Origin of the sequence: Streptomyces sp. NPDC060031 (assembly GCF_042736805.1) — a bacterium.
Classification (GTDB): Bacteria; Actinomycetota; Actinomycetes; order Streptomycetales; family Streptomycetaceae; genus Streptomyces.
On the sequence record NZ_JBHWVM010000006.1, the window covers coordinates 34,962 to 92,632 of the forward strand.

Sequence of the window (57,671 nt, forward strand, 5' to 3'; positions counted from 1 at the left end):
CCGTTCCGAGACTCCGTGCCACCCGCCGGCTCCGCAGGCCTCCGCTTCGTCCCGGGCCGCTGGGCTCCCCGCAGGCCCGTCTCCGGGGTCTGCGGGCACCCGTAGGGCCCGGGGTTCCGTGCCGCCGGGCTCCCCGTAGGGCCCGTCGGGGCCTCCGTAGGACCGGGGTTCCGGGTCGCGGGGCTTCAGCATGCCTGCGGCCCGCTCCGGGTTGTCGGCCTCCGGCCGTTCCGAGACTCCGTGCCACCCGCCGGCTCCGCAGGCCTCCGCTTCGTCCCGGGCCGCTGGGCTCCCCGCAGGCCCGTCTCCGGGGTCTGCGGGTTCCCGTAGGGCCTGGGTTCCGGGTCGCCGCGCTCCCGTAGGGCCCGTCGGGGCCTCCGATCCTCCGTAGGGCCCGGGGTTCCGGGCCGCGGGGCTTCCGCGCGCCTCCGGCCCGTTCCGAGTCTCCGGGCTGCCGGGCTTCCGCACACCCCCGGCCCGTTCCGGGCCTTCCGCCCTCCGGGCCCGTACGTCTCCGGCCGGGTTCAGCAGGGCGCCGCGGCCGGCGCGCCGTCCGCTTCCGGTCCGGCGGACACCGCCGCGCGCGCGGGCCGTCGTATCTTCCGATCTTTATTCCGGCCCTGCTGAGCAGGGCTTTTTTGTGCCCGCGCGCAAATTCCTAGATCAATGATCAGGCGTCAATGCTTTTGCCCCATTACCCCTTTCGGGGGTAATGGAGTGACGCGATCTATTGCTGAGGAGCAAGAGCAGGCCAATTCCGTTTCCCGTGCACTGTTTTGATCAGGGCGCGCTCCCTACAATCCGTCCACATCTTGAGCTCATCACGTCAAGGAGGACGAATGACGGGGCTCTTCACCCCTATCGCGCCCGATCGCACCACTGATCTGGCATCCGCAGTACTCACCGATGACAATCGGCTCATCGTGATCGTCATTGCGGCCGTGGCACTCGCCGCGCTCGTCGTCGCGCAGATCCTGGTCCGCCAGGTCCTCGCCGCCGACGAGGGAACCGACAGCATGAAGGAGATCGCCGCGGCCGTCCAGGAAGGCGCCAACGCCTACCTCGGCCGCCAGTTGCGCACCCTCGGCGTCTTCGCCGTCGTGGTCTTCTTCCTGCTCTTCCTGCTGCCCGCCGACGACTGGACGCAGCGGGCGGGACGTTCCGCCTTCTTCCTCGTCGGCGCCCTCTTCTCGGCGGCCACCGGCTACATCGGCATGCGCCTCGCGGTCCGTGCCAACGTCCGCGTCGCCGCCGCCGCGCGCGAGGCCACCCCCGCCGAGGGCGAGCCCGCCAAGGACCTCACCGAGGTCTCCCACAAGGCCATGCGGATCGCCTTCCGCACCGGCGGCGTGGTGGGCATGTTCACCGTCGGCCTCGGCCTTTTCGGCGCCTCCTGCGTCGTCCTGGTCTACGCCGCCGACGCCCCCAAGGTCCTGGAGGGCTTCGGCCTCGGAGCCGCCCTGATCGCGATGTTCATGCGCGTGGGCGGCGGCATCTTCACCAAGGCCGCCGACGTCGGCGCCGACCTGGTCGGCAAGGTGGAGCAGGGCATTCCGGAGGACGACCCGCGCAATGCCGCGACCATCGCCGACAACGTGGGCGACAACGTCGGAGACTGTGCCGGAATGGCCGCCGACCTCTTCGAGTCGTACGCCGTCACCCTGGTGGCCGCGCTCATCCTCGGCAAGGCCGCCTTCGGCGACCTGGGCCTCGCCTTCCCGCTGATCGTCCCCGCCATCGGCGTCGTCACCGCGATGATCGGCATCTTCGCGGTCTCCCCGCGCCGCAGCGACCGCAGCGGAATGACCGCCATCAACCGCGGCTTCTTCATCTCCGCGGTGATCTCCCTGGTGCTGGTCGCGATCGCCGTCTACGCCTACCTGCCGGCCACCTACAAGGAGCTCGTCGGCGTCGAGAACCCCGCGATCACCAACCACTCCGGCGACCCGCGCATCCTGGCCGTCGTCGCCGTCGCGATCGGCATCGTGCTCGCGGCGCTGATCCAGCAGCTCACCGGCTACTTCACCGAGACCAACCGCCGTCCCGTCCGGGACATCGGCAAGTCCTCCCTCACCGGCGCGGCCACCGTGGTCCTCGCGGGCATCTCCGTCGGCCTGGAGTCCGCCGTCTACACGGCGCTGCTCATCGGCCTCGGGGTCTACGGGGCGTTCCTGCTCGGCGGCACCTCGATCATGCTGGCGCTCTTCGCGGTGGCCCTGGCCGGAACCGGCCTGCTCACCACGGTCGGCGTCATCGTCGCCATGGACACCTTCGGCCCCGTCTCCGACAACGCCCAGGGCATCGCGGAGATGTCCGGCGACGTCGAGGGCGCCGGCGCGCAGGTGCTGACCGACCTGGACGCGGTGGGCAACACCACCAAGGCCATCACCAAGGGCATCGCCATCGCCACCGCCGTGCTCGCCGCGGCCGCGCTCTTCGGCTCGTACAACGACGCCATCGCCACCGCGGTCAAGGAGGTCGGCGCCAAGGCCGGGGAGATGAACCTCAGCCTGGACATCGCGCAGCCCAACAACCTGGTCGGCCTGATCCTGGGGGCGGCGGTCGTGTTCCTGTTCTCCGGCCTCGCGATCAACGCCGTCTCCCGTTCCGCGGGCGCCGTCGTCTACGAGGTGCGCCGCCAGTTCCGCGAGCACCCCGGGATCATGGACTACACCGAGAAGCCCGAGTACGGGCGCGTCGTGGACATCTGCACCAAGGACGCGCTGCGCGAACTCGCCACGCCCGGGCTGCTCGCCGTCCTCACGCCGATCGCGGTCGGGTTCTCGCTCGGCGTCGGCGCGCTCGGTTCCTTCCTGGCCGGCGCCATCGGCACCGGCACCCTGATGGCGGTCTTCCTCGCCAACTCGGGCGGGGCGTGGGACAACGCGAAGAAGCTCGTCGAGGACGGGCACCACGGCGGCAAGGGCAGTGCGGCGCACGAGGCGGTCGTCATCGGCGACACGGTCGGCGACCCGTTCAAGGACACCGCCGGTCCGGCCATCAACCCGCTGCTCAAGGTCATGAACCTGGTGGCGCTGCTGATCGCCCCCGCCGTCGTGCAGTTCAGCTACGGCGAGGACGCCAACGCGACCGTGCGGGCCGTCGTCGCGGTCCTCGCGATCGGCGTCATCGTCGGCGCGGTGTACATCTCCAAGCGGCGCGGCATCACGGTCGGCGAAGAGGGCGAGGGCGCGTCCGCCGAGCGGGTGACCCAGCCGGCCGATCCCGCGGTGGTCTCTTCCTGAGCCGGGCGCGACGCCAGGTCTGAACGGGGACCGGGCAGGCTCGATCGTACGCCCGAACGGCGGACAGGCGGTGCGGACTGACGCGCCGCCTGTCCGCCTTTGCGCGTCCCCGGATGGTGGGCGTGTATCTTCCGGGCCGAGAGCCTTCGAAGGGACCAATCCGGTGAACAAGAAGCTTGCGGCCGCAGTGTCAGGCGGTGCGGTACTGATGCTCGTCCTGTCCGGCTGCGGCGGGGACGACGGCGACAAGAAGGCCGACGCCTGGGCCAAGAAGGTCTGTGACAGCTGGCAGCCCGAACTGAAGAAGATCGAGCAGGCCAACGCCGACATCAAGCGGGTGGCGACCGAGAGCAGCAAGCCCGAGGAGGTCCAGTCGACCGACTCGGCGGCCTTCGGGACCATGTCCGCGTCGTACAAAGCGATGGGCACCGCCCTGCAGGGGGCGGGAGTTCCGCCGGTCAAGAGCGGTGAGGACACCCAGACGGCGGCGGTCAAGGGGTTCGAGTCGACCTCCCAGGGCTACGCCGCCCTGAAGACGAAGATGGACGCCCTCGACCCCAAGGACCAGGGCAAGTTCGCCGAGGGACTCAAGGACGTCGCGGCCGGCCTGGAGGACGCGACCAAGGGCGGCAAGGACGCGCTCGACAAGCTCAAGGCGGGCGGCCTGGACAAGGCGATGAACAGTCAGAAGGGTTGTCAGGTCACGACGCCGTCGCCGAAGTGACGCGGACGACCGCCACACGGCTGGTACGCCGACCAGGGCGGCCGGGATCCCGAGGGGATCGCGGCCGCCCTGGCGCGTGTCCGGGCCCCGCGACGCGGGGATTGTCGGCGCCAGCGGCCACAATGGACGGGTGAGTACCACCAGCCTTCCCTCGCCCGACCGCGCCGCCGAGCTGCGCACCGCCCTGCTCGACGCCGGCTTCACCGCCGACGGACTGCTCGAGCTGCTCGGCGCCCCCGCCTACGCCGCGCTGGCCCGCAGCGAGACGGTGCCCGCCCTGCGCGCCACCCGGGGGCGCAAAGACGGCCCGCTCGCCAGCCTGATCCGGCTGTTCCTGCTCCAGCAGCCGGAGCCGTACGTGCGCGCCGCGGCCGCGCTGCCGGTCGAGGAGGCGCTGGCCGACGGCTGGCTGCGGCGCGAGGGTGACGAGGTGCACGCCACCGTCGACGTGCGCCCGTTCGGGGGCCCGGACGGCGAGGACTGGTTCATCGTGTCCGACCTGGGCTGCGCGGTCGGCGGGGCCGGCGGTATCGGCAGCCGGGAGGAAGGCGTGGTCCTCGGGGTCGGCGGCGCCTCCACCACCCTGGCCGGGATCACCGTCCGCATCCCCGTCGACAGTGCCCTGGACCTGGGCACCGGGTCCGGCATCCAGGCGCTGCACGCCGCGCAGCACGCGACCCGGGTCACGGCCACCGACGTCAACCCCCGGGCCCTGGAGTTCACCCGGTTGACGCTGGCGCTCTCCGGTGCGCCGCAGGCCGAGCTGCTCACCGGGTCGCTGTTCGAGCCCGTCGGGGACGCGACGTACGACCTGATCGTGTCGAATCCGCCCTTCGTGATCTCCCCCGGCGCCCGGCTGACGTACCGGGACGGCGGGATGGGCGGCGACGACCTGTGCCGGACCCTGGTGCAGGAGGCGGGGGCCCATCTCAATCCGGGCGGGTACGCGCAGTTCCTCGGCAACTGGCAGCACGTGGAGGGCGAGGACTGGCACGACCGGCTCCGCTCCTGGGTGCCGCGCGGCTGCGACGCGTGGATCGTGCAGCGTGACGTGCAGGACGTGACCCAGTACGCGGAGCTGTGGCTGCGCGACGCGGGTGACCACCGCACCGACCCCGCCGAGTACGCGCGGCGGTACGAGGACTGGCTCGACGAGTTCGAGACCCGCAAGACCAAGGCGGTCGGCTTCGGCTGGATCACCCTGCGCCGCAGCGATGCGGCCGAGCCCTCGATCGTGGTCGAGGAGTGGCCGCACTCGGTGGAGCAGCCGCTCGGGGAGACCGTCCTGGCGCACTTCGCCCGACAGGACTACCTGCGGGAACACGATGACGCGGCCCTGCTGGAGGGCCACTTCACCCTGGCCCTGGAGGTGGTCCAGGAGCAGGTCGGCGCGCCCGGCGCGGAGGACCCGGAGCACGTCGTGCTCCGGCAGAACCGTGGCATGCGGCGTGCCACCAAGGTCGACACGGTCGGGGCGGGCTTCGCCGGAGTGTGTGACGGCTCACTCAGCGCGGGCCGGATCCTGGACGCGATCGCGCAGCTGATGCAGGAGGACCCGGTCGTCCTGCGCGACCGGACCCCGGACGCCATCCGGATGCTGGTGGAGCAGGGCTTCCTGGACCCCGGGACGGGTCCCGCGCAGTAGGCGCGGCGGGGGTGGCCGGGGGCGTCCGGGGCGGGGCGCGCCCGCACGCGGACGTGTGAAGTCGGCTGAAACCGCGCGTGGCCACGCCGGGCGGCGCGCGCCCTCAGGAACCCGTACCGAGGGCCCGGCGAGCCGCCAAAAACCACGACAGGCCAGGTGGGGCCCGGTGGGGCCGGGAAAAAGGGGAGCGGCGCCGGCGGGGCCAGACGGCCCTTCGGCCACTCCCCGTGGTGATCGGCAAGGGTCCGGCGCGGCATCCGGGCGGCAGAAATGGCACTTGTCGGGTTACCGTTCGAGTGGCCGTTGCGGGCTTCTGCCGTTTGACACGGGGGCGGGTTGTACCGTCACACTCCGCAGCGTCGCCGTACCGCGACCGAGTGCCGACCGGAGAGAAGAGCCAAGTTGTCCCCGACTAGCGAGACCGCAAAGGGCGGCCGCCGACTCGTCATTGTCGAGTCCCCTGCCAAGGCGAAGACGATCAAGGGCTACCTCGGCCCGGGATACGTCGTCGAGGCGAGCGTCGGGCACATCCGCGACCTCCCGAACGGCGCGGCCGAGGTTCCCGACAAGTACACCGGCGAGGTCCGCCGCCTCGGCGTGGACGTCGAGCACGACTTCCAGCCGATCTACGTCGTCAATGCGGACAAGAAGGCGCAGGTCAGGAAGCTCAAGGACCTGCTCGCCGAGTCCGACGAACTCTTCCTCGCCACCGATGAGGACCGCGAGGGCGAAGCCATCGCGTGGCACCTGCAGGAAGTCCTCAAGCCCAAGGTCCCCGTCCACCGGATGGTCTTCCACGAGATCACCAAGGACGCGATCCGCGACGCCGTCGCCAACCCGCGCGAGCTGAACCAGCGCATGGTCGACGCCCAGGAGACCCGCCGCATCCTCGACCGCCTCTACGGCTACGAGGTCTCGCCGGTCCTGTGGAAGAAGGTCATGCCGCGGCTGTCGGCCGGCCGCGTCCAGTCGGTGGCCACCCGCATGGTCGTCGAGCGGGAGCGCGAGCGCATCGCCTTCCGTTCCGCCGAGTACTGGGACCTGACCGGAACCTTCTCCACCGGCCGCGCCGGTGACGCCTCCGACCCCTCCACGCTCGTCGCCCGCCTGAACGCGGTGGACGGCAAGCGCATCGCGCAGGGCCGCGATTTCGGTTCCACCGGGCAGCTCAAGAGCGAGGTGCTGCACCTCGACGAGGCGAACGCCCGGGCGCTCGCCGCCGCGCTGGAGCAGACCTCGTTCGCCGTCCGCTCGGTCGAGTCCAAGCCGTACCGCCGCTCCCCGTACGCGCCGTTCCGTACGACGACGCTCCAGCAGGAGGCCTCGCGCAAGCTCGGCTTCGGTGCGAAGGCGACGATGCAGGTGGCGCAGAAGCTGTACGAGAACGGCTTCATCACCTACATGCGTACGGACTCCACGACGCTCTCCGACACCGCCGTGTCGGCGGCGCGGGCGCAGGTCACGCAGCTCTACGGCGCCGACTACCTGCCGGAGAAGCCGCGCGTCTACGCCGGGAAGGTCAAGAACGCCCAGGAGGCGCACGAGGCCATCCGTCCTTCGGGTGATCGTTTCCGCACTCCCGCCGAGACGGGTCTGACCGGCGACCAGTTCCGCCTGTACGAGCTCATCTGGAAGCGGACCGTCGCTTCCCAGATGAAGGACGCGGTCGGCAACTCCGTCACCGTGAAGATCGGTGGCACGGCGTCGGACGGCCGGGACGCGGAGTTCAGCGCCAGCGGCAAGACGATCACCTTCCACGGCTTCATGAAGGCGTACGTCGAAGGCGCGGACGACCCGAACGCCGAGCTCGACGACCGCGAGAAGCGTCTGCCGCAGGTCGCGGAGGGCGACGCGCTGTCGGCCGAGGAGATCACGGCGGACGGCCACTCGACCAAGCCGCCGGCCCGCTACACCGAGGCCTCGCTGGTCAAGGAGCTCGAAGAGCGCGAGATCGGCCGCCCGTCGACGTACGCGTCGATCATCGGCACGATCCTGGACCGCGGGTACGTCTTCAAGAAGGGCACGGCGCTCGTGCCGTCCTTCCTGTCGTTCGCCGTGGTGAACCTTCTGGAGACGCACTTCGGGCGGCTCGTCGACTACGACTTCACGGCCAAGATGGAGGACGACCTCGACCGCATCGCGCGGGGCGAGGCCCAGTCCGTGCCGTGGCTGAAGCGGTTCTACTTCGGCTCGGAGGACGCGACCGAGGTCGTACCGGCCGACGGTGACGCCCTCGGTGGTCTGAAGGAGCTGGTCACGGACCTGGGCGCGATCGACGCCCGGGAGATCTCCTCCTTCCCCGTCGGCGAGGGGATCGTGCTGCGGGTCGGCCGTTACGGGCCGTACGTGGAGCGCGGTGAGAAGGACGCGGAGGGCCACCAGCGGGCCGACGTACCGGACGACATGGCTCCGGACGAGCTGACGGTGGAGTACGCGGAGGAGCTGTTCGCGAAGCCGAGCGGCGAGTTCGAGCTGGGCAAGGACCCCGTCAGCGGGAACGAGATCGTCGCCAAGGACGGCCGCTACGGGCCGTACGTGACGGAGATCCTCCCCGAGGGCACGCCGAAGACCGGCAAGAACGCGGTCAAGCCGCGCACGGCCTCGCTGTTCAATTCGATGTCCCTGGACACGGTCACGCTGGACGACGCCCTCAAGCTGATGTCCCTGCCGCGGGTCGTCGGCGTGGACGCGGAGGGCGTGGAGATCACGGCCCAGAACGGCCGCTACGGCCCGTACCTGAAGAAGGGCACGGACTCGCGGTCGCTGGAGACCGAGGACCAGCTGTTCTCGATCACGCTCGACGAGGCGCTCGCGATCTACGCACAGCCCAAGCAGCGGGGCCGGGCGGCGGCCAAGCCGCCGCTGAAGGAGCTGGGCACGGACCCGGTCAGCGAGAAGCCGGTCGTGGTCAAGGACGGCCGCTTCGGCCCGTACGTGACGGACGGCGAGACGAACGCGACGCTGCGGCGGGACGACGACGTCGAGACGATCACTCCGGAGCGCGGGTACGAGCTGCTGGCGGAGAAGCGCGCGAAGGCTCCGGCCAAGAAGACGGCCAAGAAGGCCCCCGCGAAGAAGGCCCCGGCGAAGAAGGCCCCCGCGAAGAAGGCGACGGCTACCGCGACCAAGACCGCGGCGGCGAAGAAGACGACGGCCGCCAAGACGACGGCCGCCAAGAAGACGACGGCGAAGAAGGCGACCGCGAAGAAGACCGCGGCCGCCGCCCCGGCGGACGAGTAACCCGCTGGGGGCTGGATTCGCCCTCCGGTGGATCCAGCCCCTGGGGGCCTGCCGGAGGGGTCGGGCCCGGACAGGGCCCGGAAGGTGGGTCCGGGGTCACACCCGGGCTCGTCCACAGGCTTCCGCACCGGCCGAGCGCAGCGGATAGGCTGGGCGGATGACGCGAGCCGAGCAGCCAACGGTCGTGACCGCCCCCACAACCCCCACCTACGACGAAGCCCTGGCCGCGGACTCCCGCGAGCGAGCGGTGCGTGCCCTGCTGCGCACGCCCAGGCTCCGCCGGCTGTGGAGTGCCCAGCTGGTGAGCGGCATCGGTGATGCCCTCGCCCTGCTGGTCCTGGTGCTGCTGGCCTTCCAGGCGGCCGTTTCCCAGGACGCCTTCGGCGGCGGCTACACAGGCTGGGCCCTCGCCGTCGCCGCCGTCTTCGGCGTCCGGATCCTCGCCACCGTCCTGTTCGGTGCCGTGCTGCTGGGCCCGCTGGCCCAGCTCACCGCCCCACGGGAGGCCGGCGGCAAGCTGGACCGCCGCTGGACGATGATCGGCGCCGACGGGGTCCGCCTCGGCCTCTTCGTCGTCGCCCCGCTGTGGCTCGACTGGATCCCGGCGCACGCGCTCACCGCGCTGCTCGCCACCGTCTTCGTGTCCGGAGCCGCCGAGCGGCTCTGGAGCGTGGCCAAGGACAGCGCCGCCCCCGCCCTGCTGCCGGCGCCGCCGCCGGAGGGGGCGACCGTACGGCCGCTGCCGGACCACCTCGACGCGCTGCGCCGGCTGAATCTGCGTACCGCCTTCGCGGCGATGCCTGCCGCCGCGGCCGCGCTGCTCGCCGCGACCCTGGTCGGCAAGGCGCTGGGCCTCGGAGTGGGCTGGTTCGCCGAGAACCAGGCCGCGCTGGGTTCGTACGTGGCCTCCGGCCTGTTCGCGGCCTCCGTGTCGCTGCTGCTCCCGCTGGTGCTGCCCGCCGCGAAGACCCCGCGTCCCCGCTCCCCGCTGGAGGGCCTGCGCACCCCCAAGGCGGGCGACCGGCCCGAGAAGGGCCGTACGGGCGCCATCCCGCTGCTCGTGCTCGCCTGCGCGGCCGTCGCCGGAGCGGTGGCCGGTGCCGCCGCCGTCGCCGTACTGCACGCCTTCGACCTGGGCGGCGGCCCGGCCTCCTTCGCGCTCCTCGTACTGGCCCTCGTCGGCGGCACCGGCCTCGGCATCCGCGCCAGTCAGGCCGGCAAGGTGCTCCCGGCGCTGTCCCGGCGCCGGCTGCTGGCCCTGGCCATAGGCGTCACCGGGCTCGCGCTGCTGCTCACCGGACTGGTCCCGGACACCGCGACCGTGCTGTTCCTGTCGCTGCTCGCCGGTACTTCCGCGGGTGTCGCCGCCAACACCGGCCACACGCTGCTCGACCAGGAGACCGAGGAGTTCCGCCGGGCCCGGGTCACCGAGCACCTGCAGGCCGTCGTACGGGTGGCCGTGGCCGTGGGTGCCGTCGCCGCCCCCGCCCTCGCCGCGGGGATCGGCCCGCACCGCCTCGCCGCCGGTGACGTCGTCTTCGCGCACGACGGCGCCGCGTTCACGCTGATGCTGGTCGGCGCGCTGCTGCTGCCCGTCGCCGTCGTGGTGCTCGCCAAGGTCGACGACCGCGGCGGCGTACCGCTGCGCCGCGACCTGCGCGAGGCGCTGCGCGGCGGGGAGCCCGTACAGGCGGCGTCCGCCACCGGCTTCTTCATCGCCCTGGAGGGCGGCGACGGCGCCGGCAAGTCCACCCAGGTGGAGGCGATGGCCGACTGGATACGCGGCAAGGGCCACGAGGTCGTCGTGACGCGCGAGCCCGGGGCCACCCCGGTCGGCAAGCGGCTGCGTTCGATCCTGCTCGACGTGTCCTCGGCCGGGCTGTCGAACCGCGCCGAGGCCCTGCTCTACGCGGCCGACCGCGCCGAGCACGTGGACACCGTCGTCCGGCCCGCCCTGGAGCGCGGTGCGGTCGTTATCTCCGATCGCTACATCGACTCCTCGGTGGCCTACCAGGGCGCCGGCCGCGACCTCTCCCCGACCGAGATCGCCCGTATCTCGCGCTGGGCCACCGACGGCCTCGTACCGAACCTGACCGTGCTGCTCGACGTGTCGCCGGAGGCGGCGCGCGAGCGGTTCACGGAGGCGCCGGACCGGCTGGAGTCGGAGCCGGCGGAGTTCCACCAGCGGGTGCGGGCCGGGTTCCTGACGCTCGCCGCGTCCGACCCGGGGCGCTACCTGGTGGTGGACGCGGGCCAGGACCCGCAGTCCGTCAGCACCGTCGTGCGGCACCGGCTGGACCGGGTGCTCCCGCTCTCCGAGGCCGAGGTGGCCGCGCAGATCGAGGCGCGGCGCCTCGCCGAGGCGGAGGCCAAGCGCAAGGCCGAGGAAGAGGCGGCGCGCAAGGCGGAGGAAGAGCGGCTGCGCGCCGAGGAGGAGGCCCGCAAGGCCCGCGAGGCCGAGGAGGCCCGGATCAGGGCCGAGGCCGAAGCCGCCCGCAAGGCGGCCGAGGAGCGGCAGCGCGCCGAGGAGGAGGCCCGGGCGCGGGCCGAGGCCGAGCGGCTGCGTGCGGAGGCCGAGGAGAAGGCCCGCGCGGCGGAGCAGGAGCGGCTGCGGCTGCAGGCGGCGAAGGAGGCCCGGCTGCGGGCCGAGGCCGAGGAGCGGCGGCTGGAGAAGCAGCGGCGTGCGGAGGAGGCCCTGCTGAAGGCCGAGGAGGCGCGCCGGCTGGCGGCGGCTTCGGCGGCCGAGGCGGCGGCGAAGGCGGCTGCCGCCGCGGCGGCGTCCGCGGCGGCCTCTGCTGCGGCGGCTCCGGCTGCGGTTACGCCTCCGGCTTCGGCTTCGGCCGCGGATGCGCCGGCGCAGGCGCCCAGGGTCGGCATGCGCAAGGAGCCGCACCCGGGCGAGGCCGTGACCGTCGAGACCCCGGTGGTCAAGCGGGTGCTGCAGCCCGACGACGTGACCGAGACGGTGCCGGTGCCGAAGATCGACCCGGCGGCGGAGACTTCGGTGCTGCCGCCGGTCCGGCCCACGGGTCCGGCCGACGAGACGGCCGTCCTGCCCCCCGTGCGTCCCGCCGGGGCGGCCCCCGCGCGTCAGGCGCAGTCCGGGCAGTCCGGGCGCGCCGGGCAGTCCGCCTCGCGGCCCACGGCCCGGCGTCCCGAGGAGAACCCGGCCGACCGGGTGCCGCCGGGCATCTTCCGGGACTCCGGTAACGCCTCCGGCAATGGCTCCGGCAATGACGCGACCCGGGAGCTTCCGGTCCTCGGCACCGACGGCCGGCCGCGCCGGCCCCGCTCGGACTGGGCCGAGGAGACCCCGCTGGACGATCTGCCGACGCTGGCGGACGAACTGCTGGGGCGCCGCCGGAACGACGACGAAGACGACGAGCGCCGTCCGCGCCGCCGCTGAGCGGGATTGTCAGTGGCGCGCGCCACACTGTGAACAGGTACGGCACGGACGGTAAGTGAAAGGCGGTGGGCGGGATGCCCGTATGGGACGACCTGGTGGGACAGGAGCGCGTCCAGACGCAGCTGGCCGCCGCCGCCCGCGATGCCGACGCCCTGGTCACCGCCGTCTCGGGCGGGACCGCGCAGCCCGCCGCGTCCAAGATGACCCACGCCTGGCTCTTCACCGGCCCGCCCGGCTCCGGGCGGGCCACCGTGGCCCGAGCCTTCGCGGCAGCGCTCCAGTGCACCAGCCCCGACCGCGCCCTCGGGGGTGAGCCGGGCTGCGGCTTCTGCGAGGGCTGCCACACCACCCTGATCGGCACGCATGCCGATGTGGAGATCGTCCGCACCGACCTGCTGTCCATCGGTGTGAAGGAGACCCGCAACCTGGTCCGCCGGGCGCAGCTCTCCCCGGCCGTGGGCCGCTGGCAGGTCATCGTCCTGGAGGACGCCGACCGGCTGACCGAGGGCGCGGGCAACGTGCTGCTCAAGGCCGTGGAGGAGCCCGCTCCGCGCACGGTCTGGCTGCTGTGCGCGCCCTCGCTGGAGGACGTGCTGCCCACCATCCGCTCCCGCTGCCGGCACCTGACGCTGCGCACCCCGGCCGTGGCCGCCGTCGCGGACGTGCTGGTCCGGCGGGACGGCATCGAGCCCGCCGTCGCCGCGGCCGCCGCGCGCGCGACCCAGGGGCACATCGGCCGGGCCCGCCGGCTCGCCACCGACGAGGCGGCCCGCTCGCGCCGGGCATCCGTACTGAAGCTCCCGCTCCGCGTGGACGACGTGGGCGGCTGCCTCAAGGCCGCGCAGGAGCTCGTGGACGCCGCCGCCGAGGATGCCAAGCAGGTCGCGGAGGAGGTCGACGGCAAGGAGACCGAGGACCTGCGCGCCGCGCTCGGCGCCGGGGCCGGCACCGGCGGCCGGATGCCGCGTGGCACGGCGGGCGTGATGAAGGAGCTGGAGGACCGGCAGAAGCGCCGCCGCACCCGCACCCAGCGCGACAGCCTCGACCTGGCGCTGACCGACCTGACGGGCTTCTACCGGGACGTGCTGGCCCTGCAGCTCGGCTCCTCGGTGGCCATCGCCAATGAGGAGATACGGCCCGACCTCGACCGGATCGCCCGCGCGTCGGGTCCCGAGCGGACCCTGCGCCGGATCGAGGCGATCATCGCCTGCCGGGACGCCCTGGACCGCAATGTCGCCCCGCTCCTCGCGGTCGAGGCGATGACGATGTCGCTGCGCGCGGGCTGACCCGGCCGCCGCGGCCGACGGGACCCGAACCGCCCGGGGCGGCCCGCCTCGCCTGACGGGACCCGGCCGGCTGGAGCGTCCGGCCGGAGCCGGGTCGCGCGGTGGGCGTCCGGTTGACGGCTTCACCCGTACGAGCGGGACGGGCTGCGGGGCCGGAGGGGGCCCGGTCGGTGCGGGGCGCTGCCGGGTGCCCTGGCGGCGGGTCGGCCGCGCGGTGCGTGGACGGCCCGTACCGGGAGGACTGCCACGCCGTACCGGCAGGGTTCCCAGGACGTAGGCTCCGGGAATGGACACCAGTCGCCTGCTGCGCACCACCGGGACCGTGATCGCAGCCGCCGGGCTGCTGCTCTCCGGGTGCACCTCGGGCGGTTCGGGAGGACCCCGGGCCGTCGCGTCCTCCCCCGGGGAGGCCGGGGCGAAGTCGGCCGTCGCGACCGCGATCCCGGCCGCGCTGCGCCCGTACTACGAGCAGAAGCTGAGCTGGCGCGACTGCGGTGTCCCCGGCTTCCAGTGCTCCACGATGAAGGCCCCGCTCGACTACGCCCGCCCCGAGGCCGGCGACGTCGAGATCGCGGTGGCCCGCCGCCCCGCCACCAGCCCCGGCAAGCGGCTCGGCTCCCTGGTGGTCAACCCCGGCGGCCCGGGCGGCTCCGGGATCGGGTACCTGCAGGCGTACGCGGGCATCGGCTACCCGGCGCAGGTCCGCGCGGCGTACGACATGGTCTCCTTCGACCCGCGCGGCGTGGACCGCAGCAGCCCCGTCGAGTGCCTCACCGGCCCGGCCATGGACAAGTTCACGCAGGTGGACCAGACCCCGGACGACGCGGCGGAGCGGGCGCTGCTGGTGGCCGCGTTCAAGGACTTCGCGGCCGGCTGCAAGGCGCGCTCGTCGCGAATCCTGCCGCACGTCTCCACCGTCGACGCGGCCCGGGACATGGACCTGCTGCGCGGGGTGCTGGGCGACGAGAAGCTGACGTACGTCGGAGCCTCGTACGGCACCTTCCTCGGGGCGACGTACGCGGAGCTCTTCCCGGGCCGCGTCGGCCGGCTCGTCCTGGACGGCGCGATGGACCCCTCCCGGCCCGCGCTCGAACTGAACCGGGACCAGACCGCGGGTTTCGAGACAGCCTTCACCGCCTTCGCCAAGGACTGCGCGAAGCAGCCGGACTGCCCACTGGGCCGGGGCGGCCCGGACGCGGTGGCGGCGCGCCTGAAGGAGTTCTTCCGCAAGGTCGACGCCCAGCCGGTGCCCAGCGGCGATCCCGGCCGCCCGCTCGGCGAGTCCCTGGCGACGACTGGGGTGATCGCGGCGCTGTACGACGAGAACGCCTGGCCGCAGCTGCGCGAGTCGCTCGCGGCGGCGCTGGGCGGCGACGGCTCCGGGCTGCTGGGCCTGGCCGACAGCTACTACGAGCGCGAGCCGGACGGCAAGTACGCCAACCTGATGTTCGCGAACGCCGCCGTCAACTGCCTCGACCAGCCCCCGGCCTTCGCGGGACCGGAGGCGGTCTATGCGGCCCTGCCCTCCTTCGAGAAGGCCTCCCCCGTCTTCGGGGCGGGCCTCGCCTGGGCCTCGCTGAACTGCGCGTACTGGCCGGTGAAGGCCACGGGTTCGGCCGCCCCGCTGAGCGCGAAGGGCGCCGCGCCGATCGTGGTGGTCGGCACCACCCGCGACCCGGCGACCCCGTACAAGTGGGCCCAGGCGCTGGCCGGGCAGCTCGACTCGGGGGTGCTGCTCACCTACGACGGCGACGGGCACACGGCGTACGGCCGCGGCAGCGCCTGCATCGACACGGCGGTCAACACCTACCTGCTGGAGGGCAAGGCCCCGCAGGACGGCAAGAAGTGCTGAGTCCGCGACCCCGCTAAAGGACTTGCCCGCGGCGGGCCGTGAACGATCACATGGCGCCATGAGCAGAATGGCGCAGGTCCTCGTGCTGGCCCGGTACGAGGACGCGGCGATGGAGCCGCTGACGCGGTACGACGAATCGCGCAGTTGGCGCGGCCGGTTCGAGCAGATACCCGACTGGTTCATCGGCGGTTGGTACCTGGAGTTCTACCGGGAGAGCCAGCGCACCGGGCTCCTGAAGGACCTGGAGGCGCTGCCGTGGGACCAGCCCGAGTGCGTGCAGGTCATGCTCCACGACGAGGAGGACGACTGCTTCGGGCTGTGGATGTTCCGTGAGGGGCGGCTGGTGGAGCTGCCGGTTCCGGGTACCGGGCGGTTCCACAAGCCGGCGCCGCCCACGCAGGAGTACGCGCCGAGCCCCGGGTTCCTGTGGCGCACGGACGTCGGGCACACCTGGCTGCCCGAGCAGACCCCGGAGGAGCTGCGGGACCCGCGCCCGGCCTGGTAGGCGTCCTCCCGTCCTCCTGAGGACCCGGCTACCGCACCAGCTAGTGCCCCGACCCGGTGGTCGTGAAGCCGCGGGGGACCATCCGCACCACGAGCAGCAGGACCACGGCCGCGATGCCGATCGACACGTACGAGGTCGTGGTCAGCGCGTCGTCGAAGGCGCTCCGGGCGCGTTCCAGGAGGCCGGCGCCCTCGGCGGCCGGGAGGGTTTCGGCGTACTCCTTCGCCCCGCCGATCGACTCGGGCGGCCTGGGCGGGGCTGCCGCTCATGTGGCGGGCGTAAGCGGCGGTGTGGATGGAGCCGAGCAGGGCCACGCCGAGGCCGACGCCGAGCTCGTACGAGGTCTCGGACACGGCGCCGGCCTGCCCGGCCCGCTCAGCCGGGACGGCGGAGACGAGCACGGCGGCGGCGGTGGTGACGGCGAGGCCGTCGCTGAACCCGAGGGTGAGGAGGAAGACGGCGACGTACGCGTACGAGGTCGGCTGCGGGGCCAAGGCCAGCAGGGTGAACCCGGCGACCAGCCCGGCCAGGCCGAGCGCCATGCAGGCCCGTACGCCGATCCGGTGCATCAGCGTCGGCGCCAGGAGGGAGCTGACCAGCATCGCGAGGGCGGTGGGGAGGGTGCGCAGACCGGCCTCGAAGGGGGAGTAGCCGTGCACGTACTGGAGCCACAGGGACACCAGGAACAGCGCGGCTCCGGCGGCGAGCATGGCCATCAGGGTGACGAGGGCGGCGGCGGTGAAGGGCCGGTTCAGGAAGAGCCGTACGTCGAGCAGCGGGTCGGGCAGCCGTAGCTGGCGGCGGGCGAACCAGGTGAGCAGGCCGATCCCGAGGACGAGGATCAGCAGGTCCAGGATGCCGGGGCTGCCCTTGGCGACGTGCTTGATGCCCCAGGCGAGGGCGACGATGCCGACGACGGAGAGCAGGGCGCTCACCCAGTCGAGCGGGTGGCTGCCGGCGGACTTGTACTCGGGCAGCAGCCAGAGGCCGGCGAGGACGGTCACGACGACGACGGGGACGTTGACCCAGAAGGCGGCGGACCAGCCGTAGCGCTCGACGAGCAGCCCGCCGACGAGCGGCCCGATGGCCGCGCCGACGCCGGCGACGGCGGCCCAGATGCCGATGGCGAGGGCGCGCTCGCGGGGGTCGGTGAAGATGTTGCGGATCAGCGAGAGCGTGGACGGCATGACCATCGCCCCGCCGATGCCGAGCAGCACGCGGCCGGCGATCAGCTGGGTGGAGCTGGTGGCGGTGGCGGCGACCACGGAGGCCACGCCGAAGAGCACGAAGCCGATGAGGAACAGCTTGCGGCGGCCGAAGCGGTCGCTGACGGCGCCGGTGGTGACGAGCAGTCCGCCGAGGACCAGCCCGTAGATGTCGATGATCCACAGCTGCTGCAGTGCGCTGGGGCTCAGCTCGTCGATGAGGGAGGGGAGCGCGACGTTCAGGATGGTGGCGTCCATCGCCACCAGCAGCAGACTGGCGCACAGCACAGCGAGCATCGCCCACCGCCCGGAACCGGACGCCGAACGGCTTTCCGCGGCGGGGCCGGTGGGGTTCACGGCTCGGGCCACGGGATATCGCATCCCTTCGGGGGAGTGCACAACGGAACGATGCGCCGGACATTGGCGCATCTGTCCAAGTATGTGACGCACGTCCCACCCTTCCGCAACCCGGTTCGGGGCACCCCGTTTAACCCTGTAGACTTGGCGCCGCTGCTGATGAGAGCCTCCCACCAGGGAAATTCTCGTCACCCAGCGGTGCCGCCTTAGCTCAGTTGGCCAGAGCAACGCACTCGTAATGCGTAGGTCTCGGGTTCGAATCCCGAAGGCGGCTCTGTAGAACCCCCAGGACTCACTCGCCGTGACCTGGGGGTTTTGCTATTTCCGGGGGCCGTGAGTGCGCGCGGCGGCTGGAGCGCGGGGCCCGTGGGGGTACGCCGTGGCGGCGGCCCGCCAGTGGCCCTTTGTGACGAAGCGGAGACGGCGGCGCGTGCCGAAGGTGCGGCGGTGCTCCGGGCCGGCTGTGGCGAGCGGGGTCGCCGGCAGGGCGTGGGTGGCACCGGCGTCGGTGAGTTGAGCCTGGCGCGGGAGCATCGCTGCGCAAGGATCGGGCCTCCTCGACGCCCTGACGTGGCGTTGACCTCGGTTCTGGGTCGGTCGATGCGCGGTTCGGGGGGTGTTTTCTCGGGGCTCGTAGGATTCTGCCCGCACCTTCAAGATCACCCCGAGAAGAAGTGGCTGGCGGACTATGGACTCCGATCGACTCGCTCGACATCTCGCGGCCGTGGTGGGGGACGCCCATGTGCTGAGCGATCCCGCCCTGCGGGCCTCGTACGAGACCGACTTCACCGGCCGCTACACCGGACCGGCCCGGCTCGTGGTCCGGCCCGCCGATACCGCCCAGGTCGCCGAGACGGTGCGGCTCTGCCGCGACGCCGGGGTGGCGGTCGTCCCGCAGGGCGGCAACACCGGGCTGGTGGGCGCCTCGGTGCCGAGTCCGGCCGGCGGTGAAGTCCTGCTGTCGCTGCGCCGGCTCACCGGCATCGGCCCGATCGACCCCGGCGCCCGCCAGGTGACGGTCGGCGCGGGCCTGCCGCTGGCCGAGCTGCAGCGCCATGTCAGGCCGAACGGCTGGGAGTTCGGCGTCGACCTGGCCTCCCGGGACTCCGCCACCCTGGGCGGCATGATCGCGACCAACGCGGGTGGCGAGCGCGTGGTGAAGTACGGCACCACCCGCGCCAACGTGGCCGGCGTCGAGGCGGTCATGGCCGATGGCAGCGTCCTGGACCGGCTGGCCGGACTGCCCAAGGACAACACCGGCTACGACCTGACCAACCTCCTGGTCGGCAGCGAGGGAACCCTGGCCGTCCTCACCCGGGCCCGGCTGCGCCTGGTCCCGCACCTGCCCCGGCGGACCACCGCCCTGCTGGCGCTGGACTCGCTGGAGGCCGCCCTCGCCGTCCTGGCGGAGCTGCGCCTGCTGGAGTCGCTGGAGCTGGCCGAGTTCTTCACGGCCGACGGCCTGGCCCTCGTCATGGAGAAGAGCGGGCTCCCCGCCCCCTTCCGCGCGCCGCACCCGGTCTATCTCCTGGTCGAGTGCGCGGGCCGCCGGGACCCGGCCGAGGAGCTCGCCGAGGTGCTGGACCAGGCCGACGTACGGGACGTGGCCGTCGCCCTCCAGGCCGCCGACGGCCGCCGCCTGGCCGCCTACCGGGAGCGGCACACCGAGTCGATCAACGCCGCCGGGATCCCGCTGAAGCTCGACGTCACCGTCCCGCTCGCCGAGCTGCCCGGCTTCGTCGCCGAACTGCCCGGGCTGCTGGCCGGCCGGGCCAGGCCGTACGTCTTCGGGCACCTGGCCGAGGGCAACCTCCACGTGAACCTCCTGGAGGTCGCGCCCGCCGACGAGGACGCGGTCACCGAGGCGGTGCTCGCCCGGGTCGCGGCCGTCGGCGGCAGCATCAGTGCCGAGCACGGGGTCGGGCGGGCCAAGGCCCGCCACCTCCACCTGACCCGCTCCGCCGCCGACATCGCCGTCATGCGCGCCGTCAAGGAGGCCCTGGACCCGGCGGGCCTGCTCAGCCCGGGCACCCTGCTGCCCCCGGTCGCCCGGCCCGGGGCCCGGCGTTAGGTTGGACGGGTGACGAAGAGACGGTTGCGCGGCGCGGCGGTGAGCGCCACCGCGGTCGGGCTCGTCGTGGTGCCCCTGGGCATCGGCGCGGGGTACGCGTGGGACGCGCCGCCGTCCGCGGCAGTCATGTCCGCGCCGCCCGCGTCGGAGGCGTTCCCACGGCTCACACCCGCCGTGGCCCGGCAGTTGGACGAGGCCGTCCGCACGGTCATGGCCGAGGCGCAGGTGCCCGGCGTCCTGGTGTCGCTGTCGGCCCCGGGCAAGGGCGAGTACGTACGGGCCTTCGGCACGGCCGACAAGGCGACCGGCAGGCCCATGGCGACCGACCTGAACATGCGCATCGGCAGCGAGACCAAGACCTTCACGGTGACGGCCCTGCTGGAGCTGGTGGACCAGGGCAAGGCCGGGCTGGACGACCCGATCGGCGAGTACGTCGACGGCGTCCCGAACGGCGACCGGATCACCCTGCGCGAGCTGGCGGGGATGCGCAGCGGGCTCTTCAACTACTCCGCCGACGAAGGGTTCTTCAAGGCCCTGACGGCCGACCCGCGGCGCCCCTTCACCCCGCAGGAGCTGCTCGCGTTCTCCTTCGAGCACCCGGTGCAGTTCGAGCCCGGCGCGAAGTTCGAGTACTGCAACACCAACCTCATCCTGCTCGGGCTCGTCGTCGAGAAGGCGAGCGGCGAGAAGCTCGCCGACTACATCAACCACCACGTCGTGGAGCCGGCCGGCCTGCGCCACACGCTCTTCCCCACCGGCGCGGAGTTCCCCTCCCCGCACGCCCAGGGCTACACGCGGCAGACGGCCTCCGGGAAGACGCAGGACGCCGCCGACTGGGACCCCTCGTGGGGCTGGGCCGCCGGCGCGATGATCTCCGACCTCCGCGACATGCGGAAATGGGCCGAGGTGCTGGCCACCGGAACCCTGCTCACGCCGGCCACCCAGGCCCAGCGGCTGAAGGTCACCCCGGCCGGCGACCTGCCGGACACCGGCTACGGGCTGGGCATCTTCAACGTCGAGGGCTGGATCGGGCACAACGGCTCGCTGCCCGGCTACCAGTCCCTGACCGTGTACCTGCCGGAGTCGAAGGCCACGCTGGTGGTGCTGCTCAACACCGACATCTCGTACCGGGGCTCCGAGCCCAGCTCCCTGTTCGGCAAGGCCATCACCGGGACGGTGACGCCGCAGCACCTCTTCGCACTGCCCGCCGCGCCGGTCACCGGGACGCACTGACCTCCCCCGGGCCCGGCCCCGCGCGCACAATGGGTCGCGGCGCGCGGGGTGGACGAGGGAGAAGAGCGACATGAACGATCAGCCGACGCAGTACGAGGCGCGGGCGCGGGCGCAGGCGCGGGAACAGGCGCGGGAACAGCCCCAAACCCAGGCCCAGGCCCAGGCGGTCGTCCTGCGCGTCGCCGCGGAGGCCGACCTCGACATCGCGGCCGAACTGTTCCGCGGCTACCTGGACTTCTACGGCGTGGACATCGACCAGGACCCGCAGCGCCCGCGCGCCTTCCTCGCGGAGCGGATCCGGGACGGCGGGTCGCTGGTCCTGCTCGCCGAGGTCCCGGGCGCCGGCACGATCGGCTTCGCCCAGGTCTACCGGACCTTCTCCTCGCTCTCGATGCGCTCCGCGTGGGTCCTGGGTGACCTGTACGTCGCTCCGTCCGGCCGCCGCAGCGGCGCGGCCCGGACGCTGCTGCGCGAGGTCCTGCGCCGGGCGGCGCAGGCCGGGGCGGCCGGCGTGCAGCTGGAGACGGCGTACGACAACCACATCGCGCAGGGGCTCTACGAGGCGGAGGGCTTCGTCCGCGAGGAGTTCCACCTGTACTTCCACGACCTCGGCTGCGACGGTCCCGGGGGCGGGTGAAACATTTCGGTGCCGCCATCGCGTCATCCGGGTGGGACGGATGCGAGGGGGAGTAGATGCGGCAGGGTCGCAGAGATGGGTTCCGCGAGTTCGCGGCGGGCAGGTCGGGGCACTTGTACCGGTCGGCGTGTCTGCTGGCGAGCGGGGACACCCACCTCGCGGAGGACCTGGTCCAGGAGACCCTGGGCCGGATGTACCTGCTGTGGGGGCGGATCTCCCGTATCGACAATCCGGCCGCGTACGCGCAGACCGTGCTGGTACGGGTCTTCCTGACGCACCAGCGCCGCCGCTCGGCGGGGGAGCGCCCGGTGGGGGAGTTCCCCGAGGCGGGTGCTCCGGCCGTCGGCGGCACCGACCCGACGCTGCGGCTGACGCTGCTGGAGGCGCTGGGCCGGCTGGCGCCGAAGGACCGGGCGGTGCTGGTGCTGCGGTACTGGGAGGACCGCAGTGTCGAGGAGACCGCCGACGCGATGAACGTCAGCTCGGCGGCGGTGCGTACCCGCACCTCCCGGGCGCTGGCCCGGCTGCGGGACCAACTGGGCGGCTCGCTCGCCGAGTTCGCCCGGCTCTGAACCGGCGCGGCCGCCGACTGCCCTCCTTTCCCCGCTTCGTTGGCCCCTCACGACACCCCTGGACGGAAGGTCTGATTCCGCATGCCTTTTGAAGACGAGCTGGGCGAAGCCCTCCGGCGCACGGGGGACGGCTTCACGGCCGACCGGACCGCCCTCGTGGACGCCGGCGAACGGCGCGGGCGGCGCCTCGTGGCCCGCCGCCGTGCCGCCGTGGTCGGCGGATCGGTGCTGGCCCTCGCCGCGATCGGCACCGCCGGCGCCTACACCGGCGGCCTGTTCGGCGCCGGCGCCGGCGCCGGCGCCGGCTCTGGCTCCGGCTCTGGCTCCGGCCCGGCGAACGTCGCGGCGCCGCCGGCCCTGCAGACGGAATCACCGGGGCAGGCCCGCGAGCGGGCGGCGAAGGAGCGCGCCGGCACGGGTGCCGTCTCCGCCGCGCAGATGGTCAACGTACTCAAGGAGCTCCTGCCGGCCGGGCAGTTGACGGGCACCCAGGCGCGGGGCACCGGCGACGAGAGCGGTCCGATGGTCTCCGGAGTCTTCGACGACGGCAAGGGCAAGGGGAGCGTCAGCCTCTCCCTGTCCCGGGTGGACGCCAAGGGCGCGATGGCCGCGGACATGGTGAAGTGCCCCGACAGGAACCTGCTGGAGTACGACGGCTGCACTTCCGAGACGCTCGCGGACGGCTCGAAGCTCCTGCTCTTCCAGGGCTACGAGTACGCCGACCGCCGGGTGGACACCAAGAACTGGCGGGCCACGCTGGTGACCCCGCAGGGGTTCCTGGTCGACGTGCAGGAGCACAACGCGGCGGCCCAGAAGGACAAGCCGATCACCCGGCCCACGCCGCCGCTGACCCTGGCCCAGCTCCGGGCGCTCGCCGTCTCGCCGCTGTGGCACCTGGCGCTGAACGACCTGCCGGCCGCCGGGCCGGAAAAGGCCCCGCCGCCCCCGGCCTCGTCGGTGTCGGCGCCGGACAGGCTGGTGGAACTGTCGCAGAAGTACGGGGTCCCGGTCGTCGACAAGGGCGGCGAGGGCGAATACGGGTACGTCGTACTCGACGAAGGCAAGGGCAGGTCGCTCGTCCAGGTCAACGTGCAGGCGCACATGGGCGACGCGGCGTTCAGGGCGACGTTCACCGGCCCCGACACCACCACCCTTCCCGACGGCACCCTGGTGAAGACGGAGGACAAGCCCGGTGAGAAGGGCGGCGCGAACGTGGTCTGGTGGAGCGTCGACACGCTGAGGCCCGACGGCAAGCGGGTGGTGGTCTCCGGCTTCAACACCGGCAAGCAGACCAAGCCGGCGACCCGGGACAAGCCCGCCCTGACCCAGCAGCAGCTCAGGGAGATCGCGCTGGACCCGAAGTGGTTCGGCTGAGCGGGCGGCCGGGGGCCGTCGCCACCCGGGGTCACTTCGCGTCGGCGTAGCACTCCACGATCGCCGTCGTGAAGGGGAAACGGACCGGGGTGTCACCGAAAGCGATCCGGCCGGCCAGGTCACCGGCGGCGCGGATGGCCTCGGCGACGGCTTCGGCCTCCTCCCGGGGGCAGTGCACGATCACCTCGTCGTGCTGGAAGAACACCAGCTCGGCCCGCATCGCGGCGGTGGCCTGGCGCAGGGCCGCGAGCAGCAGCAGGGCCCAGTCGGCCGCGCTGCCCTGGACCACGAAGTTACGGGTGAACCGGCCCCGGGCGCGGGTGTTGGCCGAGGCGTAGCCCGGGGTGTAGCCCCCGTCCCGTTCCTGCGGGATGCCCGCCTCGCCCTCCTCGGGGGCGTCGGCCGGCGGCGGGCAGGTCCGGCCCAGCCAGGTGCGTACGAGACGGCCCTCCTCGCCCGCCCTGGCCGCGTCGTCCACGTACGCGACGGCGAGCGGGAAGCGGCGGCGCAGCGCGGCCAGGTTCTTCAGGCCGTCGCCGGAGGTCTGCCCGTACACGGCGCCGAGCACGGCGAGCTTCGCCATGTCCCGGTCGCCGGAGAAGCCCTGGCGGGAGATGGCGGTGTACAGGTCCTCCGGGCGCCCGGCCACCTGCATGAACGCCGGGTCGCGGGAGATCGCGGCGAGGACCCGGGGCTCCATCTGGTCGGCGTCGGCGACGACGAGCCGCCAGCCGGGGTCGGCGACGACGGCCCGGCGGATCACCTTGGGGATCTGCAGGGCCCCGCCGCCGTTGGTGACCCAGCGGCCGGTGAGGGTGCCGCCGGGGATGAACTCGGGGCGGAAGCGGCCCTCGTGGACCCAGTCCGCCAGCCAGGCCCAGCCGTGGGCGGTGTGGATGCGGTACAGCTTCTTGAACTCCAGGAGGGGTTCCACGGCCGGGTGGTCCAGGTCCTGGATCTCCCAGCGGCGGGTGGACTTCAGCTTGATGCCGGCCTCGGCGAACGCCTTGACGACGTCGGCGGGGAGCTCGGGGCGCACCCGGCGCCCGAAGGCGTCGGAGATCCGGTCGGCCAGCTCCGCGAGCCGGCGGGGCTGCCCGCCTCCCGCGTACCGCTCCCCGAGCAGGTCGGTGAGCAGGGAGCGGTGTACGTCGGCCCGCCAGGGGAGGCCGGCGCGGTTCATCTCGGCCGCGACGAGGAAGGCGGCGGACTCGGCGGCGGTGAGCAGCCGCATCCGGTCGGGGTGCGCGGTGGCGGCGAGCCGCGTCGCCTGGTCGGCGTGGACGGCGAGCAGTGCGTCGAGCGGTACCGGGGCGGGCTGGGGGTCGAACAGCGAGTCCTGGGTCCCGGGCGTGGCCGCGCGCTGCGGCGGATCGGGAGGTACGGGCGCGCCGGTGAGCCGGGCCCAGGCGGCGGCGGCCGAGCGGGGCTCGCCGAAGCGGCCCTCGTGGCCGAGGAGCAGCAGCTCGGCGTCCTCGACGTCGTAGCACCGCTCGACGCGGGCGCCGGCGGCGAGCAGGCGGGGGTACACGGCGGCGGTGGACCGCCACACCCACCGCGTCCCGCCGGGTGCGGCGCGCACCGCTTCGGCGGGGTCCCGCACGCTGACGCGCGGCCCCGCGCCGTCCGCACCCAGGGGTGCGGCGTGCCAGGTCCCGTCGCCGTCCTCGGCGAGGGCCCACCGGGGGGTGTGCTCGCTCATGAGGGCGAGTCTCCCACCGGGGTACGACAGCCACCTTCGAGGCGCGAGGCGCATGCTCACCCTCACCGTCCACCGCCCGCAGACCGACGCCGCCCGCCGCGCGTGGGACGCGAAGGCGAACATGCCAAGCTGAGAGGCGTGACAGATCTTGCCGACATCGTCGACCGTGCGTGCGAAGCCGCCCTCTACAGCCAGGACGACTCCGCGCTGGATGCCGGGGCCTCGCTGCTCGCCGCCGACACCGGGCGGTGGGCCGGCGTCGGGCGGGTGCTGCTCGCGCGCGGGGAGGGTTACGTACGGCAGGCCTGGGAGCGGGGGTGGCAGCCGGCCGACGTGCTGCGGCTCGTGCGGCGGGACCTCGGGCAGATCCACCTGGACATCACCGGCGACCTGGTCGCCGGCGAGGCGCGGGCGTACGCCCGGCTGCCCGAGCGGTGGACCGATGCCGAGGTGTGGTGGGGGGACGACGAGCGGTACGGGGAGCGGCTCGCGGCCCGTGCGCGCGTCGACCGGTTCACGCTGGCGACCGCCGTCCTGGAGGTGTTCCGGCTGCTGATCCGGCTGCCCTCCATCGAGCCCGTCGGCCCGCTGCCGGGCGATCCCGTCCTCGCCCACGCCGCGCTGGAGCACACGCACGCGCACATCGAGCCGCGCATGCTCGGGCGGATCCGCGCGCTGCTCGCGAAGGCCGAGGCGACGACCTTCCCGGAGGAGGCGGAGGCGCTCAGCGCCAAGGCGCAGGAGCTGATGGCCCGGCACACCGTCGACGAAGCGCTGCTCGCCGCGAGCGGCAGGGGCCCGGTCCAGGTGCCCGGCGCATGCCGGATCGGGGTCGAGCCGCCGTACGAGGAGGCCAAGGCGGTACTGCTCGACGCGGTGGCCGGCGCGAACCGCTGCCGGGCCGTGTGGAACAGCGGTTTCGAGTTCTCCACGGTGGTCGGCTTCGAGAGCGACCTGGAGGCGGTCGAGCTGCTGTACACCTCGCTGCTGGTGCAGGGCACGGCCGCGATGACGCGCGCCGAGGCCGGGCAGCGGGCGGGCGGGCGCAAGCGGACGAAGACGTTCCGGCAGTCGTTCCTGCTGGCGTACGCGAGCCGGCTCGGCCAGCGCCTCACCGAGACGGCCGAACACACCGCGGCCGAGGCCCCGGACAACCTGCCGGCGCTGGTGGCCCGGGACGTGGCCGTCACCTCGCGGGCGGAGGAGATGTTCCCGCGGACGACCACGACCCGGCTGCGCGGGGCGACCGACCTCGCGGGCTGGGAGGACGGCACGGCGGCCGCCGACCGCGCGCACGTGGGCGGAAAGGGAAGCGCGAACCGGCGTCCGCTGCCGGGGAGTTAGTCAGCCGGTTGCGCAGTTGGCCGGTCAGTTGGTCAGGGCTGGTTGTCCTCGCCCCGCAGCGCGCGGGACTCCGCCTTCAGGATGCGCGCCGACTTGCCGAGGGAGCGGGCCATGTCGGGCAGCTTCTTCGAGCCGAAGACGATGAGGCAGACGACGAGGAGCACGACCAGGTGCCAGGGCTGAAGGGCGTTGCGGAGCATGTGCGTACCCACCTTTTCGGGTGACCGTGGTGATCACCGTCCGATGATCGGCCTTATCGAAGCGCTTGTCACCAGACCTGTACAAATCTGAAGAAGTCCTGAAAACGGCTAGGCTCGTCGCCATGAGCTGGCTGCGGGCGCTGAAGGACACCGCCCGCAGCGGCATGACCGTCGAGCGGGCCCGCCTGGAGCCCCTCACCGCCCTGCGCGCCGCCGTCGGGCTCGCCATCGTGATCGCCGCCGGGCTGGCGTTCCTGGGGCCCGGGTCGGCGGCCAGTTCCGCCTTCGGGGCCTTCATGGCCGCCATCGCCACCTTCCAGAAGAGCTGGCGGCCGCGTCCCGTCCTGGCCCTGGCCGCCGGGCTGACGCTGGCCGTCTCCACCTTCATCGGCTACCTCGTCGGGTCCTCCGCCACCGGCCTGTTCCTCGTCCTGCTCGCGGTCTGGTCCTTCGCCGCGAGCCTGATGTGGGCGGCGGGCCCCACCGCCGGGATGATCGCCTCCGGCAACGTCGCGATCATGCTCGTCACCGTCACCCTGCCGACCTCCGTGCCGCAGGCCGCCGGGCACGCCGCGATGATCGCCGCCGGCGGGGTGGTCCAGGCGCTGCTGATCGTCCTGTTCCCCGTCCGGCGCTGGGGCGCCCAGCGCGACGCCCTGGCCGACGCCCTCGCCGCCGAGGCCGACTACGCCCGGCGGCTGCGCCACGACCCCGTCGCGCACTTCGACCCGGAGCCGCTGATGCGGGCGCGGGCCGCCGCCACCGTCACCCGCCGCCAGGCCCGGCGGCGCCCGGCCGAGCTGCACGGGGCGCGCGGGCTCGCGGAGCGGATCCGCCCGGTGCTCGCCTCGCTCGCGGACCCGGCGGTCGGGGCCCCCGCCGAGGGGCCGGCGCGCGACCGGGTACGGGAACTGCTCGCGGCGGCCGGGTCGGTGCTGGACGCCGCCGAGCGGGCGATCCGGCACGGGGAGCCCGTACGCCTGCCCGCCCCGGACCTCGCGGTGCTGAAGTCCCCCGACACGGCGGACCTCCTCGACGGGGCGCCGCTGCGGGCCGCGCGCCGGCTCGCCGCGCTGCTGGACGACGTACTGGAGACGGCCGAGCCGGGCTCCGGGCGCACGGCCGACCCCGGCGAGTCGATGCTGCGGCCCACGCTGCTCGCGCTGGTGCCGGTGGTGCTGAAGGCCGTACGGGCCGAACTGCGGCCCGGCTCGCCCATCCTGCGGCACGCCCTGCGCGTCACCGCCGTGACCTGCGCGGGCTACGTCATCGGCCAGGCGCTGCCGCTGGGGCACGCCTACTGGGCCCCGATGGCCTCCGTCATGGTGATGCGGCCCGACTTCACCCAGACGTACTCCCGGGCCGTCGCCCGCTTCTGCGGCACCCTGGTCGGGGTGGCCGTGGCGACCGCCGTCGTGCAGCTCGTGCAGCCGGGGATGTACCTGTCGGGCTTCCTCGCCGTGGTCAGCGCGGGCCTGATGTACGTACTGATGCGCACCGGGTACGCGGTCGCGCAGCTCTTCGTCTCCGCGTACGTCGTCTTCCTGCTCGGCATGGGCGGGGTCCGCTGGGACCAGACCGTGCCCGACCGGGTGAGCCTGACCCTGCTCGGCGGGCTGCTGGCGATGCTCGGGTACGCCCTCTACCCGGCCTGGGAGACCCCGCGGCTGCGCACCCGGCTGGCCGACTGGGTCGAGGCCCTCGGGGAGTACGCGGCCGCCGTGCTCGGGCAGTACGCCGACCCGGCCGGGGCCGCGCGCGGGGAGGTCCGCCGGGCGCTGCTGGCGTCCCGCGACGCCCGGATCGCCTGGCAGGACGCGCTGGACCGGGCCGAGGGGGAGCCGGTGCGCCACCGCGGCATCTCCCGCGCGGCCGCCGACGAGGCGGCCCACGCCCTGGCCGCGCTGGGCCAGAGCGTGATGCTGCTGGAGGCCCACCTCCCGGACCGCGCCCAGGCCCCGGTGCCGGGCGCGGCCGCCCTGGCCCGGGCGCTGCGCACGGCGACGCGGGAGGGCGCGAAGGCGGTGCGCGAGCGGCGGGTCCCGCGGTGGGACGGGGTGCGGGAGCTGTCGGCGGACTGGGGCGCCCCGGAGTCGGGGGTGCTGCGCGGGGCGGCGGACCAGATCCTGGAGTCGCTGGACGAGGTCTCGCAGGCGCTGGGGCCAGCCTCCCGCGCGGAGACCCGCCATTAGCAGTGCGCAGAGCTGTGATCAAGAGGGCACAGCGCGTGCACGTGCATCTGCCCATGCAGGCGCTTATGAACACAGCTATGATCCGGTGCAGTTGACATCTGCACTATCGGGGGCTTCCTGTGGACCACGCGTACAACGGGATGGCAGCTGCAGAACTCGACGGCGTGGCCTGGCAGAAGAGCAGACACAGCAACTCGCAGGGTTCCTGCGTGGAGTTCGCGAAACTGCCCGGCGGTGACGTTGCCATGCGCAACTCACGCTTTCCGGACGGTCCGGCGCTCGTGTACACGCCGGCCGAGATAGAGGCTCTGCTGCTGGGCGTCAAGGACGGCGAGTTCGACCACCTGATCGGCTGACCGGAACGGCGCCAAAATCAAGCCATGCACGTGCACTGGCCGGGACTGATCGAAATGATCAACCCCGGCCAGTTGTCGTATATGTATGACTTTCGGTATCGCTAGGCTTCCTGGAGCATGAACAGCGCCCAGACCACCTTGCCGGTCAGCCGTCCCGCGAGCGGGTGCCAGCCCCAGCTGTCGCTGTAGGAGTCCACGAGGAACAGCCCGCGCCCCGACTCCAGGTCGCAGTTCTCGTCGGTGCGCTCCGGCACGAACGCCCCGCCCGGCCGGTCCTCGCTGGGGTCGCGCACCGCGCACACCAGCCGGGTGGTCCACCGCATCAGGTGAAGTCGCACGGGCGGCTCCGGCTCGCCGCTGCCGCACGCATCCTCAGGCAGGGCATGGCGGAGCGCGTTGGTGACGAGTTCGGAGACGACCAGGGCCACGTCGTCGAAGCGGTCGTCGAGGCCCCACTGGGCGAGCGTCGACCGGGTGAACGAACGGGCGCCCCGCACCGCCTCGTACCGGGCGGGCAGAGCGCAGGAGGCGGACCCGGAGACAGCCGTGGGGTCGACCGGGGGCAGCCCCTGCCGTAACGGCTCGAGCATGGTCGATCCATTCGTCCCCATGCGAGGCACTCCCGGGATTCGCGGGCAGAGCGGCAACTCTGCCCAGAAAGAACTGCGGGGTGGGTCCCGCGCCGGCGCGAAGAGCACGCAGGTGCGCGGCACCATGGTTCCGAATGCGGAAGCCGGATGCAAGGGCAGATGCACGTGCACGCGCCGGACCTGTCCACTCCCGTGATGGTTCTTGCTCATTTCTTCCTACGCATACTTACGGACTTCTTTTCCGGGACGCCGGATTCCGTTACAGAACGAGTACGGACCGATGCGTTTTGGTGGCAGACTGCGGGCCCTGGGGTACGGGGGCCCCGCGACGCACACCACGCGCAGACCACGCGCAACCATTGCGATGGGGAGGGCAGGACTAGTGACCGCAGAAGCCAGCGGTTCTGTGGTGCGCCGCATCCTCCTGGGCTCACAGCTCAGGCGACTCCGAGAATCCCGCGGCATCACCCGTGAGGCGGCCGGCTACTCGATCCGCGCATCCGAATCGAAGATCAGCCGCTTGGAGTTGGGAAGGGTGAGCTTCAAGGCCAGAGACGTCGAGGACCTCCTCACGCTCTACGGAGTCACGGACAGCGCGGAGCGCGAGTCCCTGCTGGGACTGGTCCGCGAGGCCAACGCGACGGGCTGGTGGCACAGTTACGGCGACGTGCTGCCCGGATGGTTCCAGACGTACATCGGCCTGGAGGGCGCGGCCTCGCTCATCCGCATCTACGAAGTGCAGTTCGTGCACGGCCTGTTGCAGACGGAGGCCTACGCCCAGGCCGTCGTCAGCCGCGGCATGCCCGGCGCCACCCGCGCCGAGATCGACCGACGCGTCGCACTGCGCCTGGAACGCCAGAAGGTACTGGTCTCCGAGAACGCCCCGGTCTTCCACGCCGTGCTCGACGAGGCCGCGCTGCGCCGCCCGTACGGCGACCGCGACGTGATGCGCGGTCAGCTCGAGCACCTCATCGAGGTCTCCCAGCGGCCGAACGTGCAGCTTCAGGTCATGCCGTTCTCCTTCGGCGGCCACGCCGGTGAGAGCGGCGCCTTCACCCTGCTGCGCTTCCCGGAGTCCGATCTCCAGGACATCGTCTATCTGGAACAGCTCACCAGTGCCCTCTACCTCGACAAAGACGAGGAAGTGGGGCAGTACGAAAGGGCGATGGAGCGGTTGCAGGCAGACTGCCCCGACGCCGACAGGACCCGGGATCTCCTCCGGGGCCTGCTCCAACTGTCCTGATCCGCACGTAGTATGACGTCTGATCAGTGCATGACGACCGATCGGTCTCCGGTGCAGCGCACGGGTGCGCGCTCGCAGTAAGGGATGGCATGTCCATATTCGAGGACCTGGCTCACCAGTACATCGACGGCGAATGGCTGGCCGGCACCGGGTCGTGGGACATCATCGACGTCAACCCGTACAACGGGGAGAAGCTCGCGGCCATCACGGTGGCCACCGTCGAGCAGGTGGACCGGGCCTACCGCGGCGCCGAGCGGGCCCAGAAGGAATGGGCCGCCACCAGCCCCTTCACCAGACGTGCCGTCCTGGAGCGCGCCCTGCGGATCACCGAGGAGCGCGAGAAGGAGATCGTCGAGGCGATGATCGACGAGCTCGGCGGGACCCGTCCCAAGGCCGAGTACGAGGTCCGCCTCGCCATGGAGTTCATCCGCGAGGCCATGCAGCTGGCCGTCCGCCCCGAGGGCCGCATCCTGCCCTCGCCGGTGGAGGGCAAGGAGAACCGGGTCCAGCGCCTCCCGGTCGGGGTCATCGCCGTGATCAGCCCCTTCAACTTCCCCTTCCTCGTCACCCTGAAGTCGGTCGCCCCGGCCCTCGCCCTGGGCAACGCGGTCGTCATCAAGCCGAACCAGAACGCCCCCGTCGTCGGCGGCGGGGTCATCGCCAAGATCTTCGAGGACGCCGGGCTCCCGGCCGGACTGCTCAACGTCCTGGTCACCGACATCGCCGAGATAGGCGACGCGATCCTGACCCACCCCGTCCCCAAGGTGATCTCCTTCGCGGGCTCCGACCGGGTCGGCCGGCACGTCGGAGCGGTCGCCGCCCGCCACTTCAAGCGCACGGTCCTGGAGCTCAGCGGCAACAGCGCGCTCGTCGTCCTCGACGACGCCGACCTCGACTACGCGGTGGACGCGGCGGTCTTCAGCCGCTTCGTCTACCAGGGCCAGGTCTGCATGGCCGCCAACCGGATCCTGGTCGACGCGGCCGTCGCCGAGGAGTTCACCGAGAAGTTCACCGCGCGGGTGCGCGGCCTGAAGACCGGCGACCCGCACGAGGCCGACACCCACATCGGTCCGCTGATCAACTCCTTCCAGGCCGACGCCCTGACCGCCCTCGTGGACCGCGCGGTCGAGGAGGGCGCGCAGGCGCTCGTACGGGGATCTACGCGCGGCAACCTGGTCGAGCCGACCGTACTGGCCGGGCTCCCCGAGGACTCCCCGCTGCTGAGCCAGGAGATCTTCGGCCCGGTGGCGCTGCTGGTGGTCTTCGACGGCGAGGACGAGGCCGTACGCCTGACCAACGCGACCCCGTACGGGCTGAGCGGCGCCGTGCACACGCGGGACGTGGAGCGCGGGGTGCGCTTCGCGCAGCGGATCGAGACGGGAATGATCCACGTCAACGACTCCACGATCGGGGACGAGCCGCTGGCCGCCTTCGGTGGGGAGAAGGCCTCGGGCCTGGGCCGGCTCAACGGCGAGGCGACGGTGGAAGCCTTCACGACGCAGAAATGGATCTCCGTTCAGCACGGCCGGACCCGTTTCCCGTTCTAGACACCCCTAGACTCGGCCGGGTCAGGCAGGACGCGTCCCGGGGAGAGCCGAGTTGAGCAACATACCGGAGACCGGGCGGACGCCCCGGGTCCAGAACCGGCTCGTGATCATCCAGGTGGTCGTGTTCTCACTGCTGCTGACCCTCGGCGGGCGCCTCTGGTTCCTGCAGATACGCAACGGCCAGGAATACACGGACGAGGCGAAGAACAACCACACCCAGCAGGTGGTCCAGCCCGCCGTGCGCGGCGCCATCCTCGACTCCCGCGGGGTCCCGCTCGCCGACAACGAGACCCGTCTCGTCGTCTCGGCCAGCCGCACCGACCTGTCGAAGATGAAGGACCGCGGCAAGGACGTCCTGACCCGGCTCGCCGGAGTCCTCGGCCTGAAGCCGGAGGACGTGGTCAACACCGTCCGGCTGTGCGACGGCAAGACCCCCAAGCCCTGCTGGAACGGCTCCCCGTACCAGCCGATCCCCATCACCGCCGAGGCGACCACGGACCAGGTGCTGGAGATACGGGAGCACGCCGAGCAGTTCCCGGGGATCAGCGCGGAGCCCACCGCCCTGCGCCGCTACGCCGCCCCCGACCAGGCCAACACCTCGCAGGTGCTCGGCTACCTCTCGCCGGTCACCGACGCGGAGATAGCCAAGGCGAAGAACTCCGACTCGCCCTACCTGCGCTCCGACCAGGTGGGCCGCTCGGGCCTGGAACGCACGTACGACAAGGAGCTGCGCGGCAAGGCGGGCATCACCCGCTACGAGGTCGACAACCTCGGGCGGGTCATCGGCCAGGCCCAGGCCGACAAGGCGCAGCCCGGCTCGAACGTCGTGACCTCGATCGACTCGCGCGTGCAGGCGGTGGCCGAGCGCGAGCTGAACAACGCGATGCTCGAGGCGCGCGATACCTACGACAAGATCACGCACAAGAATTACGAGGCCGACTCGGGCGCGGTCGTCGTGATGGAGGCCAAGACCGGCCGGGTCGTCGCGATGGCGTCCAACCCGACGTACGACCCGAACGCCTGGGTGGGCGGCATCTCCGCCAAGGACTACGCGGGACTCACCGACAAGGAGTCCAACTACCCGCTGCTGAACCGGGCGATCCAGGGCCAGGCGGCCCCGGGCTCGATCTTCAAGGTGGTCTCCTCGACCGCCGCGGTCAATGCGGGGTACCCCTTCAACGCCCGCTACGGCTGCCCGAGCTCGTACTCGGTCGGCAGCCAGACCTTCACGAACTTCGAGTCCCAGGGCTACGGCGACATCACCATCGGCCGGGCGCTGGAGGTCTCCTGCGACACCGTCTACTACGGCATCGCGGACCGGGAGTGGAAGAAGGACGGCGGGATCAACCCGAAGAAGGGCCCCGCCGACTGGTTCTTCAAGACGGCCCACGAGTTCGGCCTGGGCAAGCCCACGGGCATCGACCTGCCGAACGAGGTGACCGGCCGGGTCCCCGACCGGCAGTGGAAGAAGGACTTCTTCGAGGCGAACAAGGCCGCCTGGTGCCGGGACGGCAAGAAGGACGGCAGCTTCGCCGAGAAGATCGCCTACGAGAACTGCCGCCAGGGCAACCAGTTGCGCGAGGGCGACGCGATCAACTACTCGATCGGCCAGGGCGACACCCTCGTCACGCCGGTCCAGATGGCGTCGGTCTACGCGGCCATCGCCAACGGCGGCACCCTCCACCAGCCGAGCATCGGCAAGGCGGTCGTGAGCGCCGACGGCACCTCGGTCCGCGAGCTCGCGCCGAAGGAGCAGGGCCGGCTGCCGATGGACGCGAAGCTGCGCGACGACATCGACGGGGCCCTCGCGGCGGTCGCCACCACCGGCAGCGCCGCCTGGCGCTTCGGCGGCTGGCCGCAGAAGCAGATCCCGATGCACGCGAAGACGGGCACGGCCGAGGTCCAGGGCAAGCAGACCACCTCGTGGTTCGCCTCGTACACCGAGGACTACGCGATCGTGATGACGATCTCCCAGGGCGGCACCGGCTCCGGGGCCTCCGGCCCGGCGGTCCGCAAGATCTACGAGGCGATGTACGGGCTGGACCCGACGGGCCGGCAGGACCTCTCCAAGGCCCTGCTCCCCAAGCCCGCCTCCGCGCTGCCGGCACTTCGACCGGACGGGGAGAACGCCCCGCATTGAGGACCGTGGCTGACCGCAAGGCTCCGTAACGTGGTTCTTGTCAGCAGGCGAGACACCCAACACAGAAGGTGGTTCAGGTCATGGCCCAGCTTTCCACTGAGGTTCCCGGCGACGAGCGCGGCACGCTCCTGTCCTTCGTCGAGGCCCAGCGCACGGCGATCCGCGAAACGCTGGAGGGGCTGACCGAGGAGCAGGCCGCGAGCCGCCCCAGCGCCAGCGAGCTCTCGCTGTCCGGCCTGGCCAAGCACGTGGCCGAGGTCGAGGTCGCCTGGCTGCGGATGGCCCAGCAGCGGGAGAACGAGCGGCAGCGCACCCCGGAGACCCGGACCGAGGCCTTCCGGCTGGTCGAGGACGAGACCGTCCCCGGAGTCCTGGGCTTCTGGGACGGGATCGCCCGCGAGACGGAGGCCTTCATCGCGGCCGTCCCGAGCCTCGACGACATGTTCCCGCTCCCGCAGGCGCCCTGGTTCCCCAAGGACGGCAAGGTCTCCATGCGCTGGATGCTCCTGCACCTGGTCGAGGAGTTCGCCCGCCACGCGGGGCACGCGGACATCGTCCGCGAGTCCCTCGACGGCACCCGCGCCATGGGCTGAAGGACGCCGGACTTGCACCTCACGCCACGTGAGGGACCACGGTGAGGGGCGTACCCGACCAGAGGAGCGGATGAAGGTGGGCTACTCCGTGGGACAGGTCGCCGGATTCGCCGGAGTCACGGTGCGCACCCTGCACCACTACGACGAGATCGGGCTGCTCTCCCCGAGCGGCCGCAGCCACGCGGGACACCGGCGGTACGACGACGCCGACCTCGACCGGCTGCAGCAGATCCTGTTCTACCGGGAGCTCGGCTTCCCGCTCGAAGAGGTCTCGGTCCTGCTGGACGACCCGGACTCGGACCCGAGGGAGCACCTGCGCCGGCAGCACGCCCTCCTGTCCGGCCGGATCGACCGGCTCCAGCAGATGGCCAAGGCCGTTGAGCACGCCATGGAGGCGAGGAACGTGGGCATCAACCTCACGCCCGAGGAGAAGTTCGAGGTCTTCGGGGAGTTCGACCCCGACCAGTACGCGGCCGAGGCCGAGCAGCGCTGGGGCGGCACCGACGCGTACAAGGAGTCCGCCCGCCGCGCGGCCTCGTACACCAAGGAGGACTGGCTGCGGATCCAGCGCCAGGCGGAGGACGTCAGCCGGCGGCTCGCCGCCGTGCTGGACTCCGGCGCGGCGGCCGACTGCGAGCAGGCCATGGACCTGGCCGAGGAGCACCGCGGCTGGATCAGCGGCAACCACTACGACTGCCCGTACGAGATGCACACCTGCCTGGGTGAGATGTACGTCGCCGACGAGCGCTTCGCGGCGCACTACGACGCCGTGCGCCCCGGGCTGGCGGTCTTCCTCCGCGACGCGATCATGGCGAACGCGGTGCGCAAGGCGTAAGCGGAACGTTCCTCGCACGGCCCCCTCAGGTACCTGGAACCTGCGGGGGGCCGTATGCGTTCATAATTGGAACCACCCGTCGAGTTCGCTCGCACCGCCGACACCCCCCGATCCAGGAGATCCCGGAACTCGTGAATACGCTTGCGCTCGGCCCTGAGTGGCTGTCCCCGGAGTATCTGATCGGGCAATTCGGTCTGATCGGCATCCTGGTCATCGTCTTCGCGGAGTCGGGCCTCTTCGCGTTCCTGCCCGGGGACTCGCTGCTGTTCACGGCGGGCCTGTTCGTCGCGAGCGGCACGATCTCGCAGCCGCTGTGGCTGGTCTGCGCCCTGATCGTGGCCGCGGCGATCCTCGGTGACCAGGTCGGCTACATGATCGGCAAGGTCTTCGGGCCCAAGATCTTCAACCGGCCGAACTCCAGGCTCTTCAAGCGCGAGAACCTCGACGCGGCGCACGACTTCATGGAGAAGCACGGCCCCAAGGCCATCGTGCTCGCGCGCTTCGTGCCGATCATCCGCACCTTCGCGCCGATGGTCGCCGGCGCGACCGCGATGAAGTACCGCACCTTCCTGACCTTCAACGTCATCGGCGGCGTCCTGTGGGGCGCGGGCGTCACGGTCCTGGGCTACCAGCTCGGCCAGTTCGAGATCATCAAGAAGAACGTCGAGCCGATCTTCATCGTCATCGTCCTGATCTCCGTCATCCCGGTGATCTTCGAGGTGCTGAAGAGCCGCAAGGAGAAGAAGGCGGCCGCCTCCGGAGACCAGCCCGTCGCGGGCGAGGACCCGCAGGCCCCGGGCCAGCGCGGCGGCCGCCACGCCAAGCGCTGAGACCACTGCCGGCCCGTTCGAAGGCCCCGGGGACCCGCGAGGGTCCGCCGGGGCTTTCGCGTGTCCGGGAGGCTCCTAGAAGCCGCGGGTGCGCTTGGCGGCCCGGCGCTTGGCGGCGCTCGTGGCCCCCGGGATCCGCATGAACAGCCGGGAGGTCTCCGAACCGAGGTTCACCCCGATCGCGATGGCCAGGGCGATCGCGGCGGCGTTCGTGAGGGAGCCGAGGCCTTCGTTGAGCCGGTTCTCGGCGATCAGCAGCAGCCCGTAGTACGTCGCCGAGCCCGGCAGCAGCGGGCCGATGGCAGCCGTCACGTACGGCAGGGCCGAGGCGAAGCGGTAGCGGGAGAAGAGCTGCCCGAAGAGGCCGACCAGCCCGGCGGCGACGGCGGTGGACGGCACCGGCGGGATGCCGCCGGCGTAGTGCAGGGCCCCGTACGTCACCCAGGCGACCCCGCCGTTCAGGGTCACGATCCACACGGTGGAGCGCTCCTGCTGGAGCAGGATCGCGAAGGTGAAGACCAGCACCATCGAGGCCGCGATCTGCAGCAGCGGCCGATCGGTGATCTGCAGGACCTCCTCCGGCCGCGGGGAGGAGTCGAACTGCAGGCCGACGTAGAGCACGACGAGGACGCCCATGATGATGCCGATGAAGAGGTACATCACCTCCAGCAGCCGGGCGGACGCGGTGATGTAGAAGCCGGTCAGGCCGTCCTGCACGGCCGCGACCAGGGCTCGTCCCGGCAGCAGCGCGAACAGTCCGCCGGTGATCACGGCGGAGGCGCGTACGTCGATCCCCGTCATGTTCAGCGCGACCCCGATCGCGGCGGGCGGCATGGCGGCGACCACGAACTGGTAGAACTCCGGCAGCCCGCGCCCGGCGCACAGCCAGGCGAGGCGGTCGCCCAGGACCGCGCCGACGGCCGCCGCGAAGAAGACGAGGACCCCGCCGCCGACGAGCGTGGAGGCCGCCCCGGCGAGCAGTCCGGCGGCGGCCGTCAGCATCCAGCCGGGGTACGGGTGCCGGTTGCGGCGGATCTCGGCGAGGCGGCGGTAGGCCTCCTCCAGCGAGATGTCGATCTCGTGGGCGCTGATGTCGTCCACCAGGCGGAACACGGCCGCGAGCCGGTTGTAGTCGGTACCGCGGCGGCGCACGGTCCGGTTCGCCGAGACCGGGTCGTCCACGAGCGAGGGCTGGTGGGTGATGGACAGCATGGTGAAGGTGACGGTGGGCTCGCAGCGGTCCAGCCCGTAGCTGCGGGCCACCGCGAACATCGCGGCCTCCACGTCCTCGGCGCCCTCGCCCCCCGCGAGCAGCAGCTCGCCGATGCGCAGGGTGAGGTCGAGCACGCGGCCCACGGCGGGCCCGGCCTCGGTCTGTTTCTGCACCGGCTCGGGAACGGGCCGTACGTCGACCGGCATGCGCAGCATCGTGCGCATGCGGTCCTGCCAGGGGGAGGCGACGGGGAAGCCCGGGCCGGGGGTGTAGGCGGGCGGGGACTGCGCGGCGCTGTAGGTGGCCGGGGTCGCGAAAGCGGAACCCTCCTCCGGCTCGACGGGCAGCGCCGCCAAGCCGTCGGGGACGGCGAACTCCGAGGTCGGCTGATCCTCCTCGGAAGCTTCCGGCCCCATGCCCGGCGGAGGAGTGAAGGCGCTGTGCGCCTCGTCGGACGTGGGCTTTCTGTCCTCTGCCCCGTCGGCCTCCGCCACGCGTCCTCCACTCTTGCGACCACCAGCGGTATCAGTATGCGGAACCGTTTCCTCCCCAGCCCCCCGGGGCAGGGCCCTGTGCCCCGCCGGGCCATCCACCGACGCCGGCGCGGGAACGCGACAGCGGGCGGCACCCCCGCCGGGGGGTACCGCCCGCTGTCGTGCCGGAGGGGCCGGCGGGGGAAACCCCCGTCGGCCCCGCTCACCGGCGGAGCCTAGTGGTGGCCGCCCTGGGCCTCAAGGCGCTTGTACGAGGCCTCGATCTCGGCCTCGGCCTCCGCGCGGCCGACCCAGTCCGCACCCTCGACCGACTTGCCCGGCTCCAGGTCCTTGTAGACCTCGAAGAAGTGCTGGATCTCCAGGCGGTCGAACTCGGACACGTGGTGGATGTCCCGCAGGTGCTCCACACGCGGGTCGGACGCCGGCACGCACAGCAGCTTGTCGTCGCCGCCCGCCTCGTCCGTCATGCGGAACATGCCGATCGCGCGGCACTTGATGAGGCAGCCCGGGAAGGTCGGCTCGTCAAGGATGACCAGCGCGTCCAGCGGGTCGCCGTCCTCGCCGAGGGTGTTCTCGACGAAGCCGTAGTCGGCCGGGTAGCTGGTCGAGGTGAAGAGGCGACGGTCCAGACGGATCCGGCCGGTCTCGTGGTCCACCTCGTACTTGTTCCGCGAACCCTTGGGGATCTCGATGGTGACGTCGAACTCCACGTCCTGCTCCTCCATGATCAGCTTCAGCAGCCTGAATCGCTTCGAGACCGCATTTGATTCAATACGCGCGCGTCCGGCCCAGCCCTGCCGGGTGGGGTGCCATGCTCGCGGCAAGACGCAGTGGTTAAGTGTCCCTCACGCATATGTGTGATCGCGAAAGGGGCTGGTCCGAGGTGCCATTGGCCAAGACGTGGCAGCTCATCGCCGGGTCGGCCGTCGCCGGCCTCGCCCTTTCGGCGGTGGCGGTGACCGCCGCCGGTCCTTGGGACTCCGGCCAGCGTAAGGCCGAGCGGGACAAGGCCGCCTCCTGGAGCCTCATGGGTGGCGCAGATCACGGCGGCGACGCGGCCGGAACGCTCCCGCAGACCGCCCCGAGCGCCCCCGGGGTGCTGGCCGCAGTCGGCCCCGGCGGCGGCGCCGCGAAGGCCGGGGCGGTGGACCCCGCCGGGCTCGCCGCCGCGCTCCGGCCGCTGCTCGCGGACCCCGCGCTGGGGAACGTGCGCAGCGCCTCGGTGATAGACACCGCCACCGGGCAGGTCCTGTACGAGTCCGGGGCGCGGGAGGCCATGACCCCCGCCTCCACCATCAAGATCGCAACCGCCGCGGCAGCGCTCGCCGCCCTCGGGCCCGAGCACCGGATCCGGACCACCGTGACCCCCGGCGCCGGCCCCGGCCAGATCGTCCTGGCCGGCGGCGGCGACCCCTCGCTCACCGCGAAGAAGAAGGCCCCCGCCGGCCCCGGCGGCAGCCTCGTCGCCCTGGCCGCCGACACCGCGCAGGCCCTCAAGGGCGCGGGTACCGACACGGTGGGCCTCGGCTACGACGACTCCCTGTACACCGGCGCCGTCCGCCACCCGATCGGCCGCAACGACAACCTCGCCCCCGTCACCGCCCTGACGGCCGACGAGGGCCGCCCCGACGACTCCGGCTCCGGGCCGGTCGAACGCACCGAGGACCCCTCCGGGGACACCGCCCGCGCCTTCGCCGCCCTGCTCAAGGAGCGCGGCATCAAGGTCACCGGCGAACCCGCCAGGGCCACGGCCCCGGCCGGCGCGGTACCGCTCGCCACCACCCTCTCGACCCCGCTGGCCGGGCTCGTCGAGCGGATGCTGACCAACAGCGACAACGACATCGCCGAGGCGCTGGCCCGCCAGACCGCCCTCGCCTCCGGCCGGCCCGCCAGCTTCGAGGGCGCCGCGCAGGCCGTCACCGACCGGCTCGCCTCGCTCGGAGTCGACGTCGCCGGCTGCCGCTTCGCCGACGGCAGCGGCCTGGACCGTAGCGACAGGGTCAGCACCGGCCTGCTGACCGGCCTGCTCGCCGAGGCCGCCGACCCCCGGCGGCCCGAGCTGCGCCCCGTACTCACCGGACTGCCCGTCGCCGGCTTCACCGGCACCCTGCGCACCCGCAATGCCGGCACCTCCCCGGCGGCCGGCGTGCTGCGGGCCAAGACGGGAACCCTGACCGGGGTCAACTCCCTCGCCGGAACCGTCGTGGACCCCTCCGGGCGACTGCTGGCCTTCGCCTTCCTCACGGCGAACAGCCCGGCCGCGGAGGGCGCCGAGAAGGCCCTCGACAAGCTGGCCGCCGCGGTCGCGACGGCTTCCTGACGGCTTCCTGACGGCTTCCTGGGGGGTCCGCCCGGGGGCTGCTCCACGTACGGTTGACGCATGACGAGCATCGGTGGTGCGGAGATGGTCGACTGGAACCTCGCGGTGGCGACCGCGACCCGGCTCGTGCGCCCCGGCCCGGAGGTCGGCCGGGGCGAGGCCCGGGCCGTCGTCGCGGAGCTGCGCAGGCACGCCAAGACCTCGGAACGGCACGTACGCGAGTTCACCCGGATGCTGCCCGAGAGCGGCGGCGTCCCCGACACACCCGTCCTCGTCGTGGACCGGGCCGGCTGGATCAGGGCCAATGTGGCCGGCTTCCGCGAGCTCCTGGCGCCACTGCTCGGCAAGATGCAGGACCGCCGCGCCGGCACCCCCGGCGCGGCCGTGTTCGGCGCGGTCGGCGGCAAGGTCACCGGCGTCGAGCTGGGCATGCTGCTCAGCTTCCTGGCCTCCCGCGTGCTGGGCCAGTACGAGACCTTCGCGCCGGTCACCCGCGAGCTGCCGGGCTCCCCGGGGAGCGGCGGCCGCCTGCTGCTCGTCGCGCCGAACATCGTGCACGTGGAGCGCGAGCTGGGGGTGAACCCGCACGACTTCCGGCTCTGGGTGTGCCTGCACGAGGAGACGCACCGTACCCAGTTCACGGCCGTCCCGTGGCTCCGCGAGCACCTTGAGGGCGAAATCCAGACGTTCCTCGCCGCCACCGAGGTCGACCCGATGACCGTGCTGGAGCGGCTGCGCGAGGCCGCCCAGTCCTTCGCCGGCGCCCGGCCCGACGCCGAGCGGGGCGAGGACGGCCGCTCCCTGGTCGAGCTCGTGCAGACGCCCGAGCAGCGCGAGGTGCTGGCCCGCCTCACCGCCGTCATGTCCCTGCTGGAGGGCCACGCCGACTTCGTGATGGACGGGGTCGGCCCCGAGGTGGTGCCCTCGGTCGCCGAGATCCGGGAGAAGTTCCAGCAGCGCCGGGCCAGCGGCGCGGGCCGCCTCGACGCCGCCCTGCGCAAGCTGCTCGGACTCGACGCGAAGCTGCGCCAGTACCGCGACGGCGAGCGCTTCGTACGGGCCGTCGTCGGCCAGGTGGGCATGGACGGCTTCAACCGGGTCTGGACCTCCCCGAACACGCTGCCGACCAAGGCCGAGATCGCGAAGCCCGCGGACTGGGTCGCCCGCGTGCACCGAAAGGGGAGCGAAGAGAACCAAGGGAAGTGAAGCGGAGTGACACGAGGGGCGTAAACATGTCCCTCTGGGGGAAGCAGCGTCACCCGTCCGAGGGACCGTGGGCCGTGGAAGGGCGTGCGATGCTCGGGGAACGGCTCGGTTCTGTCACCATCGACGCACTCTGAGTGACATCCCCGCTCCGCGGGGACGTCGGACAGCACCCCCGGCACACCCCCCGCATCACCCTCCCCAAGCCTCCGAGGCATCCGAACTCCACCGAAGGGCACCGGACATGGGTCCCCATCCTGCGGTCGCAGCGATACGCCTGGCGGTCCGCCGCGTACTCCACGACGTCCTGACCGACCTCACCGAGCTTCCCGCTCACGCTTCCGCATCCGCCGCCACTTCCGCCGTCGCAGGCCGTGGCACCGACGGTCGCACCCCCGGCGGCACCCCGCCACTCGTGCTCGTCGCCTGCTCCGGCGGCGCCGACTCCATGGCGCTCGCCTCCGCCCTCGCCTTCGAGGCCCCCAAGCTCGGCATCCGGGCCGGCGGCATCACCGTCGACCACGGGCTCCAGGCCGGCTCCGACCTGCGCGCCGCCGAGGTCCTCACCCGTATGACCGCGCTCCGCCTCGACCCGGTGGAGTCCGTCGCCGTGCGCGTCGGCCGTGGCGGCGGACCCGAGGCCGCCGCCCGTGACGCCCGCTACGCGGCCCTGGACGAGGCCGCCGACCGGCTGGGCGCCGTCGCGGTGCTGCTCGGCCACACCCGCGACGACCAAGCCGAAACCGTCCTGCTGGGCCTCGCCCGCGGCTCCGGCATCCGCTCCCTCTCCGGCATGGCCGAGAAGTCCGGCGGCCCCGGCCGGACGAACCGCTACCGCCGACCCTTCCTCCAGGTGGACCGCCAGACCGCCCGCAAGGCCTGCATGGTCCAGTCCCTGGCCGTCTGGGACGACCCGCACAACATCGACCCCGCCTACACGCGCTCCCGGCTGCGCCACGAGGGACTGCCCGCCCTCGAGAAGGCGCTCGGCAAGGGAGTCGTCGAAGCGCTCGCCCGCACCGCCCAGCTGTCCCGTGACGACGCCGACGCCCTGGACGCCTGGGCCGCCGAAGCCGAGACCGGCGTACGGGACGAGGACGGCCGCCTGGAGTGCGCCAAGCTCTACGCCCTGCCCCCGGCCGTACGGCGCCGCGTACTGCGCCGCGCCGTGGTCGCGGCGGGCTCCCCCGCAGGCTCCCTCTTCGCCCGCCACATCGAGGAAGTCGACCGGCTCATCACCGGATGGCGAGGCCAGGGCGCCATCAACCTGCCCGGCCGGGTCGAGGCCCAGCGGCAGGGTGGCAGACTTGTCATCCGGCAGGGCTGATTGGTGCTGAACACGGCTGAGTCCTCCGGGGGCACCCCCCGGAGCCCCGGCCGACAACGAAAGTGATGCGGGTGGACGAGAAGGACATGGGCAGCGACCTCCAGTCGGTGCTCATCACCAAGGAAGAGATCGACTCGAAGCTGGCCGAGCTGGCCGCGAAGATCGACGCGGAGTACGCGGGCAAGGACCTGCTCATCGTCGGTGTCCTCAAGGGCGCGGTCATGGTCATGGCGGACCTGGCGCGCGCCTTGTCCACCCCGCTCACCATGGACTGGATGGCGGTGTCCTCCTACGGCGCCGGGACCCAGTCCTCGGGCGTGGTCCGGATCCTGAAGGACCTGGACACCGACATCAAGGGCAAGCACGTCCTGATCGTCGAGGACATCATCGACTCGGGCCTGACGCTCTCCTGGCTGCTGTCGAACCTGGGCTCCCGCGAGCCCGCCTCCCTCGAGGTCGTCACGCTGCTGCGCAAGCCCGACGCCGCGAAGGTCGCCATCGACGTGAAGTGGGTCGGCTTCGACATCCCGAACGAGTTCGTCGTCGGCTACGGCCTCGACTACGCGGAGAAGTACCGCAACCTGCCGTTCGTCGGCACGCTCGCCCCGCACGTCTACGGCGGCTGAGGCGGCGGTCACCGGCGGGGGCGGCCGGACCGGCTGCCCCGGCAGGGGAACCCTGGAACGATTCCCGCCGTTGGAGCATGGGAAGGCGGGTCTGTCAGCCGTCCCACGAGGCCGCGGGTGACAATACAGGGGTACATTCCGAAGAACAGTCTTTACTCACAGCAGCATTTACCTACGGGCAGGAGGGACGGGGTGCCTGGCGCCCCGTATGGATGGACGTGAAGCGATACTTCCGTGGGCCGGTCATGTGGATCGTGCTGGCCGTCCTCGCCGTGGTCGTGTTGATGAATGTCGTCGGCTCCGGCGGCGGCTACAAGACGGTGGACACCAGCGAGGTCATCAAGGCGATCAACAGTGGCCAGGTGCAGAGCGCCGAGCTCACCACCGGCGACAGCCAGATGATCAAGGTCGAGCTGAAGAAGGACCAGAAGCTCGCCGACAATTCCGGCACCAAGTTCCAGGCCAACTACATCGGGGACCAGGGCGTCCAGCTCGCCCAGAACCTCCAGAGCAAGTACGAAGCCGGTCAGATCCCGGACGGCTACAAGGTCGCGCCGGACAAGACCAGCCCGTTCCTGAGCGTGCTGCTCTCGCTCCTGCCCTTCGTCCTCATCGTCGTCGTGTTCCTGTTCCTGATGAATCAGATGCAGGGCGGCGGGTCCCGAGTGATGAACTTCGGGAAGTCCAAGGCCAAGCTCATCACCAAGGACACCCCGAAGACGACGTTCGCCGATGTCGCGGGTTCGGACGAGGCCGTCGAGGAGCTCCACGAGATCAAGGAGTTCCTCCAGGAGCCGGCGAAGTTCCAGGCCGTCGGCGCCAAGATCCCCAAGGGCGTGCTGCTGTACGGCCCGCCCGGCACCGGAAAGACCCTGCTCGCGCGCGCCGTCGCGGGCGAGGCCGGTGTCCCCTTCTACTCGATCTCCGGTTCCGACTTCGTCGAGATGTTCGTCGGTGTCGGTGCGTCGCGTGTCCGTGACCTGTTCGAGCAGGCCAAGGCCAACGCCCCGGCGATCGTCTTCGTCGACGAGATCGACGCCGTCGGCCGGCACCGCGGTGCGGGTCTCGGCGGCGGTCACGACGAGCGCGAGCAGACCCTCAACCAGCTGCTGGTCGAGATGGACGGCTTCGACGTGAAGGGCGGCGTCATCCTGATCGCCGCCACGAACCGTCCGGACATCCTCGACCCGGCACTCCTGCGCCCCGGCCGCTTCGACCGCCAGATCGCGGTCGACCGTCCGGACATGCAGGGCCGTCTGGAGATCCTCAAGGTCCACCAGAAGGGCAAGCCGGTCGCACCGGACGTCGACCTCTCGGCCGTCGCCCGCCGCACCCCCGGCTTCACCGGTGCCGATCTCGCCAACGTCCTGAACGAGGCGGCGCTGCTGACCGCCCGCTCGGACCTGAAGCTGATCGACAACCACATGCTGGACGAGGCGATCGACCGCGTCGTGGCGGGCCCGCAGAAGCGGACCCGGATCATGTCGGACCGGGAAAAGAAGATCACCGCGTACCACGAGGGCGGACACGCCCTGGTCGCGGCGGCCTCCCCGAACTCCGACCCGGTCCACAAGATCACGATCCTGTCCCGCGGCCGGGCCCTGGGTTACACCATGGTCCTGCCCGACGAGGACAAGTACTCGACCACGCGCAACGAGATGCTCGACCAGCTGGCGTACATGCTGGGCGGGCGCGCGGCCGAGGAGCTGGTCTTCCACGACCCGACCACGGGCGCGGCGAACGACATCGAGAAGGCCACCGCCACGGCGCGGGCCATGGTCACGCAGTACGGCATGACCGAGCGTCTCGGTGCGATCAAGTTCGGCGGCGACAACACCGAGCCGTTCCTCGGGCGCGAGATGTCGCACCCGCGGGACTACTCGGAAGAGGTCGCGGCGCTGGTCGACGAAGAGGTCAAGAAGCTCATCGAGACCGCGCACAACGAGGCCTGGGAGATCCTGGTCGAGAACCGCGACGTCCTCGACAACCTCGTCCTCGCCCTCCTCGAGAAGGAGACGCTGAACAAGGAGCAGATCGCCGAGGTCTTCTCGACGATCGTGAAGCGCCCGGCCCGCCCGGCGTGGACCGGCTCCTCGCACCGCACCCCGTCGACCCGCCCGCCGGTGCTCTCTCCCAAGGAGCTCCAGCTGACGAACTCGGCGAACGGAACCTCGGCCGCCACCCAGCCGGCCGTCTCCGTGGAGAAGTCCCCGGAGCCCTCCCCGGAGGACCGCGCCGAGTAAGGCGACGGACCGACGAGGTCCGGAATGGATGCCGCGCCCCCCAGGTTCTAGCCTGGGGGGCGCGGCACTTTCACGTGCCCGCGAGGAACACAGGAACGAGGCAGAGATGACCGACCCAGTGACCCTGACCGGTGGCGAGGGCACGATCGGCGAGTTCGACGAGAAGCGGGCCGAGGCGGCCGTCCGAGAGCTCCTGATCGCGGTCGGCGAGGACCCGGACCGCGAAGGCCTGCTGGAGACGCCGGCGCGCGTGGCGCGGGCGTACAAGGAGATATTCGCCGGCCTGTACCAGAAGCCCGAAGAGGTCCTGACGACCACCTTCGACCTGGGCCATGACGAGTTGGTCCTGGTCAAGGACATCGAGGTCATGAGCAACTGTGAGCACCACCTGGTGCCCTTCCACGGTGTGGCGCACGTCGGCTACATCCCGTCCACCGACGGCAAGATCACGGGCCTGTCGAAGCTGGCCCGCCTGGTGGACGTGTACGCCCGCCGCCCGCAGGTGCAGGAGCGGCTGACCACGCAGATAGCGGACTCCCTGATGGAGATCCTCGACCCGCGCGGGGTCATCGTGGTCATCGAGTGCGAGCACATGTGCATGACCATGCGCGGCGTGCGCAAGCCCGGCGCGAAGACCATCACCTCGGCGGTCCGCGGCCAGCTCCGCGACCCCGCGACCCGTAACGAGGCCATGAGCCTGATCATGGCCCGCTGAGCCGGGTGCAGCTTCCGTTCACGCCTGTGGGCCCGGGCCTGACCCCTGGCCCGGCCCGGCCTGGGCCTCTAGGCGCGGGCCGGGGCTTCCGTGGTGTCGTCGTCCTCCGGGAGCTTCAGTACGTGCTCCAGGAAGAGGGCGGCGGCGATGACGGCCGCGCCCGCCAGGACCGAGAAGCCGGCGTACCAGGCCTGGTCGCGGCGGGCGGGGACGTCGAGGGAGTCCGTCAGCAGGAAGACGCCCACACCGCCGTACATCCCCGCCACGAGCGCCGCCACCAGGGCACTGGCCTGCCCGAAGACCACGGCGCGGGCCGCCATCAGCGGCTCCACGCCCTTGGCCCCCGGCCGCCGCTCACGCTGGGCCTTCAGCCGGGCACGCAGGGACAGTGCGGTCGCGAAGAGCACCACGGCGATCACCGCGAGCACGATCGGCGCGGCCAGCGGCACCCCCGGCAGGCTGCCGTACGCATTCCACAGCCGGGCACCCGCCCAGGACACGACCCCGGCGATCAAAAAGATGCCGACCAGGATCGCCGGCCTCAGTTGCTTCACTTGCCCGTCCCCGCTCTTGGCACCACTCCGTCAGCAGTCCACAGGCTAACGACTACTCCGGCAGGCGGAGTTCCAGGTCGGGGCGCGTCGTGATGCCCGACAGGCCGATTTCGGCCAGCAGTGCGGAGACCGGGCCGTGGCCGGGGATCAGGGCCTCGGGGTCGATGTCGTGCCAGGGGGCCAGGACGAAGGCCCGCTGGTGGGCCCGGGGGTGCGGGAGGGTGAGGACCGGGTCGTCGGAGACCACGTCGGCGTACGAGACGATGTCGACGTCGATCGTGCGCGGGCCGTAGCGCTCCTCGCGGACGCGGTCGAAGGCCTCTTCGATGGCGTGGCCGCGCTCCAGGAGCGAGGACGGCGGCAGGGTGGTCTTGATGGCGACGACCGCGTTGAGGTACGAGGGCTGCGAGCCGGGGTCCACGCCCCAGGGCTCCGTCTCGTAGACGGGGGAGACGGCCTTGACCCGCAGGCCGGGGGTGTCGCCGAGGGCGTCGATGGCGCCCTGGAGGGTCTCCAGGCGGTTGCCGAGGTTCGCGCCGAGCGCGACCACGGCCCACTTGGGGTTGGAGAGGGTGACATCCGCGGCGTCGACGGCCTCGACGACGGATGCGGGTACCGGCTGGACGGTGGGGTCGCTCTGGGCGTTCAGTCCGTTGTTCATGCGCGGCTCCGGGTGATCGTGATGGTCACGTCGTCGAAGGGGACGGTGATGGGCGCGTCCGGTTTGTGGACGACCACCTCCACTTGCGCCACCGCTTCGTGCTTGAGGCACTGCTGGGCGATCCGCTCGGCGAGGGTCTCGATCAGGTCGACGGGCTCTCCCTGGACCACGTCGACGACCTCTTCGGCGACGACCCCGTAGTGCACGGTCTTCGCCAGGTCGTCGTCTTCCGCCGCGGGGCGGGTGTCGATGTGCAGCACCAGGTCGACGATGAAGGTCTGGCCTTCCTCGCGCTCCCGGGGGAAGACGCCGTGGTGCCCGCGAGCCTTGAGGCCGCGCAGCGCGACACGATCCACGCGAATCACTCCTGCTTTCGTAAGTGCTTCCGGACCCGGGGCTTCCCGGGGCCATGGGCCTGCGCCGAGTGCGGTCGGCGTCGTCCGTCGTCGAATTTACCTGCGAAACACCCCCGACCCTGCCGGAGGGGTCAGGAGGGCTGCTCCTCGTCGTCCCCGTCGGAGTCCGTGAGTACGGGAGAACCGTGGTGGGACCAGAGCCGCCAGCCCTCCGATGTGCGTCGGAACACATTCGTGGCGACCACCAGCTGGCCGACCAGCGGGCCGAGCTCCCCCGCCTCCTCGGCGGGGCCGCCGCTGAGGATGTTCTCCGTGCAGGTCACCAGGGCGGTGTCACCGATGACCGCCACCTTGGTGTCGGTGAGGAAGAACTGGATGTAGTCGGTGTGGGACATGATCAGGGCGTACGAGCGCAGCACCTCGCCGCGGCCCGACAGGACGGGCCAGCCCGGGTGCACGCAGGAGATCTCGTCCTCCAGCCAGAGCGCCGACAGCGAGTCGAAGTCCCCCTGTTCCATGGCCTCGTAGAAGGCCGTGTTGACCTCTTCGACCGCTTCGATGTCGGTTTTGCTCACTGGGCTCCTTCGCGGTCGATTACTTGGTCGATGCGGCTCACAGAGCCCCTTCCACGGCGCGGGCCACCCGAACCGCGTCCGCGCTCGCCCGTACCTCGTGGACCCGTACCGCCCAGGCGCCCTGCTGGGCGGCGATCGCGGACACCGCGGCGGTGGCGGCGTCGCGCTCGCGGGCCGGCGGCGGCGCGGCGTCGGCCGCGCCGGCCAGGACCCGGCCGAGGAAACGCTTCCGCGAGGCGGCGACGAGCAGCGGGAAGCCGAGCGCGCGCAGCCGGGGCAGGTGGGCGACCAGGGCCAGGTCGTGCTCGGCGTTCTTCGCGAAGCCGAGGCCGGGGTCGACCAGGAGCCGCTCGGGGGCGATCCCGCCGCGGACCACGGCGTCGATACGGGCGCTCAGCTCGGCGGTGACTTCGCCGAGCACGTCGTCGTAGACGGCGAGGCTGTTCATGCCGTCGCTGAAGCCGCGCCAGTGCATGACCACGAACGGCACTTCGGCGGCGGCGACGGCCGGGATCATGCCGGGGTCGGCGAGGCCGCCGCTGACGTCGTTGACCAGCGTCGCGCCGGCGGCGACGGCCCGGGCGGCGACGGAGGCGCGCATCGTGTCCACGGAGACGACGACGCCCTCGGAGGCCAGGCCGCGCACCACGGGTACGACGCGGCGCAGCTCCTCTTCCTCGTCGACGCGGGAGGCGCCGGGCCGGGTGGACTCGCCGCCGACGTCCACGAGGTCGGCGCCCTGGACGACGAGGTCGAGGCCGCGCTTGACGGCCGCGGTGGTGTCGAACCAGCGGCCGCCGTCGGAGAAGGAGTCCGGGGTGACGTTGACGACGCCCATGACTCCGCAGCGGTCCCATTCCGGCAGACCTGTGACCCGGCCCCTGTCGGCGGCTCCGCGCATCGTGTTCATGGGTCCAAGGGTAGGCCTGACCTGGATATGACAGGGCCCCGGAGCCTTTCGGCTGCCGGGGCCCGGGACGGCCGTCTGCCTACGCGGCCTGCACCTCGCGCTCGGCCTGGACCGGGACCGGGCCCATGTGGGTGTGGGCGCAGGTGCGGACCGGCTTGGGGCGGCGCCGGCTGGCGAACAGCCGGGGCAGGGCCAGCGTCACGAAGCCCTCGGCCTGCATCACGGCGAAGCCGATGCGGGGCAGGTCGCGGGTCTGGCGGTAGACCATGAAGCGCGGCTCCCAGCGGGGGCGGAACTTCTCGTTGAACTTGTACAGCGACTCGATCTGGAACCAGCGCGACAGGAAGACCAGCAGGCCGCGCCACATCCGCAGCACCGGGCCGGCGCCGATCTTCTCGCCGCGGGCGAGGGCCGCGCGGAACATCGCGAAGTTCAGCGAGACCTTCTCGATGCCCAGGGCGGGTGCCTCCTGCAGGGAGGCCACGATCAGCAGCTCGTTCATGCCGGGGTCGGCGGCGCGGTCGCGGCGCATCAGCTCCAGCGACATGCCGTCGGTGCCCCACGGGACGAAGTGCAGGACGGCCTTCAGGTCACCGTACGGGGAGGTGTCGCCCTCCTCCACGCGGTGCGCGGTGGCGATGTAGCAGTCGCCGTCGCCCTCGTCGCCGACCCGGCCCAGGGCCATGGAGAACCCGCGCTCGGTGTCGGTGCCGCGCCAGGCCTCGGCGGCGCCGCGGACCTGCTTCAGCTCGGTCGTGGTCAGCTCGCTGACGCGGCGGACCTTGGTGGTGTAGCCGTTGCGCTCGATGCGCTTGACCATCTGGCGGACGTTGCGCATGGGGCGGCCGGAGAGGGAGAAGTCTTTGACGTCGACGATGGCCTCGTCGCCGAGCTCCAGCGCGTCCAGACCGGTCTCGCGGGTCCAGACCTCGCCGCCGGTCTCGCTGCAGCCCACGACGGCCGGGGTCCAGGAGTGGGCCTTGGCCTCCTCCATGAACCGCTCGATGGCGCCGGGCCAGGCCTCGACGTCGCCGATGGGGTCGCCGGAGGCGAGCATGACGCCGGAGACGACGCGGTAGGTGACGGCGGCCTTGCCGCTGGGGGAGAAGACGACGGCCTTGTCGCGGCGGAGCGCGAAGTGGCCGAGCGAGTCGCGGCCGCCGTGCTTGGTGAGCAGCTCGCGCAGCTTGGTCTCGTCGTCGGTGGTGAGCCGGGCCGCCGGGTGCTCGGGGCGGAAGGCCAGGTAGATGGTGGTCAGCGCGGTCAGCATGCCGAGGGCGCCCAGCGAGTAGCCGACGGTCCAGGACACCCGGCCGGCGTAGTCGACGGGTCCCTCGAAGCCGAAGAGCCCGTAGACGACGTGGCTGATCTGCTCGGAGATACCCGGATTGCCGACGACGCGGCCGGGGTGCGAGTTGACGATGACCAGCCCGAGCCCGATGGAGCCGGCGCTCATCAGCACGAAGTTGGCCAGCGCCTTCCAGCGGCTGCGCGGGTCGGGCAGCGCCTTGAATTCACCCTGGTGGCGCAGGAGCAGCGTGAGGAGCACCGCCGCGATGACTACACCGAGGATCGAGTGCCGGTACGTAAATTGGGCCGCGGCTCCGGCGGGCAGCAGGACCACGGCGGCCCGCCAGGCGCGGCGCTTGTGGCGCTTGAGGCCGTGCGCGAGCATCAGCAGCAGCACGCCCGCGCTGATGGAGAGGGCTGCGGCGAACGGCCCCAGGGAGCCGGGCAGCACCTCGGTGACCGCGTGGATCCTGCTGTGCCGGAATCGCGGGAAGACTCCCGCCGCGATGTCCAGCATGCCGACGATCATGACGGCCGTACCTACCAGGCCCGGGACGGACTCCGGTCGTGGGCCCCGGAGGATTCGGCTGACCCGCTTCGGAACCTGTCCGGACTTATCGCCATCTATCCTGCTAGACATCGCTTCCCGTTGCTCCGCGAGAGATCATGTGGCCGAAGGCCGCGACAGCCTCCGGAGTTGTGGTGCGTCCACTAGGACGACATCGAGGAGGAGCGGGTTCACTCTTCCGTCGAGAAAAAATCTAGTCCTGCCATAGAAAGTCGACTGACTGCTCATGGGTCTCACCAGTAATACGGTTCTGGCGCTGGCCATTGTCGCCGGTGTGCTGCTGTTCGCAGCCACGGTCTGGTTCTGGCCGCGGCTCTCGGGCCGCACCTGGCGCGCGCTGATCGGCCGTATCGGCCTCCTGCTGGCCACTCAGCTGGCGCTGTTCTCGGCGGTGGGGCTCGCGGCGAACAAGTCCTTCCTCTTCTACGGGTCCTGGGCCGACCTGCTCGGCCAGGAGACGTCCATCGGCAAGGTCATCGACCACTCGATGAGCAGCGAGGACATCAAGGTCGTCGACAAGCAGAAGCTGGACGTGCCCGGCGGCGGCAAGCCGCAGGTCGGGGGTCAGATCCTGAAGGTTGCCATAACCGGCCAGAAGTCGAAGATAACCAGCCCCGGCTACGTGTGGCTGCCGCCCGAGTACTTCCAGCCGCAGCACAAGGACAAGACGTTCCCCGCGTCCATCGTGCTGACCGGCTACCCGGGCACCGCCGAGAACCTGATCAAAGGGCTGAACTACCCGATGACGGCCTTCAAGCAGGCCAAGGCGGGCAAGATGAAGCCGATGATCCTGGTCATGCTGCGCCCCACCATCGCGCCGCCGCGTGACACCGAGTGCGTGGACATACCGGGCGGGCCGCAGACGGAGACCTTCTTCGCCGTGGACCTGCCGCAGGCCATCACGGACACCTTCCGGGTCGGCAAGAAGCCGCAGAACATGGGCTTCATCGGGAACTCGACGGGCGGCTACTGCGCCCTGAAGATCGCCGCGCACTACCCGCAGACCTTCGGCGCGGCCGCGGGCCTGTCGGCGTATTACGACGCGGCGGACGACCCGACGACCGGTGACCTGTTCCACGGGGACGACAAGCTGAAGAAGCGCGCGGACGTCCTGCACAGCATCGAGCACAAGACCCCGACCGGTACGTCCTTCCTCGTCACCAGCAGCGAGAAGGGCGAGCCGAACATCTCGGACACCAGGAAGTTCATCAAGAAGGTCAAGAGCCCCGACCGGGTCTCGTCGATCATCCTCGACAGCGGCGGCCACAACTTCAACACGTGGCGCCGGGAGATCCCGCCGATGCTGGTGTGGATGAGCGGGCGCATCCAGGCCTGAGCCTGGTGCGCCCGGCGGCGCTCCGCCCCGTTCCGCCCCGTTCCGCCCAGGGCCGGCCCTCGTGGCCGGCCTTCGTGGTTCCCGGGGTCCCGCGCTCCCGCGGTCAGGCCTCCTGCAGCTGGGCCCGGCGCAGCGCCCGGTGCACCCCCTCCGGGGTGAGTACGCCGACCAGCGCGCCGGAGGCCGGATCCGTGACCCCGATCCGCCCCGAGTCCTCCTGCAGCAGCGTCGCGAGCGCCTCGCGCAGCGAAGCCCCGAGCGCCACCGACGCGGCGGGGTCCTGGTCCCGCGGCGCAGGAGCCGTCAGGTCGGCCGCCTCCACCGGGGTGACCGCGAGCCGCTTCAGGCCCCGGTCGGCGCCGACGAAGGAGGCCACGTACTCGGTGGCGGGGGCGGCGAGCACCGCGGCCGGGCTGGCGAACTGTTCGATGGTGCCCGCGCCGTAGACCGCGATGCGGTCGCCGAGCCGGATCGCTTCCTCCAGGTCGTGCGTGACGAGCAGGATCGTCTTGCGCACCGTCTTCTGGAGCGCCAGGAACTCGTTCTGCAGCCGCTCGCGCACCACCGGGTCCACCGCGCCGAACGGCTCGTCCATCAGCAGCACCGGCGGATCCGCCGCGAGCGCGCGGGCGACGCCGACGCGCTGGCGCTGCCCGCCGGAGAGCTGCTCCGGGTAGCGGCCCCCGTGGACGGCCGGGTCCAGCCCCACCAGTTCGAGCAACTCGGCAGCCCGCGCGCGGGCCTTGGCCTTCGGCGTGCCGAGGAGCTGCGGCACGGTCGCCGTGTTCTCCAGCACCGTCTTGTGCGGGAACAGCCCGACCTGCTGGATCACGTACCCGATGCGGCGGCGCAGTTCGACCGGATCGGCGGCGGCGATGTCCTCGCCGTCCAGCAGGATCCGGCCGGAGGTCGGCTCGATGAGCCGGTTGACCATCTTCATCGTCGTGGTCTTGCCGCAGCCGGACGGGCCCACCAGGGTGACCAGCTCGCCCTCCGCCACCTCGAAGGACAGGTCCGCGACGGCCGTCGTCCCGTCGGGGTACCGCTTGGTCACTTGCTCGAATCGGATCACACAGCCATCCTTCCCTACCCGCCTGCCCCCTTGGGCGAAGGGTTTGTAAGGGGAGTGTTGCGTGCCTGCGAACGATTCCGGCCATTGTCGGTGGCGGGGGTTATGGTCACTCGTGGCCGAGCATGCGGCTGCGACGTGCGTTCGATGACAGGGTCGATGACAGGGTCGATGGCAGGGTCGGTGACAGGGGGTGAGCGGCATGGCCGGGCAGAGCTGCCTGGTGGCGAACGACTGGTTGTGCTGGGAGTACGTCACCTCCCGCTCCCAGGAACTCACCGATGCCACCGTCGAACACGTCTGGATCACCGGCCTGTCGGTGCTGATCGGCCTCGCCGTGTCCCTGCCGCTCGCGCTGCTGGCCCGCCGCGGCCGCCGCTGGGCGGCCCCCGTGCTCGGCATCACGACGCTGCTCTACACGATCCCCTCGCTCGCCCTGTTCTCCCTGCTGCTGCCCGTGTTCGGGCTCTCGGCGACGCTGGTGGTGACCGGCCTGGTGCTGTACTCGCTGACCATCCTGGTCCGCAATGTACTGGCCGGCCTGGAAGCCGTTCCCGAGGAGGTGCGGGAAGCCGCGCGCGGCATGGGATACGGCCCCGCACGGCTGCTGTGGCAGGTCGAACTGCCGCTGGCGCTGCCCGCGCTGCTCGCCGGGGTGCGGATCGCCACCGTGTCCACGGTCGCGCTGACCACCGTGGGCTCCATCGTCGGCAAGGGCGGCCTCGGCAATCTCATCGCCCCGGCCGTGAACAGCTCCTTCAAGGCCCAGGTGCTCACCGCCTCGTTGCTGTGCGTGCTGCTCGCGCTGGTGGCCGACCTGCTGCTGCTCGGCATGCAGCGGCTGCTCACGCCGTGGACGCGGGTCGCCCGCGGCGCCGGGGGGTCCTGAGGATGGGTGTCGTGGGAGGGGCCTGGGACTGGCTGGCGAACGGCGCCAACTGGTCCGGCGAGAGCGGCGTCTGGCACCGGCTCGGCGAGCACGTGTACGTCAGCGGGATCGCCCTGGCCATCGCCTGCGCGGTGGCGCTGCCCGTCGGCCTGTGGCTCGGACACCTCGGCAAGGGCGGGACCCTCGCCGTCAACGTCTCCAACATCGGCCGGGCCATCCCGGTCTTCGCGGTGCTGGCGCTGTTCATGGTCTCGCCGCTGCGCAACGCCGGGTACGTGCCGACCATCGCCGCGCTCGTGCTCTTCGCCGTACCGCCGCTGCTGACCAACGCCTACGTCGGGATGCGCGAGGTGGACCGCTCCGTGGTGGAGGCCGCCCGCGGCATGGGGATGTCCGGCGGCCAGCTGTTCTGGCAGGTGGAACTGCCGCTCGCGCGCGGTCTGGTGATGACGGGGCTGCGCTCGGGAGCCGTCCAGGTCATCGCCACCGCCACGATCGCCGCGATGGTCGGGCAGGGCGGCCTCGGCCGGATCATCACGGCCGGCTTCAACACGTACAACACGCCACAGGTCGTCGCGGGCGCCCTCCTGGTGGCGGCGCTGGCCCTGCTGGTGGAGGGCGCGCTGATCGCGGCGGACCGGCTGTTCCCCCGTCCGGCGGCCCGCTGACGTCAGGTCCTCCCTTCTGCGTCCTCGTCCCCGTCCCCGTTTTCTCTTCTCTTCTCTTCTCTTCTCTTCAGCCTGAAGGAGCACAACCATGAGCAAGTCCACGCGCGTCCTCGGCGCTGCCCTGGGTGCGGTGGCCCTGACCGTCTCGCTCACCGCGTGCGGCGGCGACAGCCTGGAGAAGAGCAAGGGCGGCGGCGCCCCGGCTCCCGCGTCCGGTTCCGCGGAAGGCGGCAAGGGCGGCAAGCTGGTGATCGGCGCGGCCGGGTTCACCGAGTCGGACGTGCTCGCCGAGCTGTACGCGCAGGTCCTGAAGGGCGCGGGCTACACCACCTCGATCACCACGGTCAACAACCGTGAGCTGTACGAGCCGTCCCTGGAGAAGGGCGAGATCGACGTGGTCCCGGAGTACGCGGCCACGCTCGCGGAGTTCCTCAACGCCAAGGTGAACGGCTCGAAGGCGCCCGCCGAGAAGCCGGTCGCGTCGAGCGACGTGGCGGCGACGGTGGCGGCGCTGGAGCAGCTGGCCGGCCCGCTGGGCCTGAAGGCGCTGCCTGCGGGTGAGGCGGTCGACCAGAACGCCTTCGCGGTGAGCAGGGAATTCGCGCAGAAGAACAACCTCAAGACCCTTTCCGACCTGGGTAAGTCCGGTCTCAAGGTGAAGATCGCGGCGGGCGACGAATGCACCGTCCGCCCCTTCTGCGCCCCCGGGTTGAAGAAGACGTACGGAATCGACATTTCCGGTATCGACCCGAAGGGCGTCGGCACCCCGCAGGCCAAGCAGGCGGTCAAGGACGGCACCGACCAGCTGGTGCTGACCACGACCACGGACGCCACCCTGGACAGCTACGGCCTGGTGCTGCTGGAGGACGACAAGAAGCTCCAGAACGCCGACAACGTCCTGCCGGTGGTCAACGCCAAGGACGCGGGGGCCCCGGAGATCGCGGCCGCGCTCGACAAGCTCACCAAGGTGCTCACCACTGCGGACCTGGTCGAGCTGAACCGCAAGGTGGACGCGGAGCGCGCGAAGCCCGCGGATGTCGCGAAGGCCTACCTGGAGTCCAAGGGCCTGCTCAAGAAGTAGTCGTTGCGGGGTTGACGGAGAATTGTGGGGTAACTGCTCGGGAACGAATTGCCGGACGGCTACCCCACTCCGGGCCCACGCCCTGTAAATTTCAGGCCATGCCCCGTGGACGCCACCGCAATCCCGAACCCCTGCACCGGCTGCTCACGCCGACGACCGTAGCCGGTGTGTCCGTCACCAGCGCCGGCGCGGCCTGGCTGCTCGCGGAACCGATGGCGCTGCGCCTGCTCGTGGCCCTGACCGCGGCCGCCGGGATCGCCGGCGCCGTCGTCATGCGCTCCTGGGACCGGTCGGCCGGCCGCCGGGTGGCGGAGCTCGCGCGCGAGCGGGTCAAGGACGAGTGGCGGACCGAGGAGCGAATAGCCGAGCTCGAGTCCGACCTCGAAGAGGCACGGGTGCTGCGCGGCAAGCTCGACGCCAAGCTGCGGGCCAAGCGCGTCGAACTCGCGGGCCTGCGCGGCGAGCACGCGGCCCTGCTGCGCCGGTACGCCACCGCCGAGACCGAGCGCGCGAGCGCCCTGGAACGGCGCCGGCTGCTGGCCATCGAGGCCGCGGCGGCCCCGTCGGCCACCGCGCCCAAGGAACTTCCGCCCGTCTCCGAGGAGCGCACCTCCGCCGGTGCGCCCACCGCCGTCGGCTACGCCCGCGC

General features: G+C 71.9%; 44 protein-coding genes, 1 tRNA gene and 1 pseudogene (1 of these 46 only partly in view). 33 read left to right on the forward strand and 13 right to left on the reverse strand.

Translation table 11 applies throughout. From position 1 onward, the window contains the following. Window positions 1-839 precede the first annotated feature (839 nt). The 7 genes from ACFWB8_RS04010 (at window position 840) to ACFWB8_RS04040 (ending at window position 15,398) form a co-directional block, all read left to right on the forward strand. On the forward strand, window positions 840-3,245 hold the full coding sequence (locus ACFWB8_RS04010; protein ID WP_385222131.1) for a sodium-translocating pyrophosphatase: 2,406 nt from the start codon (window positions 840-842) through the stop codon (window positions 3,243-3,245). A 163-nt stretch (window positions 3,246-3,408) separates the two neighbouring features. Next, window positions 3,409-3,969, forward strand: coding sequence for a small secreted protein (locus ACFWB8_RS04015; protein ID WP_385222133.1), 561 nt, complete (start codon window positions 3,409-3,411; stop codon window positions 3,967-3,969). A gap of 130 nt (window positions 3,970-4,099) precedes the next feature. Continuing rightward, a complete protein-coding gene (locus ACFWB8_RS04020) occupies window positions 4,100-5,614 on the forward strand; it encodes a methyltransferase (protein ID WP_385222135.1) in 1,515 nt (504 codons plus the stop codon). 402 nt (window positions 5,615-6,016) lie between these two features. Beyond that, window positions 6,017-8,854 carry a type I DNA topoisomerase gene (topA, locus tag ACFWB8_RS04025; RefSeq protein WP_385222138.1) on the forward strand — a complete coding sequence of 946 codons (2,838 nt, stop codon included), beginning with the start codon at window positions 6,017-6,019 and terminating at the stop codon, window positions 8,852-8,854. A gap of 157 nt (window positions 8,855-9,011) precedes the next feature. After that, window positions 9,012-12,260, forward strand: coding sequence for a dTMP kinase (gene tmk / locus ACFWB8_RS04030; protein ID WP_385222141.1), 3,249 nt, complete (start codon window positions 9,012-9,014; stop codon window positions 12,258-12,260). 74 nt (window positions 12,261-12,334) lie between these two features. Further along, the gene (locus ACFWB8_RS04035) at window positions 12,335-13,546 is read left to right on the forward strand and encodes a DNA polymerase III subunit delta' (protein WP_385222143.1); all 1,212 of its coding nucleotides are present in this window, start codon (window positions 12,335-12,337) and stop codon (window positions 13,544-13,546) included. A 286-nt stretch (window positions 13,547-13,832) separates the two neighbouring features. Further along, on the forward strand, window positions 13,833-15,398 hold the full coding sequence (locus ACFWB8_RS04040) for an alpha/beta hydrolase (protein WP_385222145.1): 1,566 nt from the start codon (window positions 13,833-13,835) through the stop codon (window positions 15,396-15,398). A gap of 204 nt (window positions 15,399-15,602) precedes the next feature. On the opposite strand, the gene ACFWB8_RS04045 is transcribed toward ACFWB8_RS04040, so the two are convergent. Beyond that, window positions 15,603-17,405: a DHA2 family efflux MFS transporter permease subunit gene (locus tag ACFWB8_RS04045; RefSeq protein ID WP_385222148.1), complete on the reverse strand. Its 1,803-nt coding sequence runs from the start codon at window positions 17,403-17,405 to the stop codon at window positions 15,603-15,605. Window positions 17,406-17,665: 260 nt separating this feature from the next. On the opposite strand from ACFWB8_RS04045, the gene ACFWB8_RS04050 reads away from it, so the two are divergent. The 6 genes from ACFWB8_RS04050 (at window position 17,666) to ACFWB8_RS04075 (ending at window position 23,352) form a co-directional block, all read left to right on the forward strand. Beyond that, window positions 17,666-17,739, forward strand: a tRNA-Thr gene (locus ACFWB8_RS04050). A gap of 414 nt (window positions 17,740-18,153) precedes the next feature. Beyond that, on the forward strand, window positions 18,154-19,536 hold the full coding sequence (locus ACFWB8_RS04055) for an FAD-binding oxidoreductase (RefSeq protein ID WP_385222151.1): 1,383 nt from the start codon (window positions 18,154-18,156) through the stop codon (window positions 19,534-19,536). A 9-nt stretch (window positions 19,537-19,545) separates the two neighbouring features. After that, window positions 19,546-20,769 (forward strand): serine hydrolase domain-containing protein, encoded by a 1,224-nt coding sequence (locus ACFWB8_RS04060; RefSeq protein WP_385222154.1) that lies wholly within the window; start codon window positions 19,546-19,548, stop codon window positions 20,767-20,769. A 70-nt stretch (window positions 20,770-20,839) separates the two neighbouring features. Continuing rightward, the gene (locus ACFWB8_RS04065; protein WP_385222157.1) at window positions 20,840-21,406 is read left to right on the forward strand and encodes a GNAT family N-acetyltransferase; all 567 of its coding nucleotides are present in this window, start codon (window positions 20,840-20,842) and stop codon (window positions 21,404-21,406) included. Between the two features lie 56 nt (window positions 21,407-21,462). After that, window positions 21,463-21,978, forward strand: a complete 516-nt coding sequence (locus ACFWB8_RS04070; RefSeq protein ID WP_385222160.1) for a SigE family RNA polymerase sigma factor — start codon at window positions 21,463-21,465, stop codon at window positions 21,976-21,978. A gap of 81 nt (window positions 21,979-22,059) precedes the next feature. Continuing rightward, window positions 22,060-23,352: a hypothetical protein gene (locus ACFWB8_RS04075; protein WP_385222163.1), complete on the forward strand. Its 1,293-nt coding sequence runs from the start codon at window positions 22,060-22,062 to the stop codon at window positions 23,350-23,352. Between the two features lie 31 nt (window positions 23,353-23,383). Here the strand turns inward: ACFWB8_RS04075 and ACFWB8_RS04080 are convergent, their stop codons facing one another. Continuing rightward, entirely contained in the window at window positions 23,384-25,054 is a 1,671-nt protein-coding gene (locus ACFWB8_RS04080) for a bifunctional 3'-5' exonuclease/DNA polymerase (protein WP_385222165.1), read from the reverse strand. 138 nt (window positions 25,055-25,192) lie between these two features. Here ACFWB8_RS04080 and ACFWB8_RS04085 point away from each other — a divergent pair, with 138 nt between their 5' ends. Then, window positions 25,193-26,398 carry a DUF2786 domain-containing protein gene (locus tag ACFWB8_RS04085; RefSeq protein WP_385222168.1) on the forward strand — a complete coding sequence of 402 codons (1,206 nt, stop codon included), beginning with the start codon at window positions 25,193-25,195 and terminating at the stop codon, window positions 26,396-26,398. Between the two features lie 32 nt (window positions 26,399-26,430). Here ACFWB8_RS04085 and tatA read toward each other — a convergent pair whose 3' ends face one another. After that, on the reverse strand, window positions 26,431-26,598 hold the full coding sequence (tatA, locus tag ACFWB8_RS04090; protein ID WP_385222170.1) for a Sec-independent protein translocase subunit TatA: 168 nt from the start codon (window positions 26,596-26,598) through the stop codon (window positions 26,431-26,433). A 122-nt stretch (window positions 26,599-26,720) separates the two neighbouring features. Here tatA and ACFWB8_RS04095 point away from each other — a divergent pair, with 122 nt between their 5' ends. After that, complete coding sequence (locus ACFWB8_RS04095) at window positions 26,721-28,790, forward strand: FUSC family protein (protein WP_385222173.1); 2,070 nt, start codon at window positions 26,721-26,723, stop codon at window positions 28,788-28,790. 119 nt (window positions 28,791-28,909) lie between these two features. Then, window positions 28,910-29,146, forward strand: a complete 237-nt coding sequence (locus tag ACFWB8_RS04100; protein ID WP_385222176.1) for a DUF397 domain-containing protein — start codon at window positions 28,910-28,912, stop codon at window positions 29,144-29,146. A 101-nt stretch (window positions 29,147-29,247) separates the two neighbouring features. On the opposite strand, the gene ACFWB8_RS04105 is transcribed toward ACFWB8_RS04100, so the two are convergent. After that, window positions 29,248-29,757: an ATP-binding protein gene (locus tag ACFWB8_RS04105; RefSeq protein WP_385222179.1), complete on the reverse strand. Its 510-nt coding sequence runs from the start codon at window positions 29,755-29,757 to the stop codon at window positions 29,248-29,250. A 343-nt stretch (window positions 29,758-30,100) separates the two neighbouring features. Between ACFWB8_RS04105 and ACFWB8_RS04110 the strand changes: the two genes are divergently transcribed. The 6 genes and pseudogenes from ACFWB8_RS04110 to ACFWB8_RS04135 form a co-directional block, all read left to right on the forward strand. Then, the gene (locus ACFWB8_RS04110; RefSeq protein WP_385222182.1) at window positions 30,101-30,979 is read left to right on the forward strand and encodes a helix-turn-helix domain-containing protein; all 879 of its coding nucleotides are present in this window, start codon (window positions 30,101-30,103) and stop codon (window positions 30,977-30,979) included. Window positions 30,980-31,068: 89 nt separating this feature from the next. Then, window positions 31,069-32,526, forward strand: a complete 1,458-nt coding sequence (locus ACFWB8_RS04115) for an aldehyde dehydrogenase family protein (RefSeq protein ID WP_385222185.1) — start codon at window positions 31,069-31,071, stop codon at window positions 32,524-32,526. Window positions 32,527-32,578: 52 nt separating this feature from the next. Continuing rightward, a complete protein-coding gene (gene mrdA / locus ACFWB8_RS04120; RefSeq protein ID WP_385222188.1) occupies window positions 32,579-34,666 on the forward strand; it encodes a penicillin-binding protein 2 in 2,088 nt (695 codons plus the stop codon). An 80-nt stretch (window positions 34,667-34,746) separates the two neighbouring features. Beyond that, complete coding sequence (locus ACFWB8_RS04125) at window positions 34,747-35,259, forward strand: DinB family protein (protein ID WP_385222191.1); 513 nt, start codon at window positions 34,747-34,749, stop codon at window positions 35,257-35,259. A gap of 76 nt (window positions 35,260-35,335) precedes the next feature. Beyond that, window positions 35,336-36,094: a MerR family transcriptional regulator gene (locus ACFWB8_RS04130; protein WP_385222193.1), complete on the forward strand. Its 759-nt coding sequence runs from the start codon at window positions 35,336-35,338 to the stop codon at window positions 36,092-36,094. 131 nt (window positions 36,095-36,225) lie between these two features. After that, window positions 36,226-36,891 (forward strand): annotated as a pseudogene (locus tag ACFWB8_RS04135) (DedA family protein); the annotation flags it as partial. A 108-nt stretch (window positions 36,892-36,999) separates the two neighbouring features. Here the strand turns inward: ACFWB8_RS04135 and ACFWB8_RS04140 are convergent. Next, complete coding sequence (locus tag ACFWB8_RS04140) at window positions 37,000-38,553, reverse strand: threonine/serine exporter ThrE family protein (RefSeq protein WP_385222196.1); 1,554 nt, start codon at window positions 38,551-38,553, stop codon at window positions 37,000-37,002. 293 nt (window positions 38,554-38,846) lie between these two features. Then, complete coding sequence (locus ACFWB8_RS04145; RefSeq protein ID WP_215011464.1) at window positions 38,847-39,341, reverse strand: inorganic diphosphatase; 495 nt, start codon at window positions 39,339-39,341, stop codon at window positions 38,847-38,849. A 143-nt stretch (window positions 39,342-39,484) separates the two neighbouring features. Between ACFWB8_RS04145 and dacB the strand changes: the two genes are divergently transcribed. From dacB to folE, 6 genes are all read left to right on the forward strand, one after another. Then, a complete protein-coding gene (gene dacB / locus ACFWB8_RS04150) occupies window positions 39,485-40,951 on the forward strand; it encodes a D-alanyl-D-alanine carboxypeptidase/D-alanyl-D-alanine-endopeptidase (protein ID WP_385222200.1) in 1,467 nt (488 codons plus the stop codon). A gap of 60 nt (window positions 40,952-41,011) precedes the next feature. After that, window positions 41,012-42,157: a zinc-dependent metalloprotease gene (locus tag ACFWB8_RS04155; protein WP_385222202.1), complete on the forward strand. Its 1,146-nt coding sequence runs from the start codon at window positions 41,012-41,014 to the stop codon at window positions 42,155-42,157. Window positions 42,158-42,398: 241 nt separating this feature from the next. Further along, window positions 42,399-43,481 carry a tRNA lysidine(34) synthetase TilS gene (gene tilS / locus ACFWB8_RS04160; RefSeq protein WP_385222205.1) on the forward strand — a complete coding sequence of 361 codons (1,083 nt, stop codon included), beginning with the start codon at window positions 42,399-42,401 and terminating at the stop codon, window positions 43,479-43,481. 65 nt (window positions 43,482-43,546) lie between these two features. Further along, the gene (hpt, locus tag ACFWB8_RS04165; protein ID WP_385222208.1) at window positions 43,547-44,107 is read left to right on the forward strand and encodes a hypoxanthine phosphoribosyltransferase; all 561 of its coding nucleotides are present in this window, start codon (window positions 43,547-43,549) and stop codon (window positions 44,105-44,107) included. Between the two features lie 212 nt (window positions 44,108-44,319). Further along, the gene (gene ftsH, locus ACFWB8_RS04170; RefSeq protein WP_385222211.1) at window positions 44,320-46,350 is read left to right on the forward strand and encodes an ATP-dependent zinc metalloprotease FtsH; all 2,031 of its coding nucleotides are present in this window, start codon (window positions 44,320-44,322) and stop codon (window positions 46,348-46,350) included. A 106-nt stretch (window positions 46,351-46,456) separates the two neighbouring features. After that, the gene (gene folE, locus ACFWB8_RS04175) at window positions 46,457-47,065 is read left to right on the forward strand and encodes a GTP cyclohydrolase I FolE (protein WP_385222214.1); all 609 of its coding nucleotides are present in this window, start codon (window positions 46,457-46,459) and stop codon (window positions 47,063-47,065) included. 68 nt (window positions 47,066-47,133) lie between these two features. On the opposite strand, the gene ACFWB8_RS04180 is transcribed toward folE, so the two are convergent. The 6 genes from ACFWB8_RS04180 to ACFWB8_RS04205 all read right to left on the reverse strand — a co-directional run bounded on the left by ACFWB8_RS04180 (window position 47,134) and on the right by ACFWB8_RS04205 (window position 52,051). Next, entirely contained in the window at window positions 47,134-47,619 is a 486-nt protein-coding gene (locus tag ACFWB8_RS04180) for a DUF3180 domain-containing protein (protein WP_385222217.1), read from the reverse strand. Between the two features lie 52 nt (window positions 47,620-47,671). Further along, window positions 47,672-48,280 carry a 2-amino-4-hydroxy-6-hydroxymethyldihydropteridine diphosphokinase gene (gene folK / locus ACFWB8_RS04185; protein ID WP_385222221.1) on the reverse strand — a complete coding sequence of 203 codons (609 nt, stop codon included), beginning with the start codon at window positions 48,278-48,280 and terminating at the stop codon, window positions 47,672-47,674. Then, on the reverse strand, window positions 48,277-48,636 hold the full coding sequence (folB, locus tag ACFWB8_RS04190; RefSeq protein WP_365924026.1) for a dihydroneopterin aldolase: 360 nt from the start codon (window positions 48,634-48,636) through the stop codon (window positions 48,277-48,279). Before folB ends, folK begins: the two co-directional genes overlap by 4 nt. Window positions 48,637-48,767: 131 nt before the next feature. Then, window positions 48,768-49,154 (reverse strand): nuclear transport factor 2 family protein, encoded by a 387-nt coding sequence (locus ACFWB8_RS04195; protein ID WP_385222377.1) that lies wholly within the window; start codon window positions 49,152-49,154, stop codon window positions 48,768-48,770. A 94-nt stretch (window positions 49,155-49,248) separates the two neighbouring features. After that, window positions 49,249-50,112, reverse strand: a complete 864-nt coding sequence (gene folP, locus ACFWB8_RS04200) for a dihydropteroate synthase (protein WP_385222380.1) — start codon at window positions 50,110-50,112, stop codon at window positions 49,249-49,251. Between the two features lie 88 nt (window positions 50,113-50,200). Continuing rightward, entirely contained in the window at window positions 50,201-52,051 is a 1,851-nt protein-coding gene (locus ACFWB8_RS04205) for a phosphatidylglycerol lysyltransferase domain-containing protein (protein ID WP_385222224.1), read from the reverse strand. Window positions 52,052-52,205: 154 nt separating this feature from the next. On the opposite strand from ACFWB8_RS04205, the gene ACFWB8_RS04210 reads away from it, so the two are divergent. Continuing rightward, window positions 52,206-53,315: an alpha/beta hydrolase gene (locus ACFWB8_RS04210; protein ID WP_385222227.1), complete on the forward strand. Its 1,110-nt coding sequence runs from the start codon at window positions 52,206-52,208 to the stop codon at window positions 53,313-53,315. 103 nt (window positions 53,316-53,418) lie between these two features. On the opposite strand, the gene ACFWB8_RS04215 is transcribed toward ACFWB8_RS04210, so the two are convergent. Continuing rightward, entirely contained in the window at window positions 53,419-54,387 is a 969-nt protein-coding gene (locus ACFWB8_RS04215; protein ID WP_385222230.1) for an ABC transporter ATP-binding protein, read from the reverse strand. Window positions 54,388-54,586: 199 nt separating this feature from the next. On the opposite strand from ACFWB8_RS04215, the gene ACFWB8_RS04220 reads away from it, so the two are divergent. From ACFWB8_RS04220 to ACFWB8_RS04235, 4 genes are all read left to right on the forward strand, one after another. After that, the gene (locus ACFWB8_RS04220) at window positions 54,587-55,273 is read left to right on the forward strand and encodes an ABC transporter permease (RefSeq protein WP_385222233.1); all 687 of its coding nucleotides are present in this window, start codon (window positions 54,587-54,589) and stop codon (window positions 55,271-55,273) included. Between the two features lie 2 nt (window positions 55,274-55,275). Continuing rightward, complete coding sequence (locus ACFWB8_RS04225) at window positions 55,276-55,941, forward strand: ABC transporter permease (protein WP_385222236.1); 666 nt, start codon at window positions 55,276-55,278, stop codon at window positions 55,939-55,941. 88 nt (window positions 55,942-56,029) lie between these two features. After that, window positions 56,030-57,022 (forward strand): glycine betaine ABC transporter substrate-binding protein, encoded by a 993-nt coding sequence (locus ACFWB8_RS04230; RefSeq protein WP_385222239.1) that lies wholly within the window; start codon window positions 56,030-56,032, stop codon window positions 57,020-57,022. Window positions 57,023-57,120: 98 nt separating this feature from the next. Next, on the forward strand, window positions 57,121-57,671 hold the 5' portion of the coding sequence (locus tag ACFWB8_RS04235) for a hypothetical protein (RefSeq protein WP_385222241.1). 481 nt of this gene lie beyond the right edge of the window; only the first 551 of its 1,032 coding nucleotides appear in the window; its start codon is at window positions 57,121-57,123; its stop codon lies off the right edge, out of view.

Coding starts and splice junctions, on each gene's coding strand:
- ACFWB8_RS04010 (WP_385222131.1), top strand. CDS start 840: ATGACGGGGCTCTTCACCCCTATCGCGCCCGATCGCACCACTGATCTG.
- tmk (WP_385222141.1), top strand. CDS start 9,012: ATGACGCGAGCCGAGCAGCCAACGGTCGTGACCGCCCCCACAACCCCC.
- ACFWB8_RS04035 (WP_385222143.1), top strand. CDS start 12,335: ATGCCCGTATGGGACGACCTGGTGGGACAGGAGCGCGTCCAGACGCAG.
- ACFWB8_RS04040 (WP_385222145.1), top strand. CDS start 13,833: ATGGACACCAGTCGCCTGCTGCGCACCACCGGGACCGTGATCGCAGCC.
- ACFWB8_RS04045 (WP_385222148.1), bottom strand. CDS start 17,405: ATGCTCGCTGTGCTGTGCGCCAGTCTGCTGCTGGTGGCGATGGACGCC.
- ACFWB8_RS04055 (WP_385222151.1), top strand. CDS start 18,154: ATGGACTCCGATCGACTCGCTCGACATCTCGCGGCCGTGGTGGGGGAC.
- ACFWB8_RS04065 (WP_385222157.1), top strand. CDS start 20,840: ATGAACGATCAGCCGACGCAGTACGAGGCGCGGGCGCGGGCGCAGGCG.
- ACFWB8_RS04070 (WP_385222160.1), top strand. CDS start 21,463: ATGCGGCAGGGTCGCAGAGATGGGTTCCGCGAGTTCGCGGCGGGCAGG.
- ACFWB8_RS04075 (WP_385222163.1), top strand. CDS start 22,060: ATGCCTTTTGAAGACGAGCTGGGCGAAGCCCTCCGGCGCACGGGGGAC.
- ACFWB8_RS04080 (WP_385222165.1), bottom strand. CDS start 25,054: ATGAGCGAGCACACCCCCCGGTGGGCCCTCGCCGAGGACGGCGACGGG.
- tatA (WP_385222170.1), bottom strand. CDS start 26,598: ATGCTCCGCAACGCCCTTCAGCCCTGGCACCTGGTCGTGCTCCTCGTC.
- ACFWB8_RS04095 (WP_385222173.1), top strand. CDS start 26,721: ATGAGCTGGCTGCGGGCGCTGAAGGACACCGCCCGCAGCGGCATGACC.
- ACFWB8_RS04105 (WP_385222179.1), bottom strand. CDS start 29,757: ATGGGGACGAATGGATCGACCATGCTCGAGCCGTTACGGCAGGGGCTG.
- ACFWB8_RS04110 (WP_385222182.1), top strand. CDS start 30,101: ATGGGGAGGGCAGGACTAGTGACCGCAGAAGCCAGCGGTTCTGTGGTG.
- ACFWB8_RS04115 (WP_385222185.1), top strand. CDS start 31,069: ATGTCCATATTCGAGGACCTGGCTCACCAGTACATCGACGGCGAATGG.
- ACFWB8_RS04125 (WP_385222191.1), top strand. CDS start 34,747: ATGGCCCAGCTTTCCACTGAGGTTCCCGGCGACGAGCGCGGCACGCTC.
- ACFWB8_RS04140 (WP_385222196.1), bottom strand. CDS start 38,553: ATGGGGCCGGAAGCTTCCGAGGAGGATCAGCCGACCTCGGAGTTCGCC.
- dacB (WP_385222200.1), top strand. CDS start 39,485: ATGTGTGATCGCGAAAGGGGCTGGTCCGAGGTGCCATTGGCCAAGACG.
- ACFWB8_RS04155 (WP_385222202.1), top strand. CDS start 41,012: ATGACGAGCATCGGTGGTGCGGAGATGGTCGACTGGAACCTCGCGGTG.
- tilS (WP_385222205.1), top strand. CDS start 42,399: ATGGGTCCCCATCCTGCGGTCGCAGCGATACGCCTGGCGGTCCGCCGC.
- hpt (WP_385222208.1), top strand. CDS start 43,547: ATGCGGGTGGACGAGAAGGACATGGGCAGCGACCTCCAGTCGGTGCTC.
- ftsH (WP_385222211.1), top strand. CDS start 44,320: ATGGACGTGAAGCGATACTTCCGTGGGCCGGTCATGTGGATCGTGCTG.
- folE (WP_385222214.1), top strand. CDS start 46,457: ATGACCGACCCAGTGACCCTGACCGGTGGCGAGGGCACGATCGGCGAG.
- folK (WP_385222221.1), bottom strand. CDS start 48,280: ATGAACAACGGACTGAACGCCCAGAGCGACCCCACCGTCCAGCCGGTA.
- ACFWB8_RS04195 (WP_385222377.1), bottom strand. CDS start 49,154: ATGGAACAGGGGGACTTCGACTCGCTGTCGGCGCTCTGGCTGGAGGAC.
- folP (WP_385222380.1), bottom strand. CDS start 50,112: ATGCGCGGAGCCGCCGACAGGGGCCGGGTCACAGGTCTGCCGGAATGG.
- ACFWB8_RS04205 (WP_385222224.1), bottom strand. CDS start 52,051: ATGTCTAGCAGGATAGATGGCGATAAGTCCGGACAGGTTCCGAAGCGG.
- ACFWB8_RS04210 (WP_385222227.1), top strand. CDS start 52,206: ATGGGTCTCACCAGTAATACGGTTCTGGCGCTGGCCATTGTCGCCGGT.
- ACFWB8_RS04220 (WP_385222233.1), top strand. CDS start 54,587: ATGGCCGGGCAGAGCTGCCTGGTGGCGAACGACTGGTTGTGCTGGGAG.
- ACFWB8_RS04225 (WP_385222236.1), top strand. CDS start 55,276: ATGGGTGTCGTGGGAGGGGCCTGGGACTGGCTGGCGAACGGCGCCAAC.
- ACFWB8_RS04230 (WP_385222239.1), top strand. CDS start 56,030: ATGAGCAAGTCCACGCGCGTCCTCGGCGCTGCCCTGGGTGCGGTGGCC.